Origin of the sequence: Chromobacterium sp. (genome assembly GCF_041912965.1) — a bacterium.
GTDB lineage: Bacteria > Pseudomonadota > Gammaproteobacteria > Burkholderiales > Chromobacteriaceae > Chromobacterium > Chromobacterium aquaticum.
Genome location: NZ_JAYSGF010000038.1, coordinates 1 through 45,871, shown reverse-complemented (window position 1 = coordinate 45,871; position 45,871 = coordinate 1). Strand labels below are relative to the sequence as shown.

44 protein-coding genes are annotated in these 45,871 nt (G+C 64.7%); 9 read left to right on the top strand and 35 right to left on the bottom strand.

Annotation, left to right across the window (positions count from 1 at the left end):
- Together ACE3QM_RS18170 and grpE are read right to left on the bottom strand one after the other, a co-directional pair.
- On the bottom strand, positions 1-697 hold a 697-nt coding region (locus ACE3QM_RS18170; protein WP_374423840.1), incomplete at its 3' end, for an Hsp70 family protein.
- A gap of 116 nt (positions 698-813) precedes the next feature.
- Positions 814-1,362: a nucleotide exchange factor GrpE gene (gene grpE / locus ACE3QM_RS18165; protein ID WP_048411182.1), complete on the bottom strand. Its 549-nt coding sequence runs from the start codon at positions 1,360-1,362 to the stop codon at positions 814-816.
- A gap of 461 nt (positions 1,363-1,823) precedes the next feature.
- On the opposite strand from grpE, the gene aceA reads away from it, so the two are divergent.
- Together aceA and ACE3QM_RS18155 are read left to right on the top strand one after the other, a co-directional pair.
- Entirely contained in the window at positions 1,824-3,122 is a 1,299-nt protein-coding gene (gene aceA / locus ACE3QM_RS18160; RefSeq protein WP_048411183.1) for an isocitrate lyase, read from the top strand.
- Positions 3,123-3,324: 202 nt separating this feature from the next.
- Entirely contained in the window at positions 3,325-3,879 is a 555-nt protein-coding gene (locus ACE3QM_RS18155) for a flavodoxin family protein (RefSeq protein ID WP_048411184.1), read from the top strand.
- 63 nt (positions 3,880-3,942) lie between these two features.
- On the opposite strand, the gene mpl is transcribed toward ACE3QM_RS18155, so the two are convergent.
- Positions 3,943-5,322 (bottom strand): UDP-N-acetylmuramate:L-alanyl-gamma-D-glutamyl-meso-diaminopimelate ligase, encoded by a 1,380-nt coding sequence (gene mpl / locus ACE3QM_RS18150; RefSeq protein ID WP_231463310.1) that lies wholly within the window; start codon positions 5,320-5,322, stop codon positions 3,943-3,945.
- Positions 5,323-5,548: 226 nt separating this feature from the next.
- On the opposite strand from mpl, the gene ACE3QM_RS18145 reads away from it, so the two are divergent.
- Complete coding sequence (locus ACE3QM_RS18145) at positions 5,549-7,657, top strand: multicopper oxidase family protein (RefSeq protein WP_374423837.1); 2,109 nt, start codon at positions 5,549-5,551, stop codon at positions 7,655-7,657.
- Between the two features lie 57 nt (positions 7,658-7,714).
- On the opposite strand, the gene ACE3QM_RS18140 is transcribed toward ACE3QM_RS18145, so the two are convergent.
- The 9 genes from ACE3QM_RS18140 to hemG form a co-directional block, all read right to left on the bottom strand.
- Entirely contained in the window at positions 7,715-9,124 is a 1,410-nt protein-coding gene (locus ACE3QM_RS18140; protein WP_374423835.1) for a sodium:proton antiporter, read from the bottom strand.
- Between the two features lie 375 nt (positions 9,125-9,499).
- Entirely contained in the window at positions 9,500-9,880 is a 381-nt protein-coding gene (gene gloA / locus ACE3QM_RS18135; RefSeq protein ID WP_374423842.1) for a lactoylglutathione lyase, read from the bottom strand.
- 19 nt (positions 9,881-9,899) lie between these two features.
- Positions 9,900-10,610, bottom strand: coding sequence for a M48 family metallopeptidase (locus ACE3QM_RS18130; protein WP_374423833.1), 711 nt, complete (start codon positions 10,608-10,610; stop codon positions 9,900-9,902).
- A complete protein-coding gene (locus tag ACE3QM_RS18125; RefSeq protein ID WP_048411187.1) occupies positions 10,570-11,346 on the bottom strand; it encodes a 1-acyl-sn-glycerol-3-phosphate acyltransferase in 777 nt (258 codons plus the stop codon). The genes ACE3QM_RS18130 and ACE3QM_RS18125 overlap by 41 nt, the downstream gene beginning before the upstream one ends.
- A 26-nt stretch (positions 11,347-11,372) precedes the next feature.
- Positions 11,373-11,918, bottom strand: a complete 546-nt coding sequence (gene gmhB / locus ACE3QM_RS18120) for a D-glycero-beta-D-manno-heptose 1,7-bisphosphate 7-phosphatase (protein ID WP_048411188.1) — start codon at positions 11,916-11,918, stop codon at positions 11,373-11,375.
- Positions 11,919-11,969: 51 nt separating this feature from the next.
- Complete coding sequence (gene glyS / locus ACE3QM_RS18115) at positions 11,970-14,030, bottom strand: glycine--tRNA ligase subunit beta (protein WP_374423830.1); 2,061 nt, start codon at positions 14,028-14,030, stop codon at positions 11,970-11,972.
- Between the two features lie 14 nt (positions 14,031-14,044).
- Positions 14,045-14,470 carry a surface-adhesin E family protein gene (locus ACE3QM_RS18110; protein WP_048411190.1) on the bottom strand — a complete coding sequence of 142 codons (426 nt, stop codon included), beginning with the start codon at positions 14,468-14,470 and terminating at the stop codon, positions 14,045-14,047.
- Between the two features lie 44 nt (positions 14,471-14,514).
- Positions 14,515-15,405 carry a glycine--tRNA ligase subunit alpha gene (gene glyQ / locus ACE3QM_RS18105; RefSeq protein ID WP_156183952.1) on the bottom strand — a complete coding sequence of 297 codons (891 nt, stop codon included), beginning with the start codon at positions 15,403-15,405 and terminating at the stop codon, positions 14,515-14,517.
- Between the two features lie 149 nt (positions 15,406-15,554).
- The gene (hemG, locus tag ACE3QM_RS18100) at positions 15,555-16,886 is read right to left on the bottom strand and encodes a protoporphyrinogen oxidase (RefSeq protein ID WP_374423826.1); all 1,332 of its coding nucleotides are present in this window, start codon (positions 16,884-16,886) and stop codon (positions 15,555-15,557) included.
- 231 nt (positions 16,887-17,117) lie between these two features.
- On the opposite strand from hemG, the gene ACE3QM_RS18095 reads away from it, so the two are divergent.
- The gene (locus tag ACE3QM_RS18095) at positions 17,118-18,521 is read left to right on the top strand and encodes a cytosine permease (RefSeq protein WP_374423824.1); all 1,404 of its coding nucleotides are present in this window, start codon (positions 17,118-17,120) and stop codon (positions 18,519-18,521) included.
- On the opposite strand, the gene ACE3QM_RS18090 is transcribed toward ACE3QM_RS18095, so the two are convergent.
- The 5 genes from ACE3QM_RS18090 to ACE3QM_RS18070 are packed head-to-tail and all read right to left on the bottom strand — an operon-like array spanning position 18,482 to position 24,432.
- A complete protein-coding gene (locus ACE3QM_RS18090; protein WP_374423821.1) occupies positions 18,482-19,231 on the bottom strand; it encodes a molecular chaperone in 750 nt (249 codons plus the stop codon). The genes ACE3QM_RS18095 and ACE3QM_RS18090 overlap by 40 nt on opposite strands.
- Complete coding sequence (locus tag ACE3QM_RS18085; protein WP_231463326.1) at positions 19,221-20,618, bottom strand: fimbrial protein; 1,398 nt, start codon at positions 20,616-20,618, stop codon at positions 19,221-19,223. Before ACE3QM_RS18085 ends, ACE3QM_RS18090 begins: the two co-directional genes overlap by 11 nt.
- Before the next feature lie 8 nt (positions 20,619-20,626).
- The gene (locus ACE3QM_RS18080) at positions 20,627-23,209 is read right to left on the bottom strand and encodes a fimbria/pilus outer membrane usher protein (RefSeq protein ID WP_374423819.1); all 2,583 of its coding nucleotides are present in this window, start codon (positions 23,207-23,209) and stop codon (positions 20,627-20,629) included.
- Positions 23,175-23,930, bottom strand: a complete 756-nt coding sequence (locus tag ACE3QM_RS18075) for a molecular chaperone (RefSeq protein ID WP_374423817.1) — start codon at positions 23,928-23,930, stop codon at positions 23,175-23,177. The genes ACE3QM_RS18080 and ACE3QM_RS18075 overlap by 35 nt, the downstream gene beginning before the upstream one ends.
- A complete protein-coding gene (locus ACE3QM_RS18070; RefSeq protein WP_374423815.1) occupies positions 23,911-24,432 on the bottom strand; it encodes a fimbrial protein in 522 nt (173 codons plus the stop codon). The genes ACE3QM_RS18075 and ACE3QM_RS18070 overlap by 20 nt, the downstream gene beginning before the upstream one ends.
- A 991-nt stretch (positions 24,433-25,423) precedes the next feature.
- Between ACE3QM_RS18070 and ACE3QM_RS18065 the strand changes: the two genes are divergently transcribed.
- Both ACE3QM_RS18065 and ACE3QM_RS18060 read left to right on the top strand, forming a co-directional pair.
- Positions 25,424-25,663: a hypothetical protein gene (locus ACE3QM_RS18065; RefSeq protein WP_048411196.1), complete on the top strand. Its 240-nt coding sequence runs from the start codon at positions 25,424-25,426 to the stop codon at positions 25,661-25,663.
- Positions 25,664-25,674: 11 nt separating this feature from the next.
- Positions 25,675-25,986 (top strand): DUF1484 family protein, encoded by a 312-nt coding sequence (locus tag ACE3QM_RS18060; protein ID WP_231463330.1) that lies wholly within the window; start codon positions 25,675-25,677, stop codon positions 25,984-25,986.
- Positions 25,987-26,072: 86 nt separating this feature from the next.
- On the opposite strand, the gene ACE3QM_RS18055 is transcribed toward ACE3QM_RS18060, so the two are convergent.
- The 16 genes from ACE3QM_RS18055 to gspG form a co-directional block, all read right to left on the bottom strand.
- The gene (locus tag ACE3QM_RS18055) at positions 26,073-27,575 is read right to left on the bottom strand and encodes a lytic polysaccharide monooxygenase (RefSeq protein ID WP_374423813.1); all 1,503 of its coding nucleotides are present in this window, start codon (positions 27,573-27,575) and stop codon (positions 26,073-26,075) included.
- A gap of 405 nt (positions 27,576-27,980) precedes the next feature.
- On the bottom strand, positions 27,981-29,462 hold the full coding sequence (locus ACE3QM_RS18050) for a lytic polysaccharide monooxygenase (protein ID WP_374423810.1): 1,482 nt from the start codon (positions 29,460-29,462) through the stop codon (positions 27,981-27,983).
- A 118-nt stretch (positions 29,463-29,580) separates the two neighbouring features.
- Positions 29,581-31,863, bottom strand: coding sequence for an ATP-binding protein (locus ACE3QM_RS18045; RefSeq protein WP_374423808.1), 2,283 nt, complete (start codon positions 31,861-31,863; stop codon positions 29,581-29,583).
- A gap of 61 nt (positions 31,864-31,924) precedes the next feature.
- Positions 31,925-32,608, bottom strand: coding sequence for a response regulator transcription factor (locus tag ACE3QM_RS18040; RefSeq protein WP_231463338.1), 684 nt, complete (start codon positions 32,606-32,608; stop codon positions 31,925-31,927).
- 262 nt (positions 32,609-32,870) lie between these two features.
- Complete coding sequence (locus ACE3QM_RS18035) at positions 32,871-33,329, bottom strand: type II secretion system protein (protein ID WP_374423807.1); 459 nt, start codon at positions 33,327-33,329, stop codon at positions 32,871-32,873.
- A complete protein-coding gene (locus ACE3QM_RS18030) occupies positions 33,316-33,702 on the bottom strand; it encodes a type II secretion system protein (RefSeq protein WP_374423804.1) in 387 nt (128 codons plus the stop codon). The genes ACE3QM_RS18035 and ACE3QM_RS18030 overlap by 14 nt, the downstream gene beginning before the upstream one ends.
- Positions 33,677-34,153, bottom strand: coding sequence for a type II secretion system protein (locus ACE3QM_RS18025; RefSeq protein WP_048411203.1), 477 nt, complete (start codon positions 34,151-34,153; stop codon positions 33,677-33,679). The genes ACE3QM_RS18030 and ACE3QM_RS18025 overlap by 26 nt, the downstream gene beginning before the upstream one ends.
- Before the next feature lie 7 nt (positions 34,154-34,160).
- Complete coding sequence (locus tag ACE3QM_RS18020; protein ID WP_374423802.1) at positions 34,161-35,993, bottom strand: secretin N-terminal domain-containing protein; 1,833 nt, start codon at positions 35,991-35,993, stop codon at positions 34,161-34,163.
- 74 nt (positions 35,994-36,067) lie between these two features.
- Positions 36,068-36,424, bottom strand: coding sequence for a hypothetical protein (locus ACE3QM_RS18015; RefSeq protein WP_374423800.1), 357 nt, complete (start codon positions 36,422-36,424; stop codon positions 36,068-36,070).
- A gap of 71 nt (positions 36,425-36,495) precedes the next feature.
- Positions 36,496-37,110: a GspMb/PilO family protein gene (locus ACE3QM_RS18010; RefSeq protein ID WP_374423798.1), complete on the bottom strand. Its 615-nt coding sequence runs from the start codon at positions 37,108-37,110 to the stop codon at positions 36,496-36,498.
- Positions 37,107-37,634 (bottom strand): hypothetical protein, encoded by a 528-nt coding sequence (locus ACE3QM_RS18005; RefSeq protein WP_374423796.1) that lies wholly within the window; start codon positions 37,632-37,634, stop codon positions 37,107-37,109. The genes ACE3QM_RS18010 and ACE3QM_RS18005 overlap by 4 nt, the downstream gene beginning before the upstream one ends.
- Positions 37,622-38,377 carry a hypothetical protein gene (locus ACE3QM_RS18000; RefSeq protein ID WP_374423794.1) on the bottom strand — a complete coding sequence of 252 codons (756 nt, stop codon included), beginning with the start codon at positions 38,375-38,377 and terminating at the stop codon, positions 37,622-37,624. The genes ACE3QM_RS18005 and ACE3QM_RS18000 overlap by 13 nt, the downstream gene beginning before the upstream one ends.
- Entirely contained in the window at positions 38,358-39,938 is a 1,581-nt protein-coding gene (locus ACE3QM_RS17995) for a GspE/PulE family protein (protein ID WP_374423792.1), read from the bottom strand. Before ACE3QM_RS17995 ends, ACE3QM_RS18000 begins: the two co-directional genes overlap by 20 nt.
- A 9-nt stretch (positions 39,939-39,947) precedes the next feature.
- The gene (locus ACE3QM_RS17990; protein WP_374423790.1) at positions 39,948-41,138 is read right to left on the bottom strand and encodes a type II secretion system F family protein; all 1,191 of its coding nucleotides are present in this window, start codon (positions 41,136-41,138) and stop codon (positions 39,948-39,950) included.
- Positions 41,131-41,571 (bottom strand): lytic transglycosylase domain-containing protein, encoded by a 441-nt coding sequence (locus tag ACE3QM_RS17985; RefSeq protein WP_374423788.1) that lies wholly within the window; start codon positions 41,569-41,571, stop codon positions 41,131-41,133. Before ACE3QM_RS17985 ends, ACE3QM_RS17990 begins: the two co-directional genes overlap by 8 nt.
- A gap of 10 nt (positions 41,572-41,581) precedes the next feature.
- Positions 41,582-42,010, bottom strand: coding sequence for a type II secretion system major pseudopilin GspG (gene gspG / locus ACE3QM_RS17980; protein ID WP_231463047.1), 429 nt, complete (start codon positions 42,008-42,010; stop codon positions 41,582-41,584).
- Positions 42,011-42,445: 435 nt separating this feature from the next.
- On the opposite strand from gspG, the gene ACE3QM_RS17975 reads away from it, so the two are divergent.
- The 3 genes from ACE3QM_RS17975 to ACE3QM_RS17965 all read left to right on the top strand — a co-directional run bounded on the left by ACE3QM_RS17975 (position 42,446) and on the right by ACE3QM_RS17965 (position 44,295).
- Positions 42,446-43,111 (top strand): cytochrome b, encoded by a 666-nt coding sequence (locus ACE3QM_RS17975; RefSeq protein ID WP_231463049.1) that lies wholly within the window; start codon positions 42,446-42,448, stop codon positions 43,109-43,111.
- A 130-nt stretch (positions 43,112-43,241) separates the two neighbouring features.
- Positions 43,242-43,754, top strand: a complete 513-nt coding sequence (sodC, locus tag ACE3QM_RS17970) for a superoxide dismutase [Cu-Zn] SodC (RefSeq protein ID WP_374423785.1) — start codon at positions 43,242-43,244, stop codon at positions 43,752-43,754.
- Positions 43,755-43,842: 88 nt separating this feature from the next.
- Positions 43,843-44,295, top strand: coding sequence for a DUF4442 domain-containing protein (locus ACE3QM_RS17965; protein ID WP_048411211.1), 453 nt, complete (start codon positions 43,843-43,845; stop codon positions 44,293-44,295).
- A gap of 22 nt (positions 44,296-44,317) precedes the next feature.
- On the opposite strand, the gene ACE3QM_RS17960 is transcribed toward ACE3QM_RS17965, so the two are convergent.
- Together ACE3QM_RS17960 and ACE3QM_RS17955 are read right to left on the bottom strand one after the other, a co-directional pair.
- Positions 44,318-44,746, bottom strand: coding sequence for a hypothetical protein (locus tag ACE3QM_RS17960; protein ID WP_048411235.1), 429 nt, complete (start codon positions 44,744-44,746; stop codon positions 44,318-44,320).
- Positions 44,743-45,681: a Nudix family hydrolase gene (locus tag ACE3QM_RS17955; RefSeq protein ID WP_048411212.1), complete on the bottom strand. Its 939-nt coding sequence runs from the start codon at positions 45,679-45,681 to the stop codon at positions 44,743-44,745. The genes ACE3QM_RS17960 and ACE3QM_RS17955 overlap by 4 nt, the downstream gene beginning before the upstream one ends.
- Positions 45,682-45,871: the final 190 nt, after the last annotated feature.

Genomic DNA, 45,871 nt, shown 5'->3' with positions numbered 1-45,871 from the left:
CGAAGTCTTCGCCGCCCAGGAAGGTGTCGCCGTTGGTCGACAGCACTTCGAACTGGTGCTCGCCGTCCACGTCGGCGATTTCAATGATGGACACGTCGAAAGTGCCGCCGCCCAGGTCGTACACCGCGATCTTGCGGTCGCCTTCCTGCTTGGACAGGCCGAAGGCCAGCGCCGCGGCGGTCGGCTCGTTGATGATGCGCTTCACTTCCAGGCCGGCGATACGGCCGGCGTCCTTGGTGGCCTGACGCTGGCTGTCGTTGAAGTAGGCCGGCACGGTGATCACCGCCTCGGTCACTTCTTCGCCCAGATAGTCTTCCGCGGCCTTCTTCATCTTGCGCAGCACTTCGGCGGACAGTTGCGGCGGAGCCAGTTCCTGGTCGCGCACCTTGACCCAGGCGTCGCCGTTCTTGGCCTTCAGGATTTCGAAAGGCATCAGGTCGATGTCCTTCTGCACTTCCTTGTCTTCGAAGCGGCGGCCGATCAGGCGCTTGGCGGCGTAAATGGTGTTGCGCGGGTTGGTCACCGCCTGGCGTTTGGCCGGCGCGCCGACCAGGATCTCGCCATCATCCATGTAGGCGATGATGGACGGAGTGGTGCGAGCGCCTTCGGCGTTCTCGATCACTTTCGGGGTGCCACCCTCCACTACCGATACGCAGGAGTTGGTGGTGCCCAAGTCGATACCAATGATTTTACCCATGTCGAAGTTCCTTTATCTCAATTCGTTTCGGCGGCCATTTGCTTGATAGCAACCGCCTGTTGTCTCAATAGGTATTGGCTATGCCCATTATTTCAAGAGGAGCATGCCAGCCTTTTTTATGCTTTTGCCTTGGCGACCACGACCATGGCCGGACGCAGCACGCGGTCGGCGATCTGATAGCCCTTTTGCATCACGCGCACGATGGTATTGGGCTCGGCGTCGGATTCTTCCGCGCTCATCGCCTGATGCTGGTGCGGGTCCAGCTTGTCGCCGGCCTTGGGCGCGATGTCCTTGATCTGCGCCTTTTCGAAGGCGGACACCAACTGCTTCAGCGTCATGTCCACGCCCATCTTCAGGGTGTCGATCTGGCCGCTCTGGTCCAGCAGCGCCATTTCCAGATAGTCCTTCACCGACACCAACTCGCCGGCGAACTTGGTGATCGCGTATTTATGGGCGGAGGCCAGTTCCTCCTGCGCGCGGCGGCGCTGGTTTTCCTGGTCGGCGCGGGCGCGCAGCAGCGCGTCCTTCAATTCCGCCACTTCCGCGTTCAGCGCGGCAAGCTGCTGCTCCGGGCTCAGTTCTTGCTCCACAGCCTGTTCCGCCACCGTCGCGTCGATATTGTCATTGTCCACGGCGTCAGCCGCGATGTTTTGGTTTTCCTGCATGGCGATTCCTCGGATTTGGATTCAGCGGTACGAATAGTCCCGACTCAAGGTAGGGGCTTCGTCGTGGAATTCAAGTCCTGAAAACGACTGAACGGCTTCAGAACGCCGCAAGCGGGCGCCAACACGCCAATGTGCGTTTGCGGACTTTTATTTTCAAAAAGCAAACGCTTGAGCGAGTCGCAATATTCGTTTTAGGAAAGTTGCTGTTAGCTTTTGAAAATCAACAATTTTCTTTGTGCTGCACTGCACACAAGCGTTTTTTTTTGTGCTAATAATTGAGCCACACCCGCAAGTGCTCCGCCCGAACAGCCCCTATCCGCAAGGCTGGCACGGCGGACATGCCGAGCCGGCCCCATGAGGGCCGACCGCAAGAAAATCCGGAAAACCGGATAGCCAGATCGCTTAATGAGGACGCCGGCGCCTGCCGGCGCGCACAGAAACGTATCGAGAAGGGTTTTAGCATGACGACTCGCGAACAACGCATTGCAGCCATCCAGAAAGACTGGAACGAGAATCCCCGCTGGAAAGGCATCAAGCGCGGCTACAGCGCCGCCGATGTGGAGCGCCTGCGCGGCTCGCTGCAGATTGAGTACTCGTTGGCGCGCAACGGCGCGGACAAGCTGTGGGGCCTGCTCCACAGCGAGCCGTACATCAACTGTCTGGGCGCGCTGACCGGCGGTCAGGCCATGCAGCAGGTCAAGGCCGGCGTCAAGGCCATCTATCTGTCCGGCTGGCAAGTGGCCGCCGACAACAATGAATACTCGGCGATGTATCCGGACCAGTCGCTGTACCCGGTGGACTCGGTGCCCAAGGTGGTGGAGCGCATCAACAACGCCTTCACCCGCGCCGACGAGATTCAGCATTCCAAGGGCGTGGCCCAGGGCGACGCCGGCTTCATCGACTACTTCGCCCCCATCGTGGCGGATGCCGAGGCCGGTTTCGGCGGCGTGCTGAACGCTTATGAGCTGATGAAGGCGATGATACGCGCCGGCGCCGGCGGCGTTCACTTCGAGGACCAGTTGGCCTCGGTGAAAAAATGCGGCCACATGGGCGGCAAGGTGCTGGTACCGACCCAGGAAGCAGTCCAGAAACTGATCGCCGCGCGCCTGGCCGCCGACGTCTATGGCGTGCCCACCCTGGTGATCGCCCGCACCGACGCCGAAGCCGCCGATCTCTTGACCAGCGACTGCGACGAGCGCGATCGCCCCTTCCTGACCGGCGAGCGCACCGCCGAAGGCTTCTACAAGACCAAGAAGGGCCTGGAGCAGGCGATCAGCCGCGCCATCGCCTACGCCGACTACGCCGACCTGGTCTGGTGCGAAACCGGCACCCCGGATCTGGAGTTCGCGCGCAAGTTCGCCGATGCGGTGCATGCCAAGCATCCGGGCAAGCTGCTGGCCTACAACTGCTCGCCGTCCTTCAACTGGAAGAAGAACCTGGACGACGCCACCATCGCCAAATTCCAGCGCGAGCTGGGCGCGATGGGCTATAAGTACCAGTTCATCACTTTGGCCGGAATCCACAATATGTGGTACAACATGTACGACCTGGCACAAGATTACGTTGCCCGCGGCATGTCCGCCTATGTCGAGAAAGTACAGGAGCCGGAATTCGCCGCTCGCGAGCGCGGTTACACCTTCGTGTCCCACCAGCAGGAAGTGGGCACCGGCTACTTCGACGACGTCACCACCGTGATCCAGGGCGGGCAGTCCAGCGTCACCGCGCTGACCGGCTCCACCGAGGAAGAGCAATTCCATTGAGCCGCCGCTGATACAGGCGCGGACGCCCACGGTTTCGTGGGCGTTTTTCATTGCGCTGTCGGTGTCGATTATTTAATTCCGCTAAATAATCAATTCAGCTTACGGTGCTTTTTTCAATGCGGAAATTCATCAATACTACTATGCAGAAGCCCGCCAATCGCGGGCTTCGTTTATTTCACGCATTCGCGGAAGGCATCCCACCATGGCAAAAGTCGTCGTTGTTTATCACTCCGGTTACGGTCACACCCAGCAAGTGGCCCAGCATGTCGCCGCAGGCGCCGGCGCTCAGCTGCTGGCCATCGACGCCGAGGGCAATCTTCCCGCCGGCGCCTGGGATCTGCTGAACGACGCCGACGCCATCATCTTCGGCTCGCCCACCTATATGGGCAGCCCGAGCTGGCAATTCAAGAAATTCGCCGACGCCAGCTCCAAGGTCTGGTTCACCCGCGGCTGGCAGGACAAGGTGTTCGGCGGCTTCACCAATAGCGCCAGCCTGAACGGCGACAAGCAGGTTTCGCTGATCTATCTGCAAACCCTGGCTTCCCAGCACGGCGGCCTGTGGGTCAGCCTGGGCCTGCTGCCCAGCAACGCCAAGAACGCCAGCCGCGAGGACATCAATAATCTGGGCGGCTCGGTCGGCCTGCTGGTGCAATCGCCGTCCGACGCCAGCGTCGACGAAATCCCGCAAGGCGATCTGGACACCGCCAAGGCCTATGGCCAGCGTGTCGCCGGCATCGCCAGCAAGTTGCACGGCTAAAAGCTAATTTAGACAAGACAAAGGGGGCCATATGGCCCCCTTTTTCCTTGCCCGCGCGCGCGCTCAGCCGCGTGCGGCCAATTGATCCAGCAACTTCTGGTGAATGCCGCCGAAGCCGCCGTTGCTCATCACCAGCACATGGTCTCCGGGCCGGGCCGCGGCGGCCACAGCTTGCAGCAGCGCGTCGAAATCGTCGAAAGTCTGCGCGCGCTCGCCCAGCTCGGCCAGCGCCTCGCCGGGATTCCACCCCAGATTGGCGGCGGAGCAGAACACCAGGTCGGCATCGGCCAGCGAGGCCGGCAGCGCCGCCTTCATCGTGCCCAGCTTCATGGTGTTGGAACGCGGCTCCAGCACCGCCAGGATGCGCTCGCCGCCCACCTTGTGCCGCAGGCCGGCCAGAGTGGTGGCGATGGCGGTGGGATGATGGGCGAAGTCGTCGTACACCGTGACGCCGGCCGCTACGCCGCGCACCTCCATCCGCCGCTTGACGTTCTGGAAGCGCGACAGCGCGTCGATGGCGCTGCTCACCGCCACGCCGACATGGCGGGCGGCGGCGATCGCCGCCAACGCGTTCAAGCGGTTGTGTTCGCCCATCAGCTCCCAGCGCACCCGGCCCTGGATCTGGCCGTCGAGCAGCACGTCGAAATGGCCGTTGGCCTCCGCCGCGCCCAGTTGCCAGCCGGCATCCGCGCCGAAGCGCTCCACCGGCGTCCAGCAGCCGCGTTCCAATACCCGATCCAGGCTGGCCTCGCGGCCGTTGCTGACGATCAGGCCCTGGCCCGGCACCGTGCGCACCAGATGATGGAACTGGGTTTCTATCGCCGCCAGGTCGGCGAAGATGTCGGCGTGGTCGAACTCCAGATTGTTCAGCACCGCGGTGCGCGGGCGGTAATGGACGAACTTGGAGCGCTTGTCGAAGAAGGCGGTATCGTATTCGTCGGCCTCGATCACGAAGAAGGGGCTGACGCTGGCCGCGTCCTGGCGCGGCGCGCCCGGCAGCCGCGCCGACACGCCGAAGTTCTGCGGAATGCCACCGATCAGGAATCCCGGCGCCAGGCCGGCGTCCTCCAGAATCCAGGCCAGCATCGAACTGGTGGTGGTCTTGCCATGGGTGCCGGCCACCGCCAGTACCCACAGGTCCTGGAGCACGTTTTCCGCCAGCCACTGCGGGCCGGAGATATAAGGCAGCCCGCGATTGAGGATTTCCTCCATCAGCGGCTTGCCGCGCGTCACCACATTGCCCACCACGAAGATGTCCGCGCCGATGTCGGCCTGCTCCGCGCCGAAGCCCTGGATCAGCTCGATGCCCATGGCTTCCAACTGGGTGCTCATCGGCGGGTATACATTGGCGTCGCAGCCGGTGACCTTGTGACCGGCCTGTTTGGCGATAGCGGCGATGCCTCCCATGAAGGTGCCGCAGATGCCCAGGATATGGATGTGCATAATTCGGTTCAGCGTATTGAAAACGGCAAAACGGCAAGCATACCGGAAAGCGGCCGCCGCCGACATCCGGGCTCGCAAGCCACTGCGCGGCCGGCCATGCCTGTCCTTCGGATCAGGATGCGCTGACAAAACATGACATTCGGCTCAACCGTCGAATGGATGGAACTAGGCTGAATTGGCCGGCCCGCAACTATCCGTGGGAAAACCCGGCCATTCGGAGACCAAAATGACAATGCTCAACGCTCGCCTCGCTCCGCTGGGCCTCGCCGCGCTAGTGCTGGCGGCACCCGGCCACGGCGAAGATATTCCGCAGATAGACAACCCGCCGCGGCTCTTGGCGGCTCCAGCCGACCAGGCCGCCAAGACCAGGCTCGGCGCGCTCAACACCGCCGCCCTGCTCAACGCGCCGCTGGAGCTTGGCCAGCCCCAGGCTGCGCCGCGCGAAGTCACCTTCGATCTGGACATCCGCTATCGCTATGGCTGGATCCGCAACCCCTCGCTGGAACGACCCGGGCAGATCCATTACGACAAGGTCGTGCTACGCAGCTACCTGCCCGGCGTGCTCAGCTCGGCCTCGCCACCAAGCTCCTCCCTTCCCAGCGCCACGCCCTTCATCGCCCCGCTGATCGAGGTCTACCCTGGGCAAACCGTGCGCATCGGCCTGAACAACAAGCTGGACCGCGACGTCGATGGCAAGCCCATCCGCGACCCCAGTTGCACCGACCAGGGCGGCAGCGCCAACCAGCCGCACTGTTTCAACGGCACCAATCTGCATACCCACGGGCTCTGGATCAATCCGGCCGGCAATAGCGACAATGTGCTGCTCTCCATCAATCCCGGCGTCAGCTTCCAGTACGAGTACAACATTCCGCCAGACCACCCCGCCGGCACGTTCTGGTATCACACCCACCGCCATGGCTCTACCGCGCTGCAGGTGTCCAGCGGCATGGCCGGCGCGCTGATCGTGCGCGGCACGCGGCAACCCACCCTGCAGCAGAACGGCGACATCGACACCCTGTTACAGCCCTATGCCGGAGCCGGCTTCCTCGAACGGGTGTTGGTGTTTCAGCAGATCCAGTACGCCTGCCGCTTCAAGGCCGGACAATACAAGGACATGATCAAGACTTACGGCAATACCGCCACTCCGCCCAATGAGGAGGATCAGCGCTACCGCTGCGACGACGGCGACGTGGGCGGCATCGAAGGCTACGACCAGTTCGGACCCAAGACCTGGCAAGAATCCGGCCGCTACACCAGCATCAACGGCGTGGTCTTGGGCAAGATGGTCCAAGCGCGGGCCGGCGACGTGGAACGCTGGAGAATGGTGCACGCCGGCGTGCGCGACACCATCAATCTGAAACTGCGCCGCCTCAGCGACAACGCGCCGCCGCTGGCCGGCCTGTTCGCCAGGCAGATGGACGATTACGTCACCCGCTATTGCCGCAGCGACACGGAGCTGGACCTGCCCTTGATCGCCGCCGACGGCCTGACCATGGGCAAGGTGCAAACCCGCAAGAGCGTGGTGTTCCAGCCCGGCTATCGCTGGGACGCGCTGGTGTCCTTCCCCAGCGCCGGCAAGTACTGCCTGATCAACGACGTCAAGGTCAGCAGCACCATAGACCGCTCGGCGCCGTCGGCGCGCTTGCTGGGCGTGGTCGACGTTGCGCCCGGCCAAGCCTCTCGTCCGTTGCAAGAGGTGCTGATCGGCGCCGCCCGCGCGCACTTTCCGCCCGCTGTCGCCAACAAGGTCAGCGCGGAACTACGCAGCGGGATGAAGCTGAGCAGCTTTGTGCCACATCCGGACATAGACCCCAAGGAAGTGACCGGCACCCAGACGCTGACGTTCAACATCGATGTGTCGCAGCCCAAGTCGGCCTTCTTCCAGGTGGACGGCAAACCTTATGCCGGCGAACGCATAGACCGCACCCTGAAGCTGGGCGGCGTGGACGAGTGGACGCTGCGCTCCGACTTCGTCAGCCATCCCTACCATATCCACGTCAACCCGTTCCAGATCGTCAAGATAGTAGACCCCAAGGGCCGCGACATCAGCGCGGAAGGCGCGCCGGACTCAATGGACCCCGGCGACACCCAATACAGCGGCCTGAAAAACATCTGGAAAGATACTTTATGGGTGAAAAACATCGAAGCCAGCAATGACCCGAAGATTGCCGCGGCCGGCCGTTACACCATCACCATCCGCACCCGCTATGAGCGCTATATCGGCGACTTCGTATTGCATTGCCATATCCTGGATCACGAGGACCAGGGCATGATGCAGAATATCCGCATCGCGCTGCCGGACGGCAGGGGCGGCACCGCCTTTGGCCATCACTGAACGGCCCGCCATGAAAAAAGCCCGCGACAGCGGGCTTTTTCACAGTGGACGAGCGGCTCAGAAGAAGATCAGCGTCATCAGCACGAACAAGGGCAGCAGGATGGCGCAGGACCAGCCCAGATAGCCGAAGAAGCTCGGCATCTTCACATGGCGGTGCTCGGCGATGGCCTTGACCATGAAGTTGGGCGCGTTGCCGATATAGGTATTGGCGCCCATGAACACTGCGCCCATGGAGATCGCCAGCAAGGTGTCCGCCATCGGGCCCATCAGCACCTGGGCGTCGCCGTGAGCCAGGTTGAAGAACACCAGATAGGTGGGCGCATTGTCCAGGAAGCTGGACAGGATGCCGGTCATCCAGAAATACATCGTGTTGACCGGCAGGCCATTGGCGTCGGACACCATGTGCACCAGGCTGGCCAGATGGCCGTCGGCGCCGGCGCGCAGGATGGCGATCACCGGACCGATGGTGATGAAGATGCCGGCGAACAACTTGCCCACTTCCAGGATGGGATCCCAGTTGAACTCATTGCCAGCGCGCACCTGCTTGGGGGTGATCCACAGCGAGGCGAAGGCCAAGGCCAGCAGCGCCAGGTCGCGCACGATATTCTGCAACTCCACATGGGTGCCCATGATGTCGAACACCACGCCCGGTTTCCAGATGCCGGACATCAGCACCGCGGCGATGATGCCGGCCAGCAGGAACAGATTGCGCTTGCCGTGCAGCTTGATCGGCTTGTCCTTGGAACGGTCGATTTCCGGCAGCGTGCCCGCCTGCGCTTCCTTCTTGAAGAAATGGCTGTCCAGCGCGTAGAAGATGGCCAGCAGCGCCAGCGACAGCACCAGCACCGGCAGCGCCATATGCTGCACCGTCCAGCCGAAGCTGACGCCCTTGAGGAAGCCGAGGAACAGCGGCGGATCGCCCAGCGGGGTCAGGCCGCCGCCGATATTGGCCACCAGGAAGATGAAGAACACCACCACGTGCACATTGTGCTTGCGCTTTTCATTGGCGCGCAGCAGGGGGCGGATCAGCAGCATCGCCGCGCCGGTGGTGCCCATGATGGAGGCCAGCGCGGTGCCTATCGCCAGAATGGCGGTGTTGAGCTTGGGCGAGCCGTGCAAGGAGCCCCATACCAGAATGCCGCCGGACACGGTGTATAGCGAGAACAGCAGCACGATGAAGGGTATGTATTCGGCGAACAACGCGTGGACGATCAGCGCCGTCGAAGTGCCCAGGCCGTAAGCCACGGCGAAGGGCGCCAGGAACAGTACGGTCCACACCGCGGTGATCTTGCCGAAATGATGGTGCCAGATGCCCGGCGCGAAAATCGGAAACAAGGCAATGGACAGCAGAATGCCGGCGAACGGCAAGCCCCAGGCCAAGCTCAGCGTGGCGCCGTCCAGCTCGGCGGCTTGCGCCAATGCCGGCAGCAAGGCCAGGGCTGCGGCGCTAAAGAGTGTTTTGGTCATCTATCTTCCCGAGGGCATGACGCCCATTGATAAAAGCGCCATCGCCTGTGCCAAGACAGCCTTGGACAGGCTCTATGCAAAGAATGGATTCCGGCGATATTGTTGAAGCGCAACGGCGGCCGGATGCCGTTGCGCTGACGCTCCGCCTCCCGCCAAGGCCGGATCACGGCACTGACAGCGCCAGCGCGCCCGTATGGGCCTGGTTCGATCAGAACAGTTACAAAGCGTTACATCGTCCCATAACTCGGGCTGCCCGGACAAGGAAAACCGGTATCGAAAGCAGGCGTTTTTGCGCGATTGCCACGCTAATTAAGCGTTTAATGAAACAAGGCCGGCGGCGTGACGCCACCGGCCTTGTCAGCAGAGCCGAACGCCTCAGCGCTGGATGAACTCGATCTTGTAGCCATCCGGGTCTTCGACGAAGGCGATCACCGTGGTGCCGTGCTTCATCGGGCCGGCTTCGCGGGTGACCTTGCCGCCCTTGGCGCGCACCATGTCACAGGCGGCGTAGGCGTCCGGCACCTCGATGGCGATATGGCCGTAGCCGTTGCCCAGCTCATAGGACTCGGTGTCCCAGTTGTGGGTCAGTTCCAGCACCGTCTGTTCTTCTTCGGCGCCATAGCCGACGAAGGCCAGGGTGAAGCGGCCGTCCGGGTAATCCTGGCGGCGCAGCAACTTCATATCGAGTACTTCCTGGTAAAACGCCAGCGAGCGCTCCAGATTGCCCACTCGCAGCATGGTGTGCAGTAAACGCATCATCACTCTCCTTAATTCATCAATCAAAATGGAACAGCTCGGCGCCGTGCTGCTTCAGCCAGCGCCGCGCCGTCTGCCAATCCGGGTACAGGCGCGCGGTTTCCGCCCAGAACGCCGGCGAATGGTTCATGTGTTCCAGGTGAGCCAGCTCGTGGGCGATCACGTAGTCCAGCACCGCCGGCGGCGCTTGCAGCAAGCGCCAATTCAGGCGAATCACCCCGGCCGCGGTGCAACTGCCCCAGCGCGTGCGCGCCGACGACAATTGCAGGCCGCTGGGCTGGCGGCGGCAAGCGCGCGCCAGTTCCGCCAGCCGCGATGGAAAACGCAAGGCGGCTTCGCGCTGGAAAAATCGGCATACCACCTGTTTCAGCCCCGCCGCGTCGCCCTCGGCGATACCGGTAACAAGCACCCCCTCCGGCAACAGCCGGGCGCTACGGCGCGCGCCGGCCGTCAGCACGATGGGCAAGGGCTCGCCCTGCCAGCGCAGCTGACTGAGATCGGCCGCCTGCTGCCGCGCCAGCTTTTGCCGCGCCACATGGCCGGCGATCCAGTCGCGGCGTTCGAACAAGACTTCGCGCAGCCGGGCGGCGCTGACCGCCGGATGCGCGACCAACTCCACCCTGCCCGCGCTGACCCGTATGCCCACGCTCTTGCGCGGACGCCGGGTCAGCACCACGTCCACCTCGCCGTCAGGCAGCGGCAGACGCAGCCAGACGCTTGCGCTTTTCATCCGCGTCCGCGAACGGGCCGACGCCGCCGATCTCGCGCTGACGCGCCTCGATCCACTGCTCGGCATCCTTCATCATCGCCTCCGGCCCCAGCGCCTCATCCGGCACGATGGGCTTGCCCACCACCACGGTGATCTCGCCGGGGTATTTCAGGAAGGCGTTGCGCGGCCAGAACTCGCCGGCGTTGTGCGCCACCGGCACCAGCGGCATGTCGAACTGCTTGGCCATGCGCGCCGCGCCCAGCTTGTACTTGCCCACCACGCCCGGCTTGGTGCGGGTGCCTTCCGGGAAGACCGTGATCCAGAAGCGGTGGCGCTTGCGCTCCAGCCCCTGCTCCAGCAGGCGCTGGTTGGCGTTGGCGCGGTCGGAACGGTTGATGATGATGGGGTTCATCAGCACCAGGCCCCAGCCGAACACCGGAATCCAGGTCAGCTCGCGCTTGGCCACGTACACCTGCCACGGAAAGATCTTCTGCAAGGCCAGCGTTTCCCAGCCGGACTGGTGCTTGGAGCAGATCACCGAGGGCTGATCCGGAATATTCTCCGCGCCCAACACCTTGTATTTCAGGCCGATCACATGCTCCAGCATCCACAGCAGGCTCTGCGCCCAACTGACGCCGAACACATGGCGCGCGCGGCGCGGCAGCGGCGCGGACAGCAGCAGCAGGAAGAAGAACAGCGGCGTGATCACGATCAGCACCAGCCAGTACAGCAGATTACGAAGCCATAAACTCAGCATGCTTGGGAAAGTATCCTTATCAAAAATCAGCGCTCGCGCGAATCGATCAAATATTCCGCGGCATCGTACAAATCGTTGAACACCAGGGTGCCGGCCGGCAGCTCGCCGTCGGCCAGCGTCTTGGCGCCCTTGCCGGTCTTGACCAGGATGGGCAGGCCACCCACCGCCGCCACCGATTCCAGATCGCGGCGGCTGTCGCCGATCAGCGGCAAGCCGTCCAGCTTCACATTGAAGCGCTCGGCGATCTCCAGCACCATGCCCGGCAGCGGCTTGCGGCAATCGCAGCCGGCGCTGGGGCCGTGCGGACAGAACAGCACCGCGTCGATGCGCCCGCCGGCCTGCCCCACCAGCCGGTGCATCTTCTCGTGCATGGCGTTGAGCGCCTGCACATCGAACAGGCCGCGGCCGATGCCGGATTGATTGGTGGCCACCACCACGCGCCAGCCGGACTGGGTCAGATTGGCGATCGCCTCCAGGCTATGCTCGATCGGCACCCATTCCGCCGGCGATTTGACGAAATCGTCGCGGTCCTGATTGATCACGCCATCGCGGTCGAGAATGACTAGTTTCACGGTTTTTCCCCGTCTGGAACATGCCGGGGCGGCCTGAGCCGCCCCGTGGGATTACTCCGCCAGCAGCGAAATGTCGGCCACGCGGTTGAACAAGCCGGCCAGCCGCGCCAGCAGGGCGATGCGGTTGTTGCGCACCGCGGCGTCGTCCGCCATCACCATCACGCCGTCGAAGAAAGCGTCCACCGGCGCGCGCAGCGAGGCCAGCTGGGTCAACGCGGCGGCGAAATCGCGGGCGGCGAACTTATCGTCCACCTGCGGCGCCAACTGCTCGACGGCGGCGAACAGCGCCTGCTCGGCCGCTTCGCTCAGCAGCGCCGGATTCACCGCGCCCACTTCGCCTTCGGCCTTTTTCAGGATGTTCTTGACCCGCTTGTTGGCGGCGGCCAGCGCGGCCGCTTCCGGCAGCGCCTTGAAAGCGGCGACGGCGGACAACACCGCGCGTACTTCCGCCAGCCGGCTGGGCGAGAGCGCCAGCACCGCGTCGATCTCGTCGCCCTTGTAATCGGCGGCGAGGAAGTTCTTCAGGCGGTCCATCATGAAGCCGAACACCTCGTCGGCCACGGTGGCGGACAGCTTGCCGGCCGGGAAGGCGGCGGCGACGATGTCCAGCAGCGCCTTCAGGTCCAGGTCCGCGTCCAGCGCCATGCGCACCACGCCCAGCGCGGCGCGGCGCAAGGCGAACGGATCCTTGTCGCCGGTGGGGATCAGGCCGATGCCCCAGATGCCGACGATGGTTTCCAGCTTGTCCGCCAACGCCACCGCGGTGGCGATCTTGCCTTCCGGCAGCGTGTCGCCGGCGAAGCGCGGGTGGTAATGGCCTTCGATGGCGGCGGCCACTTCGGCGTGCTCGCCGTCGTGCTGGGCGTAGTACATGCCCATCACGCCCTGCAGCTCGGGGAATTCGCCCACCATGTCGGACACCAGATCGGCCTTGGCCAGGTAGGCGGCGCGGGCGGCCAGCGCGGCGTCGGCGCCCAGCTCATGGGCGATGGCGCCGGCGATGCTCTGCAGGCGCTCGACGCGCTCCAGCTGCGAACCGATCTTATTGTGGTAGACCACATTGGCCAGACGCGGCAAGCGGCTGTCCAGCCGCGCCTTCTGGTCCTGCTCGAAGAAGAACTTGGCGTCGGACAGGCGCGCGCGCAGCACGCGCTCATTGCCGCCGACGATGAAGGACGGGTCCGCGGTTTCCAGGTTGGACACCAGCAGGAAGCGGTTCATCAGCTTGCCGGACGCGTCCAGCAGCGGGAAATACTTCTGGTTCTGCTGCATGGTCAGGATCAGACACTCCTGCGGCACGCGCAGGAACTCGGCCTCGAAGCCGGCTTCCAGCACCACCGGCCATTCCACCAGGCCGGTCACCTCGTCGAACAAGGCCTCCGGCGCGGCGATGGTGGCGTTCAGGCGGGCGGCGGCCTCGGTCAGCTTGTGGCGGATCAGTTCGCGGCGAGCGTCGAAACTGGCCACCACCTTGCCGGATTCATGCAGGGTGCGGGCATAGGCGTCGGCATTGGCCACCGTCACCTCGCCCTGGGACAGGAAGCGATGACCGCGGGTGCGCTGGCCGCTGTGCAGGCCCAGCACCTCGCCCGGCACCACCGTGTCGCCGTGCAACATGATCAGACCGTGTACCGGGCGCACGAACTGCACGTCCAGGCTGCCCCAGCGCATCAGCTTGGGCGCCGGCAGCTTTTTCAGCGCCAGCGCCACCACGTCGGCCAGCACCGCGGCCAGCGGCTGGCCTTGCTTGACGCTCTCGTAGGCGTATACATCTTGCTTGCCGTCGCTCATGGTGGACAGCGCGGACACCTCCACGCCGCAGGAGCGGGCGAAACCGGCCAGCGCCGGCGTCGGCTGGCCGTCCTTCATGCCGGCGGCCACCGCCGGGCCCTTGCGGGTGACCTTTTGGTCCGGCTGCAAGGCGGCCACATTGGCCAGCTGCACCGCCAGGCGGCGCGGCGAGGCGTAGACCGTTGCTTCGGCGTCGGCCGGCGCGAACTGCATTTTCTTCAATTCGTCGCCTATGGTCTGGGCAAAACTGGCGGCCAGCTTTTCCAGCGCTTTGGGCGGCAGCTCCTCGGTGAGCAACTCAATCAGCAATGTCTGGTTCATATTCACTCTAAAACTTAACGCTTGGCGGCCCCGGCGGCTTCGCAGATCACCTTCATCATGGCGTCGGCGACCGATCCCTGATACACGGGCTGCCATTTCCAGGCGTGGCGCGGCACTGGAAACATGGTTGAGAACAGGTGCTTGTTGTTGCGATCAAAGTAGTCGGAACTGACAAACACATACTGGTACTTGCCGCAGTCGGCGTAACCTACGCTGCGGCGGATATTGAATTTCAGCTTATAGCTTTTCTCGTACTGGACCTTGTCGAACCGTTCCTGGTTGACGAAGTGCACCAGCCCGTCCTGCCCCAGCCACAGCGAATTGCCGTCTATCGCCAGCTGCAGCGCCTTGCCGTCCTGATACGCCACCCAGTCGGCGGCGGGCTCGGCCAGCGCCGGCAGCGCCAGCGCGGCGCAAAAGCAGGCGAAACAGGCTTTCATGCGCATTCCTTCAGCGAAAGACGACAAGGGGGCGGCGGCCACGATCAGGCCTGCCGGCACATCGGGAAGCCCAGCGCTTCGCGGGCGTCGTAATACGCCTGCGCCACGCCGCGGGACAAGGTGCGGATGCGGCCGATATAGGTGGCGCGCTCGGTCACCGAGATCGCGCCGCGCGCGTCCAGCAGGTTGAAAGTGTGACCGGCCTTGAGAATCATCTCGTAGGCCGGCAGCGGCAAGCTGGCTTCCAGCAGCGACTTGGCCTCGGCCTCGTAGTCGTTGAACTGGCGGAACAGCAGCTCGACATTGCTGTGCTCGAACGCGTACTTGGACTGTTCCACTTCATTCTGGAAGAACACATTGCCGTAAGTGACCGGCTGGCCGTCCGGCAGATGGGTCCAGATCAAATCGTAGACGTTTTCCACGCCCTGCAGATACATCGCCAGCCGTTCCAGGCCGTAAGTGATCTCGCCCAGCACCGGCTTGCAGTCCAGACCGCCCACTTGCTGGAAATAGGTGAACTGGGTCACTTCCATGCCGTTCAGCCACACTTCCCAGCCCAGGCCCCAGGCGCCCAGCGTCGGGTTTTCCCAGTCGTCCTCGACAAAGCGGATGTCCTGCACCGTCGGGTCCAGGCCCAGCTCCTGCAGCGAGCCCAGGTACAGCTCCTGGATGTTGGACGGAGACGGCTTCAACACCACCTGGAATTGATGATGCTGGAACAGACGATTGGGGTTTTCGCCGTAACGGCCGTCCTTGGGACGACGCGACGGCTGCACATAGGCCGCGTTCCACGGCTCCGGTCCCAACGCCCGCAGGAAGGTGGCGGTGTGCGAGGTCCCCGCGCCCACTTCGGTGTCGTAAGGCTGCAGCAAGGCGCAGCCCTGGCGGTTCCAATAGTGCTGGAGCGTGAGGATGATTTCCTGGAAGGTAAGCATAGACGTGGTGAGCAAAGTGAAAAGTCAAAGGCCGATTCTACCGCCTAGCGCCCCCCACGCAAAGCCAAGCCGTTGGCGGCAAATCAAAAAGGCCGGCGAAACCGGCCTGTATCTCCCCTTCCCGCCCGCGGCCCGCCGCCGCCACGACGTCAGCCGACGGATGCGCCGCGCGCCAAGGCCTGCTCCGCCAGCCTATCCGCCAACGCCCGCCCCTTGGCCAGGCAGTCCGGCAGCGACACCCCGTCCAGCCAGTTGGAGCAGGCGTGCAGACCACGCGCGCTCGCGGCGGCGGCCAGCGGCCGCAAGGCCGTCATCGCCGCCGTGCCCTGCGGCAAGGCCTGCGGCCAGCGCACGACGCGCTGGCTCAGCGGCGCGCCCCGCAGGCCGAACAGCCGCGCCAGTTCCAGGTTCAAGCGCTGCAACAGCGCCGGGTCCGGCAAGGCGGCCAGTTCCGCCTGGCGGCTGCCGCCGATGAAGCTGGTCACCAGCCGCGCGCCCGGCGCCGCCGTGTGTGGATACGTCCGGCTGGACATCAGATGTCCCAGGGCCAAAGCGCCTTCCGCCGCGGGATGCAGCGCGCCGAAGCCCGCCAGCGGTCGATGCAAATCCTCGTCCGCCGCCATGGTCGCCACCACGGTCAGCGGCGCGTAGCGCACCGCCGCGCAAGCGCGCGCCCATTCCGGCTCGCAGACGCTCAGCAAGGACGCCGCCTGCGGCGCCGGCAGCGCCAGTACCACCGCGCGGGCCGGCAGCGGCCCTTGCGGCGTCAGCACCCGCCAGCCGTCATCGACGCGCTCCAGGCCCTGCGCCGGACACTCCAGCCTCACGTCCAGATCGCGCGCCAGCCGCTGGGCCAGGCTGGACAGCCCCCCCGGCAAGGTGCACATCCGCTTGCGCCGCGCGTCGCCGCGCCGCCAGCGCCGCCACATGCCCAACGCCATCGAACCGGCCTCGCGCTCCGCCGCCGCCAGCCCGGGCAGGCATTCCGCCATCAGCAAGGTCTCCGGATCGCCGGCGAACACGCCGCCGACAAAGGGATCCACCGCCTTGGCCAGCACCTCCTCGCCCAGCCGGCGCCGGAAAAAATCCGCCACCGTTTCCGCCTCCGCCGCCGTGGAACGGCGCCAGGGCTCGCTCAGCAAGCGCCACTTGGCGCCCCAACTGAAGTAGGAACCGGCCAGCAGCGCGGCCGGGTTGGCGGGCAAGGCCCGGTATTGGCCGTGCAGCAACACATAGCGGCGTTGCGGGCCAGGCGCCGGCGTCAACGGCGTCAGGCCCAGCTCCAGCAGCCACTGCCATAGCGCCTCGTCCGCCAGCAAGGTGTTCGGCCCCGCCTCCATCAGCCCCGGCTCCAGATCCAGGCTCAGCACCTTGCCGCCAACGCGCGCGGACGCCTCCAACACCACCGCCTCCACGCCGCGCCGCCGCAGCTGCCAGGCACAGGACAGGCCGGACACCCCGGCGCCGATCACCACAATCATTTCATCACTCCCGCTTGAATAGGCCAGGGCCGCCCGTGGCGGCCCTGGATGGCGGCCAGTATGCCAAGCGCGGCTTTCCCCCCTGTTGACCAGGCGCAAGCCGGTCCGCTCCCGCCAAAAATTAATATATTACATAACAATTGACCACAATCTGTATAGACATTTAGAGTCGAGGTCCCACCGCCCGCGCCGGAAACTGCCCCGGTTTAGCCGGCACACAGGAGAACGCTGATGAATTCCCCGCCTCAAGCCAGCCTGATCGAAACCCGGGCAATAGACTTCATCCCGGAGAACGAACGCCACGGCCGCCTGCTCAGTCAATTCACCTTATGGTTCAGCGCCAATCTGCAGATCACCGCCATCATCACCGGCGCGCTGGCGGTGGTGCTGGGCGGCGATGTGTTCTGGTCCTTGATCGGCCTGCTGCTGGGCCAGGTGCTGGGCGGCGCGGTGATGGCGCTGCATGGCGCGCAGGGGCCGCGGCTGGGACTGCCGCAGATGATTTCCAGCCGCGTGCAGTTCGGCGTGCTGGGCGCCACCCTGCCGCTGGCGCTGGTCTGTGTGCTCTATATCGGTTTCAACACCACCGGCACCATTCTATCCGGCCAGGCCATCGCCCAGCTGACCGGCCTCAGCCCAAGCGCCGGTATCCTGATCTTTTCCGCCGTGATCGCGCTGTTCGCGGCATGCGGCTACCGGATGATCCACCTGCTGGGCCGCGCCGCCACCGTGCTCGGCCTGATCGCCTTCGCCTATCTGTTCGCGCGCCTGCTCAGCGTCAACGACATCACGCCGCTGCTGCGCAATCACCGCTTCGCCTGGGACAGCTTCCTGCTGGCGGTGTCGCTGTCCGCCTCCTGGCAGATCGCCTTCGGTCCCTACGTCGCCGACTACTCGCGCTACCTGCCCAGCGGCGTATCGCCGCTGCGCACCTTTCTATGCGTGGGCGGCGGCTCGGTATTGGGCGCGCAGATCGCGATGACGCTGGGCGTGTTCGCCGCCGCGCTGGCCGGCCCGCGCTTCGTCGGCCAGGAAGTGGCCTACATCGTCGGCTTGGGCGCCAGCGGCGCAATGGCCAGCTTCCTGTTCTTCAGCATCGCCTTTGGCAAGATCACCGTGTCCACGCTGAACGCCTACGGCAGCTTCATGTGCCTGGCCACCATGCTCAGCGGCTTCCAGCGCGAAGCGAAGATAGGCCGCCGCCAGCGCCTGGTGTTCGTGCTGGCCATCGTCGGCTTGTCCGCCGCGATCGCGCTGGCGGCGCAGCACGATTTCCTGCTGCATTTCAAATCCTTCATCCTGTTCCTGCTGACCTTCTTCACCCCGTGGAGCGCCATCAATCTGGTGGACTACTACTGGGTCAACCAGGAACAGTACGACCTTGCCGCCCTGAGCGATCCCGACGGCCGTTATGGACGCTGGAACCGGGTCGGCATCGCCAGCTATCTGTTTGGCCTTCTGGCGCAGCTGCCCTTCATCGCCACCCGTTTTTACAGCGGTCCGCTGTTGCCCTATCTGGGGCAGGTGGACATTTCCTGGCTGGTGGGACTGATCGCGCCCGGCGCGCTGTATTTCTGCCTAGCGCGCCGGCGCGTTCAACGCTCGCCCACGCGGGTCTCGCCGGCCAAGGGTTGACCGTCGTCGTCCAGCAGCAGGAAGCGCGCTGTCGCCGCGCCGTCCTCGCAATGGAAAGACGCTGGCAAGGGCAGGCTCAGGGCCGCCAGCGGCGGAGCCATGTCCGCCGCCAACGCCAGCGCGGGCAAGCCGGCGCAGCGCAGTTCCAAGGCACGGAAGCTGGCGAAATAAGGGCTGGGATTGTCTATGCGCAACTGCGCGCCGCCGGGCTCCCGCGTGACGGCGAAGCGCAGCCACCGCGGCAAGTCCTCGAGCGCAGCACGGAGTCCGGCTGGCCGCATCAGAACCTTCATCTGGGTACGCAGCGTGACTGTCAGCGTCCGGGCCGCCGCCGGCAAATCCATGCGCGCCGGCGGGATTTCATACAGATTCAGCCAGAACAGCGACTCTCGGTCCACGGGCAATGGGGTGCCGGTCGCGATCAAGCGCAGACTGATCTGCCCATCCGGGTTCAGACGAAAGATGGGCGGCATCGGCATCACCGCCGCCTCCGCGCCCAGCGTGTCCGGGCCGGAGTCCAGCCGCCCATCATCCACCCAAGCCTGCACCAGCACCGGATAGCGATTCAGATTGATCAATTGCAGCGACTGCTCGGCGCTGCCGCCGGCGAACACCACCCGCGTGGACTCCGCCATCAGGCCAGCCCAACTGCTGCCGCACAGCAGGCACAGCAAACCGCGCAAGCCCCAGCGCCAGGCCTTATTGCACACGGATCACCACCTGCGCCGTCGCGTTCAAGCCTCCGGCCTTGACCCTCTTGCCCGGCAAACGGGTCAGCACCGCCTGCATCCGCGCCTGATAGCGGGTCCAGCCATCCTGGCTGCCCAGTTCGGCGGTGTCTTGCAGTACCGGATACCAGCCGGCATCGCCGCCGCCCCCGGTGAGCAGCACGTCGCTAAGCAGATTCAGCACTTGGCCGCCTGGCCTCCGCAACGCCACGCCCACCCCGGTCGCCACCGCCGGGTTGACGCCGTAACCGTCGGACAGCAGGTGGCTGACCCCGCCGCCACTCGTGCCCAGGCCTTCTGTCAACGCCGCCTGGTAATTTGCCGGCTGCACCAGCAGCCCCATCGCCGTCTGCCCCTGTGCCGTGCCGCTTTGAAAACCGCTCAGGCCGGCATTGGCCGGCGCGCCGGTCTGGCACTGCAGGCGGATGTCCACCGGCAGCGTGCGTTGCCCGCCCTGCTCCAACTCGGCCACCGAGATCGCCGGAAACGCCACCACCGGCGTCACCGTCTCCACGCGGCAGCTGGCGCTGCGGCGCACCTTCACCACCTGATACGGATTGATCGCGCCGGGCCAATCCCAAAACCAGCCGCTGAAGTTTTGATTATGGTCGGCGCCCTCGCTCAACCACGGCGAGCCGCCGCCGCCCTGAAACGCGCTATAGGCGATGGGTTGGGCATACATCCAGTTCTGGCCGGCCGGCCCGTCCTGCCAGCCTATGTCTCCCGACCCCTTGGACTGGCTGTATTTGAAAAACTCCACCTTGTAGTTGCTGAAGTGCTTGGCCTTGATCAGATACCAGCCGCGCTCATCGCGATCATTGGCCATATCCAGCACCAGCGGCCGCCGTTTCCAATAGCGCGACGCGTACTCGCCGGTATTCAGATTGGTCACCCGCGCCATCAGGCCGCGCTGTACCGTGCGATACGCCTGCGGCAGACCGATGGCGCTGCCCTCCTCGTCCTTGCCGGCCCAATCGTTGTCGCCATTGGTCGAATAGTATTCATAAAAAGTCTCCGGCTTTTCTTCCGGCGAGCAGCGAAACAGCACCTGCTCCGGCGCATAGCCGCCGGTATGGCCGGAACCCAAGTCATAGATGCTCAGCACCTTGCTGGCCAATAAAGTGCCGTCCGGCTGGAACGCCTCGTTATTGATATTGATGGTCATCGCCAGCGCCCCCTGGCCGGCAGTATCCGTCGCACCGTCCCAAATCCTGACCTCGCCCCTGCCGGGTTCGACATAGTCCACCGCATTGATATCGGTCGTCGGCGAAGAGCGCGACACGCGATAACAGGCGCCCTGCGCCGACATGCTGGACAAGGCCCCCACCAGCAGCATCGCAGCGCCCAAGGCATCGGATTGATATTTCATCTTGCTCCTCATGGATTGGGCAGCGGCGCGCACGCCGCCTCCAGACGGACGATGGACCGGCTACCCGTCTCGTCCGCCAGCGTGTACGGCAATACGCATTGACTATCCGCGTCATCGCCCCATTTCACTCGCAAGCTGGCCTTGCGCGCGCCGACCCGCGCATAAGCCTGCCCCCCCTGGCCCACCATGCCGATATTGGCGCCGTCTTCCGCGTACACCATTGCGCCCATCGGCAAGGCCGAGCCATCGGCCAGCCATCCCTTGATCAACACTGCCTGGCCGCTGCGGGTGGCGAACTTCAGCCGCACCGCCGCTCCGGCGTACGGCGCGGTGCGCTGTTGGTCTCCCAGTAGCTCCACGCCTGCCGCCAGGCCCTTGCTGTCCAGCGCCACCTCGTTGTAGCGGTAAGGCGTCAGCGCCGGAATCAGCGCATAACCGGCGCGGTCCACCGTCGCGCCCAAGCCATTGCGCACCACCGCGCCGCTGGCGCCGGGCGCTTCCACCAGGCCGAAGGTTTCACTCAGGTACGGCCCCAAAGTCACGCCGCCGCGATGCAGCGCCAGCGCGCCGCGCGCGCTGACGCCGACCTGCGAAAAATCACGCCCCCGTGAATAGCTGCCGCCCAGCGTCACCGGCGCAAAGCGCTTCTGCGCATTAGCGCTCAAGCTGCCAGAACCGTCGGGGACAGCGCGCGCCACATTGACGCCATAACTGAGTGTCTGCGCCTCATCGGCGCTGCCGCTCAGCGACAATTGCTGATTGCCCTCGCCGCCGCTGCGGCTGCTGGACGCCGCCAGCATGGGCGCACGCCGCGCGGTGCCCAACGGCATGGACAGATTGAACGACACGGTATTGCCGACCCGCCCGCTGTCCAGCATCGGCAGGGCGCGGCCCATTTGGCCGACGCGCTGGCGCGAGACCGACACCCCGTAGCCGACAGAACCGATCTGATGCTGATAGCTCAGCTGCAACTGGCCGTCCCGCTGCTTGCCGCTGTAGTAATCGCTGATCGACGCGGACAGCGCCAGGCTACCGTAGCCGCCCAGCCGCTGATTGACGCTGGCGGTGAACTGATTGCGCTGCTGGAAACTGCTGGAATGCCAGCTCTCGCCGCGCCGGAACGCCTGGCGCGCGCCCACCGCGTCGACCAGATCGCGGTAGCCGCGGGTGGAGTAACGGTAACCGGCCAAGGTGATGGCCGTGGAGGTTGGCTGGAGGGTATGGCTATACGACAAGGCCGCGCGCCAGCCCATAAGTGGCCCGCCGTCGCTGTCGCGCGAGCGGGAATACGTGGCGTCCGCGCCCAGCGCACCAAAGCGCGATCCCCACACCACGCCGCCCAGCGCCGCGGCGTAGCCCGACGCCAGCCTCGCGCCCATATTGGCGGTCAGCGCATTGCTGAAGCCGCGCTGATAAGCGAGATCGGCGAACAGCGGCTTGTCGTCCAACGTGTTGCGCAATTGGCCCAAGGTCAGGTTGTAGCGCGCCTGGCCCGGCCGTATCGATGTCGGCACCGCCGCGAACGGCACGGTGAATCGTTTCACCTGCCCGTCCGCCTCGGTGATCTCCACCTCCAAGTCGCCTTGATAGCTGGTGGGGAACAGATCGTCGATCACGAAGGGACCGGGCGCGACCACGGTCTGATAAACCTCCTGCTGGCCCTGGCGCACCACCACCCGCGCATTGCTGTCAGCCACGCCGCGCACCACCGGTGCATAGCCGCGCAAACCATCCGGTAGCATCCGCTCGTCGCTGCGCAATTGCAGGCCGCGAAAACCGACGCCGCTCAGCAGCCCGCCGCCGCTGGAACCGTCGCCCAGCGTCAGCTCGCTGCGCCAGCCGGGCAGCGCGCGCTGCGCATAGCTGCGAATATTATTCCAGCGCCCGCCACCGGTGCCGCCGCTGTAATTGGACTGCTGGCGCAAACGCCACAACCCCAGATTCACCCCGGCATCGGCGGCCAGATAATGGTAGTTGCTGCTGACATCGCCGCTGCTGACACGGTAGCCATTGACGTCGTAATTGACGAAGGCGATGGCCGCGCCGGCGTCCAGATCCTCCTCCGCCACCTGGCCGCGTGGCGTTCGCCGCATCGCCGCCTGCGGCAAGGACAGATCCAGCCGCAGCCGCGACAGATCGAACACACTGCCGGCGCCGGGAATACGCAAGGCCAATGGTCGGCACGCTGCGCCGTCCTCCTCATCCGGCACCAGGCTCTCCGGTCGCATCCCGGCCCTGAGCAGCCAATCCCGATCCAGGCAGGCATGGACCGGATGCTCGCCGCTACGGCGGAAGCTCACGGTCTTGCGGGAATAAAATGCGCCATTGACGAAAACGTCCACCAAGTATTCGCCTGGATCCACCTGATCCGGCTGATTGAAACGCTCAAGCCCATTCGCCAGTGGGCTGCCCAGCAGCAAGCGGCTGTCGAAACGATAAACGGGCAAGGCCGGCATGTCCGCTGCCTGTCCGTCGGCCCAAGCCGGGCCGGCGGACAGGCAGGCGGCCAATGCCGGGCGCAGAACGAGCGGCCATTTGAAGCCAGCGCCGGCGGCATCACTCCGCCAGCACGGCGGCAGACTCCACCTCATTCACCCCACCGTAGTCATTGATATGCCTAAAGCGCACCGACAGCGGCGCCCGGGGCTGCGTCAGCTCCGGCAGCGGCCAGCTGGCGCGGGAGAACGGCGTCAACATCTCGGCTTTGAAGGCATGCGCCTTGCCGTTGCTGATCAGTTGACCGCCGCTCAGCGTCAGGAAATAACCGCTGCGGTTATCGGCGCTCAAACGCCAGCCCCGGCCCTGGCGCTGCACGGAGAAGCCCAATTGGCAGGGCGCCTGTTCCACGCGGCCGGCTATCGTCGGCGGGCGGTAGAACAGCTTGAGCCGGTTGCGCAGCATCACCAGCATCTGGTTCTGCCCGGAGAAAGCCTGATTGATAGACGGGATCTGCAGCAGATTGAAGTAGTAGACCGACTCTCGGTCCTGCGGCAGCGGACTGCCGTCGAACACCAAGCGCACGGTCTGACCGGCCCTGGCTTCAATGCGGAACACCGCCGGCATCACGGCGAAGGGCGCGACGGCCTGCTCCGGCGTGGAGTTCTCATCGCCGGAGTCCACCCAGACTTGCACCACGCTGGGGCTGGCGTCCTGGTTGTTCAGCTGAACACTGCTCTCATGAGCCTGCCCGGGGTAGATGATGCGGGTATTGTTCAGCACCACGCTGCCCCAGGCCAACTGACCGGCGAACAACAACAGCCATGCCGCCCAACAGGCGACCGCAGTGGCGCGTTTACTGGTAGGAAACCGCATACTGCACGCTGCCCAATACCGTTCCGGCGCTGGCGGCGTCTTCGGCATAGTAGCGCACGGCAAAATCATACGCGGCCGTGGTCTGGCCTTTCTTCAACACCAGGCCCGGCGCCTTGTAGCCACCAGTCAGATTGAACGGGCTTCCCGGCGACGCCGGGTCCAGCAATTGCAAGGCCACCTTGCCGGCGGTGCCGGCATTGCCGATATTGCCCGTGGCCGTCAAGCGGTTAGCGACGAAGACGGCGCTGATCGGGGTATCGGCGGTGGCATCCGCGGTACATCCGCTCAAGCGGATGGTGAAATCGGTCTGCCCGGCCACGGCGCCATTCTTGTCCAAGCTGCTCGCCGGCACCGTGGGCAGTAATACCACCGGGCTGGCGGTATTCCCGTTGATGTCCACCGAGCAGGTTTGAGTGGACACCTCCCCCTGGAAATTGATGGTATTGCCGGCCTGCGCTAGAACCGGAGCGCATAAGCCCGCCACAATAAGGATTCTTTTCATAAAACCCCTCACTAATTATTTTGGGACAATGCCAGCACCGGCCCGCAGCGTATTTCCATGAACCGAGGTCATGGCATGCCGATTTTATTTTTCGCCGCCCGGCCAAAAAATAGGATAATTCCTAAAAATGGCATGGCATTAAGATACAAAACGCATACCCTAACGCAGGCCTTGGTTACAACTATCTTCTATGTCATTTAGGATTTAATTTTAAAATTAATATTTCCCAAATAAAATCTTTCATTGCTAATAAATATAAATTCATCTCTCGCTATCGTTTTCTGATTCCAAACCTGTCCCGTGCCTCCACAAGCGCCCGCCGCCTTGACCCGCGCGCCGCCAGCGGCGACCATCGCCGCAAGCCTATATCCGTGTCGATAGCTTAATAGACGGCAGGCGGATGGCGGGGAGGCGCTTTTGCGCCTACCGGGTGCCTGTGACCGGTCTGCTAACTCTGCCCTCCGCCTGCCTTGCCCCTGTCGTCATCAACGGCAGGCATCGTCGCAAACCCATGCCCGCGCCGACGGCTCATCCACGGCGGCCGGATGGCGGGGAGGCGCATACGCGCCTACCGGTGTGTCTGTGCGGCCGGTCTGCTACCCCTGTCATCCGTCCGCCATTCCCTATTGCAAGCGCCACGGCCACACCTCCTTCACGCCGCGACGCCGTTTGCCTTGACCCTGCTGCTGCCATCGGCAACAATCGCCGCGTGCCGCCTGATTCTGCGGCACTTGGGTGTAGCAGCTCATTAGCCATAGCCTCGCCATAGTCCCGCCCTACCAAGGCAGGCGCTGGCGGGGAGGCGCACACGTGCGCCTGCCGGAGCTATGGCCGGTCTGCTACCCTCGTCATCCGCCTGCCATATCCGCGTAGCAGCGGAGGCAGGCTCTTCCATAGGAGCCTTCCGATGACGCATCAACCCAGCCGGCGCTACCGCGCCTTAGTATCTCCCTCTCTTCCACTCAAGCTCGTACTCAAGCAATTACGCCGCATGCCCGGCCTCACTTCCGGACGCCTGCACCTGCTGGAACGCCAGTTGCACATCCGCGAGCGCCATCTGCGCGCGGCGCTGAACGATCTGCACAAAGCCCATGACAGCCTGCGCGCGGTGCGGGCGCTGCTGCGCCAGGCCGGTGCCCAACCCTGCCCCTGCGATGTGCTGCACATCACCCTGGAACCGGCGCAGCATTGGCTGCAAAGCGGCCTGAGCGCGCTGGCGACGCGGCATTGAAGGAGACAACGATGAAAACGGCTATCCCTATCCCCGGCCGCCATGCGCTGCGGCAATTGGAGCAGGCCTTGCACGCGCTAACGGTGGATCAGAGCGCCGAAGCGCCGCTGGCGCAGGCGCAACAGGCGCGCCGGCAATTGGAGCAGGCGCTGATCGACCACTTGGCGGTGTTGCGCGAGGCCGAGCTGGCCTTGAGTTGCGTGCTGACGCTATTGCTGCGGCATGACGAAGACGGCTTCGCCGGCAAACAGCTGCGCGTGTTGCTGGAACCGTTTCAGCAGCAGATGGAAGTGGCCTTGCACGGGCTGGAGGGCTTGCGCTGAGGCCTGAATGAATACCGCCCCGGGGCCTGGACGGCCTCGGGGCGGCGAAGACGGAGGCGGCCGCTCAAGCCGCCACCGTCAAGGGCTTACTTGCCTTTGCACTGGGTGTGCATTTCGGCGGAGCCAAGCACGCGCCAAGTACCCCATTGGCCATCAGAACCCGGTTCCTTACCCTGAGTCCACCAGCCATTCATCCATTCCTTACCGTTGTGGCTGACCTTGGTGCATTCCTTGTCATAGATCTTCTTGGCATCCCAAGCCCCTTCCACCGGCGGCGTGCCACCGTTGTCATTGGCCTTGACCGTCAGCACATGGGTGGCATTCTTGCTACCCAGCGCATTGCTGGCGGTGGCCTTGAAGGTGTACACGGTGTTCTTGCTCACCTTGGGCGCCGCGAAGTTGAGGGTGGCGGTATTCAATGCCAGGCCATCGATCTTGGGCGACACCGTCCACAGATAGCTCAGATTGGTGCCGGCGGCAGCGCTGGCACGCAAGCTCACGGCTTCGCCCGCCTTGGCTTCGGTCTTGCCGCTGATGCTCACCACGCCCGGCGCGATGTCGTCCACCGGCGGCTTGATTTCCCCCATCGAGGTTTCAATTTCGAAGTTGTAAGCCTTGTTGATGCCATAGACCGAGTTTTCGTCTGCGCTCTCCAACGGTTGGACCTCATTGCCTACCAACTTGCCCACTTTAACGAACTTGGAGTCCTTGTTGACTTGCTTGGCCAGGGCGAACACCCATTGTTCCGGTCGCTGCTGACCAGCTGCCACCGTGATCTCATGGCGTTCAATATCACTGCCGCGAGCACGGTCGAACACTCGCATGGTCACTTTCATGCCCTGATTCAGCACCACATCGCGCTTATTGATCGCACCGCTGTGCTGCCACTGGCTGTTCGCCGATGCGATATCCACATCGGAGCAGGAGTAGAAGGCTTCATTGTTGTCATTCGGATCACGCTGCCATACGGTGTAAACCACGCGCTTGCCAGTCGCCCAAGCCGGGAGTTGTACCGCGATGTCGGTGTAACCGACTTTACGAGCTGCCAGGTCCCCAGTCAGCTCCGGTTTATCCCTGCGTTCATCCAGACCAATCCGTTCCAGGTCATTCCAGGTCAGCGGATTGGCGGGATTGTAGCTGTCCTTGCTAATGTAAACTTTGAAATACTTGGTGAAGTGCGGAGCGCTCTGAGCATAACGGAAGGTCATCTTTCTATCCGCGCCGGGTGTGAGCACCGTTGCCGCAGGCCAAGTGTGTTTCGGGTTGTCCAGCTCAGCCCAGCTTCCCTTCTTGCCACCACCACACAGATTGCCATTGGGCACCAACTGCTCATGTTTGCCGTCGGAGCCTCCCTGGGCATTCGCGGTCCAGTCATCCACGGCGGACGCCGCGGCCACGCAGCCCGAGAACTTGCTCGTGCCGCTCCAATGCCCGCCCTCCAGCTTGCACGCTACTTCACGGCTGATAGGGAAAGACATGGAACCGTGCGCGGAGGCGGTGGACGGGGCAAGCGCCATCAGGGAAGCGGCGATCTGGCTCAGGGCCAATACCGGCAGCACGATTTTGCCGGTTTTGCGAGATGCGGTCATAGTTCTAAAAACCTCGGTCTAAGGGTTAAGTTGCCGCTCATTCCCAAGCCGCAGCGGCTGGTGAACGACTTGCCCGCATTGTTCCAAACCCTGGCCAGACACCCAATCATTCTCAAAGAAAGCTGAAAATCATTCATTACACATAAAAATCAGACATTCACGCAAAAAGCCCGGCAAGCGCATGCTTGCCGGGCTTGGTTCCAAAAACGCGTTATGCGATCACGCGGACTAGGCAAAACAAGAGGAAGACGACAGCAAGACGCAATGCGCAGCCGCTACATCAGCGTTTCAAGCGCGAACACACCGCCCTGCTTGCATCGCGCAGTCATCGTAGGCAGGCGCTAGGCCGGAATGCCGCCGTGCGCGTCAGCAGCAGTCAGCGGAGCGCGGACGAATATGCCGGCCTTACTTGCCCTTGCACTCGCTATGCATATTGCTCGACCCCACAATACGCCACGCCCCCCATGCGCCGTCCGAGCCAGGCTCCAGACCTCGAATCCACCAGCCGTTCATCCATTGCTTGCCCTTGTGGCTCACCTTGGTGCACTTCTTGTCATAGGTTTTCTGGGCATCCCAGTTGCCCTCTGCGGGCGGCGGCGTGCCGCCCGCCTTGACCTTCAGCTTATGGGTGGCGTTATTGCTGCCCAAGGCATTGCTGACCGTGACTTTGAAGGTGTAATCGGTATCCTGCTTCAAGGCGGGAGCCTTGAAGTTGAGGGTGGCGGTGTTCAAGTTCAGCCCAGAGAGGCTGGGCGACACTGTCCACAAGTATTTCAGATTACTGCCGACGGCGGCCTGGGCCGACAGGCTGACATTGGCGCCGCTGTCTGCGCTGGCCGGACCGCTGACCGTGACCTTGCCCGGCGCGATTTCATCCGGCGGCTTGGTGCCGCCATCCTTGTGCTCCAGCACAAAGCTGTATTCCTTGCCCAAACCGAATACCGTGTTGGCGGTGGCATCTTGCACCGGCACTACTTTACCGTTCTGCAACTGGCCGATTTTGACCAAGCGGGATATGGCGTTGGCTTCGACAGCCAATGCATAAGCCCATGCTTGCGGCGAAGTCTGATCAGCCGCTACCGTGATGGTGTGCTTTTCAAGATCCGTGCCGCGGGCCTTGTCGAAAATACGCAGCGTAATGGTGGAGTTGACTTTGGCATCGTGCGGGCTGGCCAGCAGCGGCCCCAGCGGCTTGAAGTCGACGTTGTCGGCGACGATGTTGACGTCCGAACAGCTGTAGAAGGCCTCGGGACTGTCGCTGCGCTGCCAGACATTGTAAATCACGCGCTTGCCCTGCATGCCGGCGGGGATGGTGACGCTCAGCTTGGTCTTGGTTTCCGGCGGCAGCGCGCCGGAATCGCCGATAGGCTGCAAGTCATCCCAGCGCAGCGGACGGCTGAAGTCGTAGGAGTCCTTGCTGATATAGGATTTGAAATAGGCGGTCGCATGCTTGGCGGTCTGATGATAGGTCATGGTGTACTTGCCATCCGGACCAGGCTTGATGGTGGTGGCGGGCCAGGCGATAGCACGGCCGTTCTGATCCTTGACCGCATCCAGCCCGGCAAACGTTTTGCCGTCGCCGCCGGCGCACAGCTTGCCATTGGGCACCACTTGCTGGTGATTGCCTCCGGCATTGCCTTGCCGTACGCCATTCCAGTCATAGATGGCTTGCGGTCCGCCGTTCAGCTGTTTGACGGCCTGGCAGCCCGCGGTTCTAGGGTTTTCCGGGCTATCCGAGCTCCGGCAGTAATAGATGCGGCTGATAGGCTCTTCCATCGAGCCATGGGCGCCGGCGCCGGCCGGAGCCAGCAGCATCAGGGAGGCGGCGATCTGGCTCAGGGCCAGCGCGGGCAGGGCGAGCCTGCCGGCCTTGCGGGGTGCGGACATAGCATTCCTTGATAAACAGGGGGTGAGGAATATCAGGCCCAGGCGGCGTTTTCACTCCGCCTAGGCTGTCCGCATTGTTCCAAACCGGTTCCGTCTGCCCAATCAATCTCAAAAGAAGCTAAACAGCGCCCGGGAAAGCGCCTTCCTCATCCTCTTCGTCCTGCTGAAGGCAAGCTGGGTGCCTCAGCCTTGGCGCTTGCAATTGGAATTCACTGCCCATCCCGCTCCGGGATTTAACCTCGACACGGCCGCCATGCGCTTGCAGCACGGCCTTGACGAAGGGCAGCCCCAGGCCGACGCCGTCGCGACGCTGTTCGTCCACTTGATAGAACAGCTCGAACAGCCGCGGCAGCGCATGTTCGGGAATGCCTATGCCTTGGTCTATCACGCAGATGCCGGCCAACTCGCCCCAGCACGCCAGCCGCACCGTGACCTCGCTGCCCGGCGGCGAGTATTTGATGGCGTTGTCCAGCACATTGACCACCGCGCGCAGCAGCATGTCGTAATGGCCGTTCACCCACAGCGGCTCCGCCGCGTCCGGGCCATGCACGGCGATGCGCTGTTGCCCGGCGCCGGCGCGGATCTGGTCGACGGCCTCTTCAGCCAGGTCCCGCAGCGACACCGGCAGGAAATGTGCCGGATTCAGATGCTCGGCGCGCGACAGCTGCATGAAATCCTGGGCCACGCGCAGGCTGTAATGGACTTGCCGGCGCAGTTCATCGAGGAATTGATCTTGCCGCGGGCCGTCGCCACCGCCGCGCTGCTCTATCAGCAGCAGGATGGCGGTGAGCGGATTGCGCAGGTCGTGCACCATTTGCCGCAGCGCATGGCGGTCGCTGGACGCTGTCTCCTTGACGCTGGGCAGATCGACCAGGCTGATCAGATTGCTGGCGCGGCCGGCGCACAGCTCCGGGCAGGGGGTGACCAGCAGCATGTGCTCGCCCGGTCCGGCGCACACTTGCTCGATGCTGATGCCACCGCTGCGCTGCGCCTTGGCGCGCGCGCCCGCGGTCAGCGCCAGCATCCAGTCCTCGGCCCGCCGCTGTTCACCGTGCTCGCCGAGCAACTTGCGCCCGGCCTGATTGCTGAGCACGATCTTGCCGTCCTGCTCGAAGAAAATGGGGTAAGGCAACAGATTGAGCACGCTGGCGTAGGAGTCTTGCCAGGCGCGCATTTGCCGCATCAGGCGCTCGATTTCGTCGGCGCCGGTCTCCACGCCGCCGCGCAGCGGCAAGGCCATGCCGGCTTCGCGCAGGCTCAACTGCATGGATGCGCTTTCCTGCCGCAGCAGCGCATGGGTCTTGGCCTGCCAGCGCCATGCGCAACCGGCGTAAATCAGCAAGCCGCCAATCAAGGGCGAGCTGACCGGCACCCAGGTATGGGCGTACAACAGCAGCAGGATGGACGCCAGCAAGCAGGTGCCCAGCCACAACCAGGCGCGGCCGTGCATGCGCGCCGGCGGCGACAGCAGGCAAACCAGCAGCAGCCCAAGCATGATGGCCAGATTGATCAGCAGCTTGTACGGGGCGGCCACCATGGACACCGGGCCGTACTCCATCAGGGTCTGGATTTGCAGCGCGATGATCTGGCTGCGAGTATAGCCTTCGGCCGCCATTGGTTTGTGACTGGCGCGCAGGCTCTTGAACGGGTCCATCGCCAGGTGGCCGACGACGACGATCTTGTTTTCGAACGCGGACGGCGGCACGGCGCCGTTCAGCACCGCCAGCATCGAGTACTGCTGCAGGCGGTGCTGGGCCGGCAGCACCAGCAGCCAGCCGTCTTCCTGCGGCGAGCAGCGCTGCCATAGTGCCGCCAGGCACCAGACTTGGCGCGCCGGCAGCTCATAGTCGGCCACCCGCAACGCTTCCAGCACGATGTTCGGCAACAGTGCCTTGCCGCGTGGAGCATAGGGCAGGATGCCGGTGGCCACATTGCCATCGCCGATCAGCAGTTCGCGCTGGCCGACACCGGCGGCGGCGGCGGCGATCCGCGCGGGCGCGTCGCCACCGACATAGGCAGGCGCCGCCACCACCACGCGCCCATGGCGCTTGATCGCGTCCAGCAGTTGTTGCAGATCCCTGTTCGCGGTCAGATTAAGGCCGAGTACCACGCTATCGGCCTGCCGCAGTTGCTCCAGCAATGCCGCGTAGCTGGCATTGGCGCGCACGCCCTTCTGCCCCAGCGCGTCCAACGTCGCCTGGTCGATATTGACCAGCACCACATCGTGCTGGTTGTCTTCGGCTTGCTGGCTGGCCAGCAATTCGAAATACAGCCGGTCCAACGAGCGGAACAAGGCGTCTTGATTGGGCACGGCGAACACCGCCACCAGCAGCGCGAAACCGATGAAGAACAGCGCGTCTTGCGTGCGCCAGCGGCGGAAAAGCAGGCACGACAGCCTCATTGCCGCGTCATGCTCCGAGAGGAAGCTCCGGTCGACGCCGGTCCGCACGGCCGAACCCGCATTAGACCCGCTCCAGGCGGTAGCCGTAGTTATATACGGTGGAGATCACGATGCCGTTGCGCGGCCGCAAGCCCAGCGCCGAGCGCAGATTGCTGACATAGGTGGCCAGGCTGGCGTCGTATTTGCGGTCCGCCAGCCCCCAGATGCGCAGGCTGAGAAAGTCCTTGGTCAGGATGCGGCCCAGATTGCGGAACAGCAGCGTGGCCAGCGCGAACTCACGCGCCGGCAGCATCACTTTTTCACCGTTGAAGCTGACGCTGCGCGCCTCCGGACTGAAGCGGTAGCCGCCGGCCTCGAACTCCGCGTCCGGCTCGCCCAGCCGCTGCTGCTTGCGGAACTGGGCGGCCAGGCGCGCCAGCAGTTCGCGCTCGCGAATCGGCTTTTGCAGATAGTCGTCGGCGCCACGCTCCAAGGCCTGCACAATGTCCTCTTCGTCGTCGCGCTGGGTCACCATCAGGATGGGCAGGCCCGACGGCAACTTGGCGCGCGCCCATTTGAGCACGTCTATGCCGCTGCGGCCGGGAACCTCCCAGTCCAGCAGCATCGCATTGCAGTTCTGTTCCTGGAAACGGGCGACGAAATGGTCGCCATTGCCGCAGGCGATGGCTTGATGGCCATGCTGTTCCAGCAGCTCGACGACGCGGGCCACTTGCAGCGGACAGTCTTCTAAAATTGCAACAATCATCGTATTCGGGTGCCCTTGAGGGCGGCCTTACGCGGCCGGGATCCTGGCCAGGCCGGTCCCCTTATGCCGCCTGCCCTTTGACGGTTAAGCGCCGCCGGACAACCGCCGTGAGTCGAAAACGAGGACGATTTTTCCGTAACGATGCCCGGGGGGATATAGGATGAGTCCTATTTATTCCATGAAAATGTTCAGTTTTAGTAGCGATTTGGTTTAAATCAACAAATTACAAATATCATTGACATAAATGATGAATGCCGTCCCGTCAGCGCGTGCTTCTCGCCAGAAAAACCCACTCCTGATAACTGGCCTTGTCGGCGAAATCGCCCAATTCGGCGGCAAAGCCGCGCCGCTTCAGCGGACTGCCCTCCACCAAGCTGAACACGCCGACGATGCCGCCATCGGCGCCCTTGACCAGGCCCCATTCCGGCTTGCCGCTCATCGGGTCGGCATACAGCCGGCGCAGATGGCGGCGGGTGAAGGACACTCTATCGTCCTTGAGCAGGACCTCCAGGGTCTTGGGATAGGCCGGCGCCGTGCCGCTGCGGTGATAGGATTCGATCGCGCGCTGCAATTGCAGGCCGATATGCAGCAGCTGCGCCTCTTTCTCGCGCTGCAGCTGGCGGGCCCAGATGCCGGCCGCCGCGCTGAGGGCGACGCCGATGGCCAATACCAGCATCAGCACACCCAGATAAGCCAGCCCGCGCTGCTTACCAGCTGCCATAGTCACTGCCGTCCAGGCCGGCGCCCTTGGCGCCGCTGCTGACTTCGCCGATGCCGCCGTCTTCCGCCGACCGGGTTTGCCAGCCGTCGCGCTGGCCCAAGATAGGGTCCAGCGGCAATTCGCGCAGGTAGCGGTTGCTCACCAGGTCCTGCAAGGCGGAAGGATTGGCGCCGTGGTCGGCGCGGTAATCGTCCATGGCCTGGCGCAGCACCGCCAGATTGTGGCGCAGCACGGTTTCGCGCGCACGGTCGTTGTTCTTGAAATAACTGGGGCTGACCAAGGCCATCAGCGCGCCGATGATGCTCATCACCACCAATAGTTCGATCAGGGTGAAGCCGCGCGCCGGCCTACCATTGTTGATAGGGAATGCCATTGATGCCCTTTCCGCCGCTCTTGGAACGGATGTCATAGACGTCGCGACCGGCGGAAAACGCCTCCACCGAGCTGTCGTAACTGCGCGTGTCCCAACTCTCGGCCGGGTTTTGCCCCTCGCAGCGCTCGCACATCGGGTCCGCCGGTAGCCGGCGCAGGAAGTAAAGCTTGCCGCCATTGGGATCGCTGCTATCCACCACCCCCTCGACCAGGCTGGCGAGGCTGGGCGGATAGCCGCTCTGCTCCGGCGACACCGTGATTTTCTTGTCCGTCACCGCCTGCCGATAGGCGTCGATGGCGTCGCGGATCTGCCGCAGGCTGTGCCGCAGTTCGCTCTCCTGCGCGCGCCGCCTGGCCAGATCGGCCAGCGGCAGGCTGGCGCTGAGCAGCAGCGCTAGCAGGGTCAGCGCGGCCATCAGTTCGATCAGGGTGAAGCCGGATTGAGACTTCATATCCACCTCAGGGCGCGGCCAGCGGGCTGTCCAGCGCCGGCGCGGCGGATTTGGCTGCTGGCTTGGAGGGGGGCTTGGGCGCGGCGGTGGTCAGCGGCTCCACGCCGAGACGGCTCTCGGTGCCTGAGACGAAGTAGCTGTCGGCGGCGGCCGGCAGTTCCAGCGCCCGCTCGATGCGCGGGGTCAGCAGCAGGATGATTTCGGTGTTTTCGTCGCTGCGCTTCTGGCCGCCGAACAGGCTGCCCAGCCAACCCAGCGTGCTGAGGCCGGGCAGGCCGTTGCTGCTGCGGTCTTGCTGCTGCTTGATCAGGCCAGCCAGCACCTGGGTTTCGCCATCGCGGGCGGTCATCACGGTTTCGGCGTTGCGGGTGCTCATCGGATAGACAATGCCGCCGCCGGCGGTCTTGACCTCGCCCTTGAGATTGCTGACCTCCATGCTGACCTTGACGCTGACTTCATCGCTGAGGCTGATCCGCGGCTCCACTTGCAGGATCAGGCCGACATCCTGGTAGTTGACCGATTCCGTCACCACGCCGTTGGCATTGGTGGTGGTGACCACCGGTACTTTTTCGCCTATCTTGATACTGGCTTTTTCCATATTGCGCACCCGTATCTTGGGATTGGCCAGCACCTTGGTCTTGCCCTTCTTTTGCAGCAGATTGACCGCCACCCCCAGGTCGCCGCGGCTGCTGACGCCGATGCGATCGCTGTTCAGATGCAGCAGATCGCCCACCGTCACCTTGTCCGCGCCGTCCTTGCCCAACACCGAAAATCGCAGATCCGGCGGATAGTCGATGCCGACGTCGAGCACATCATTGGTGTTCACTTCCAGCACTTGCACATCCATGGTCACTTCGGACTGGGCGATGTCCAAGCTGGCCACCAGGCGCTCGATCACCGCGATGACCTCCGGCGTGTCGCGCACGATCACCGCATTGGCGCGTTCGTCCAGATGCACGTTCTTGGGCGCGCTGATCTGGCGCATCGCCGCCAGCACATGGCTGGCATTGGCCTGGGCCAGGTAGAAGGTGCGGGTGACCAGTTCCTGGTATTCCCTGGTTTTTTCCGCGCGCGCCGGGTAGATCAGCATGCTGTTCTGGCTCAGCACTTTCTTGTCCAGCTGATGGGTGCGCAGCAGCAGGTTGATGGCGTCTTCCGCGGTGGTGTCGCTGGCGATGATGCTGGCCGGGGTGGCGATGGCCACTTCCGGGTCGAACACGAAGTCGATGCCGGCCAGCCGCGAGATCGCGTCGAAGATGCTGGCGATGGGCTGGACCTTGAAATTCAGCGTCACCGGCTGGCGCAGCGCGTCGGCCAGGCGCGGGCGCAGCGTGGTGCGCGCGGCGTCCTGGTGTTGCAATTCCTCGCGCAGCGCTTCCGCCTGCCGATAGCCCGGCTGTTCCTGCAGAATGCGCTTGACCCGCTCCTCGGCCTCGCGCGGTCGTTGCTGCCCCATGGCGGCGGCTTCGTCCAGCTCCGGCTTCAGCCGCAAACGGCGTTGCAGCTGACGCTGCAACTGCCGCGCGCGCATATGATCCGGCACCAGCGCCAGCAAGCGGCTCACTTCCTCCAGCGCGGCCGCGTCGTCGCCGGCCTCCATCTTGGCCTTGGCCGCTTGCAGCGTTTCCTCCGCCAATACCGTGCTCTTGCCGACCACGCTCTTGCGCCGTTCCACATCGCCGGGCTGTTGGCGCAGCGCGGTCTCCGCGGCGCGCAATTGTTCTTCCGCGCTGGCGGGCGGCTTGGAGCCGAACATCTTTTTGACTGGCCCGGGCAACGCGCATCCTCCCAGCATCAAGCTGAGTGACACCGCCAGCAGCGTGGGTTTGCAGTGCTTCATTTCATCATCGCCAGATAAATCGCGGCGTCGGGCCGCGGACCGTTGCCGGGTTCCGCCGCGCCGTCGCCGCCGTTTCAGTTAACCAATCGGGATAGTGTTATCGCGTGTTCCCGCCCTTCGGCGTCGAGCAGCACCACGCGGTCCCGCTCCAAGGCCTTGAACAGGTAATGCTCCAGCTTCGCGCCCGGCCGCAGCGCCTTGGGCAGCTTGCAGGCCGCGCACAGCAGATAGCTGTCGCTCTGCCCTTGCAGCACCAGCACCCGCTGTCCCTGCTGACGCCATTCGCCCAGCGCGGTGAACGGCTCCGGGGCCGCCTCCGGCATCGGCACCGGCAAAGGAGCGGCCAGCGCGGGGTTCGGCAACGCTTGGCCCTGCGTCGAAGCAGCCTGCAGTTGCAGCGACTCCCAGAGCTGGCCGGGAAACAAGTCCACGATCTCCTCCGCCCGCACGGGCGCCGCGCAAGCCAGCGCAAACGCCAGAAGCGAGCCGTAGCACCGCCGCCTCATTGCCCCGCTCCCAACATGCTGAGCCGCATCCGAATGCTCAGCATCACATTGGTGGTTTGCGCGCGTTCCAGCGTCAGCGTCTCCAGGCGCAGCAAGGGCTGTGCCTTCAGCGCGACCAGCGCCGCCATCAGTTCCGGATAGCGCCCGGCGGCGCTGAGTTCTACGCTGACGCGGCGCAATTTGCCGCCGGCCTCCGGCTCGTCGCGGTAGGCGGCGTCGAACACGATCAGCCCGGCCTGGCTCAGTTGCGCCAGCAAGGCCTGCTTGCGCGGGTTCATGTCCTCGCTCAACTGCGCCCGCAGTTGCTGCGCGCGGGCGGTCGGCTCCGCCGCCGGCAAGGCGCGCGGCGGCGCGCTGAGCCGCTGGCGCCGCTGCTGCAAGTCCTGCTGCTGCGGCCACTGCGCCAGCGCGCCATAGCCCAACAACAGACCACAGGCCGCCAGCGCCAACTGTCCGCCACGGCCCAAGTGGCACGCCAGCACTTGCCGCTGCCAGCGCAAGCGGCTGCGCCAATGCCGCCACTGCCCGGATTCCGGCTGAACGCGGACCTGCCGCGCGCGCCGCCAGGCCGTGATCAAGGCCGCGGTGACGGTTCGCCAGCGCGCGCTCATCGCAATGTCACCTGTATCGTGGCCAGCGCCGCTCGCCGCGGATCGTCCGCCTTGATGCCCTGCCGCAGCAAGGTGGCCTGGCCGGGACCGCGGTTCAAGGCGCTGAGGAACTGAAAGATCGCGCCGGGGTCGGCGGCGCTCAATTCCAGCCGCGCCTGCCGGCCCGCGCCTTCGAGATGCAGCGTCAGCATGCCCAGCCGCGGCGTCCAGGCCTGCTCTATCGCCCGCAGCAGCGCCGGACGCAGCCGGCGTCCATCGTCGCCCTGGGCCAGCAGCAGCGCTTCCAGCTTGCATTCTTCCGGCGTGCGGGCCTGCAAGCGGCGCTGCTCGCGCTCGCGCAGTTGGCGCTGCCGTTCCCGACCCTGCTCCAATACCGCGATCTCCGCTTCCTGCCGTTGCAACTGCCACTGCCGCCAGCCGATGACGGCCAGCAGCGCCAGCAAGACGACGGCGGCGAGGCCGGCCAGCGGCGCGCGCGGTTCCGGCCGGCTGAAGTCCAGCCCGCGGCAATTCAGACCGCGCATGGCAAACGCTCCAGCAAGGGATGGGGGAAGCCGAGCCAGCGCGCCTGCGCGGCCATCGGCTGTTGCGCCGGCCCCAGTGTCGCGGCCCAGCAATAGGCGCCGCCGGGCTCGCGGCCACATAGCGCTTCCGCCGCCGCCACGCCGTCGATCGCGCTCTGCCCCGGCGCCAGCGCCAGGGTCAGCAATTGCTCCCAGTCGCGCTCGCCGCGCCACAGGCAGGTGACGGCGCCGGCCTCGGCCACCACCAGCGCGCGCCGGTCCTGCGCCAGCGCGCGCTGATAGCGTTGCAGGCTGGACGACAGCAAGTCGCGGCAGCCGGCCAGCCGCCAGCCCGCCGCGCGCGCCGCGCCGGCAATCTCACCAAGCAAGGCGGCGTCGGCGGCGCAAGCCAGCCGCGCGGCGCCGTGACGCGGTGGCGTCAGCCGCAGCGCCAGTTCGCCGCCGATGCCGCGCTCACGCATCAGGCCCAGCGCATAGGCGCGCCACTGCGCTTGCCGCCCGGCCAGACCGTCCTGCCACGGCAATAGTTGGCTATGCGCCCATGGATAGCCGAGCAGCACATGCACGCGGTTGCGCCAGGCCGGGCGCGCGCGCGCGGCGCCGCCCAGCAGCATGGCCAGCGCCTCCGCCGGCTTGCCGTGGTGGTGGCAGCGCCAGCGCTTGCCTTCGCTTGCGACATCCGGCAGCAGGATCGCCTCTTCGGCCTCGATCAGCACGGTTCTTTCATTCCATGGCCACGGCACGGCTGACCTCCTGGTAAGTGGTGAGTCCACGCGCCACCGCCTCATCGGCGGCGGCGCGCATCGATTGATAATCTGCGCACTGCGCCAGCGCCTGTTGACGCTTTTGCGGCGAGCGCTCCAGCAGCGCGCCCTTCATGCTGCTGTCCAGCCGCAGCACTTCCGCCAGCGCGATGCGGCCGTGAAAGCCGCTGCCGCGGCAGACCTCGCAAGCGGCTCCGCCACAGGCCGCGCACAGACGACGCACCAGGCGCTGCGACACCACGCCGTTGAGCGCCTCCAGAAAGGAGGCCGGTTCCACGCCCATGTAGAGGAAGCGGTCGATCACGCTGAAGGCGTCGTTGGCGTGCACCGAGGACAGCACGCGGTGGCCGGTCAGCGCCGACTGCACCGCGATGGCGGCGGTTTCCGCGTCGCGGATCTCCCCCACCAGAATGGTGTCCGGGTCGTGACGCAGGATGGAGCGCAGGCCGCGGGCAAAGCTCAGGCCCTTCTTTTCATTCACCGGAATCTGCAGAATGCCGGCCATTTCGTACTCCACCGGGTCTTCGATGGTGATGATCTTTTCCTCGCCGGTATTGATCTCCGCCAGCGTGCCGTACAAGGTGGTGGACTTGCCGCTGCCGGTGGGACCGGTGATCAGGGTCAGGCCATAGGGCAGTTGCGCCAGCGCGCGAATGCGGCGCGCGGTTTCGCCGGGAAAGCCCAGGGTGTCCAGGTTCAGGCTGTCGCCGCGCTGGGATTTATCCAGCAGCCGCAACACCGCGTTTTCGCCATGAGCGCCCGGCATGATGGAGACGCGGAAATCCACTTCGCGCCCTTGCAGCGCCACTTTGAAGCGGCCATCCTGCGGCACGCGCTTTTCCGCGATGTCCAGGCTGGACAGCACTTTCAGCCGCGACATCGCCTGGCTGGCCACCAATTGCCCCGGCACCTGCCGGATGGACTGCATCACGCCGTCGATGCGGTAGCGGATATGCAGGCCAGCGACGCTGGACTCCAGGTGGATGTCGCTGGCGCGGCTTTGCAGGCCGTCGTACAAGGTCATGTTGACCAGGCGGATCACCGGGCTTTCATCCTTGGCCAGGCTGCTAAGCGAGATCGATTCCACCGCCTTGGCCAGGCTGTCCTCGGCCAGGTCCACCGTGGCGCCCTCCATCACCCGCTCGCTGGCCTCCGCCTGTTTCAGCCAGGCGTCGACGACGCCGGGCAGGCAGATGGCGAAGCGGTGGCCGGCGCCGAGCAAGCGGTTTTGCAGCCTCAACCGCGCGTCCAGATGCAAGGGCTCGGCCATGGCCAGATAGAGCCGCCCCTGCCATTCCAGCGGCGCCACGCGGCAGGACAGGGCCTCCGCCAACGGCAGCAGGTCGAAACGCGGCGCCGCCTCGCGCAGCTGGCCACCGCTCAGCGCGCTCAGCCCCAGCAGCCTGGCCGCCAGCGGCAGGCTGTCCGGTTCGCGCTCCAGTTGCCGGTCCAGCAGTTCGGCCAGCGAGAGGTCTTGCTCGCCGCTCTCGCGCCGCCATTGCCAGGCGGTGGGTACGGCGACATCCAGTAATTGTTCCATCGGTATTCCTCAGCCCATGCCGCCGGCCAGTTCGAAAATCGGCATGTACAACAGGGTGACGATCAGGCCGACCAGGCCGCCGACCGCCAACATCAAAATCGGTTCGAACACTTTGCTGAACACTTCTATCGCCTGGTCCAGCGTGCCATCGTGAAAGTGGGCGATGCGCTCGCACATCCCGCCCAGGTCTCCGCTCTGCTCGCCCACGCGCAGCAGCCGCTCGGCCACCGCCGTGGTCAGGCCATGGCGCGCCAGCGTCGCCGCCACCGGCTTGCCGGCGCGCAGCTCTTCCAGCGCGCGGCTCAGCCGCTGCCCATGCGCCGCCGGCAGCAGCCGCCCGGACAGCTCGAAGGCCTGCAGCGCCGGCGTGCCGCCGTCGATCAGCAAGCCGGCGCTGCGGTAGAAGCGCGCCAGCACGAACAATTGGGCGACATCGCGCAGCTTGGGCAGCGTCCACAACCGCGCCAGCAGCGCGCGACGGACCCGGCTCGCGCGCAGCGTCGCCGCCACCGCGAGCAGGCCTCCGGCCAGGCCCGCGCCCAACAAGCCGCCGTGGCTCTGCACCAGCCGCGCCCACCACAGCATGGCGGCCGCGGTGGCCGGCAGTTCGCGCAGCGATTCGAACACCACGGCGAAGCGGGGGATCACGAAGAACAGCATGAACAGCAGGATGCCGCCGCCCACGCTCAGCACCACCGCCGGATAGACCAGCGCGCCGGTCACCCGCTTGCGCAGCGTGGCGACGCGTTGTTCGTAGTACTGGTAGCGCTTCAACGCCGCCGGCAATTGGCCGCTGCCTTCCGACGAGGCCACGGTGGCCACCAGCAGCTCCGGGAACACCGCCGGCTGCGCCTGCATCGCCCGCGACAACGGCTGCCCCTGGTATAGGGTCTGCAGCAATTGTTCCAACACCCCTTGCAGCGGCCTATTGCCCTGCCCGGCCTTGTCGCGCAGCGCTTCCAGCGCCTCGATCAGCACCAGGCCGGCCTCCAGCAGCGCCGACAGCTCCTGCAACAGCAGGCCGAGCGCCGCGCCGTTCAGGCGCAGCCCGTCGCGCCGGGCGCCGGCAACGCGCGTCACTTCCAGCAGCATGCCCTCGTCCGCGCCCACTTGGGCCCGCGCGGCTGCTTCGCTGTCCGCCTGCACCAGGCGCAGTTGCACCGCCCCCTGCCGCAACGTGCTGATCCGGTATTCAGCCATCTCGGCGACGTTCCGCGCGCAGTTGCAAGTATTCGCGCCACACCTTGTCCACATAGCGCTGGCGCGCCGTCTCGCGCGCCGCCGCGCCGCCGGCGTTGTAAGCGCCCACCGCGCGCCAGGTATAGCCATAGCGCTGGATGAAGCCGGACAGTATCGACGCGCCCACCTGTATGCTCAGGCAGGGATCGTCCAGCAGCCGTTGGCGCGTGATGCCGCGCTGGCTCAAGGCCGGCAGATGCTGGCTGTTGATTTGCATCAGGCCGATATCGTGGCTGCCGTTCTTGTTGTAATTGATCGCGCGCGGGTTCAACGAGGACTCCACCTTGGCGATCGAATACAACAGCAGCGGATCCACCTGATGGCGCGCGCCGGCGGCGCGCCAGCAGTTGACCTCGGCCTGCGCGCCGCCCGACAGCGCGGCAAGCGCCGTCAACAGCAGCGCCTTACAGCGCGTGCACCAGTTCACCATTGCCTCCCGCTCGCCCTTCCTCGCCCAGGGACAGGATTTCCGCCTCGGCCGCGCGGCCCGGCACTTGCAATTGATACGGCCGGCCCCAGGCATCCAGCGGCACATCCTGCGCCAGATAAGGGCCATGCCAGCCGGCCACGCCCGGCGGCGCTTTCACCAGCGCGTCCAGACCCTGTTCCGAACTGGGATAGCTGCCGACATCCAGCCGGTATTGCACCAGCGCATCGCCCAGGGTTTTCATCTGCGCCTGGGTGGCCTTGACCTTGGCCTTGTCCACTTGGGAAAACAGCTTGGGACCGACATAGCCGGCCAATAAGGCAATAATCAGCAGCACCACCAATAATTCCAGCAGCGTGAATCCGCCTTGCCTAGCTCGTCGCCATTGAGCGCTGATCATCGTCATAAAATTACTCTTCCAGAAATAAGGCCACGCTTCAGGGCGGGCGCTTGAGAATATCGGTCCGGTCCGCGCCAGGACGCGCCATCCGCTTACCGCTTTCGGCAGGGAAGCACTCCGCTGCCGCGGCAAAGCCAAGCTTGATCAAGGACCTGGGCTTTTCTCTGCCCAGCCATGCTCACACAGCCGTTCAGCCATTCTCAATATTTCTAAAAGGAATCTAAATTCGGGAAACTCAGGACAATAAGATAATTATTTAAAATTAACTGAATAGAAGATTCATATAAAAACTAGCCGGATATAAGCATGGGATTGACTGGATTTAGAATGACTTAAGAAAGCTGGCCTCCTGGCCATGCAAGCGTTTGAATGGCGCTTTTTAAATCCAGCCCCGCCGCGGAGGATATGTCCGACGCGGCCGGGCTTCATTGGAGAAGCGTCATGCACCCTTCCGCCCCGGCGTCCCGCAGCCAAGGCTACCCGCGTCTGCAAATTCTGTTTCACTGGCTGAGCGTGCTGCTGATGGCCAGCCTGGCGCTGGCCGGTGGGCTACGCGACCTTCTGGTCAGTCACACCGCCATCGACATGCGCAGCGTGATGGTCGTGCACATCGGCTGTGGCATGGCCCTGCTCTCGCTCACGCTATTGCGCGCCGCCACGCGGCTGGCCGGTCCGGCGCTGCCGCCGCTGGCCGGCAGCAGCCGCGCGCAGCGCGCTTGCGCCCACGCCGCTCATCTGGCGATCTACGGCTTCATCCTGGGTTCATGCTTATTGGGCTGGATCATCGTCAACGCCAAGGGCCTGAGAATCCCGGTGCCCTTGCTCGGCATCTACTTTCCGCGCCTGGTCGAGGCAGATCCGGCTCTGGTCGTCAGCGCGGTGCGGCTGCACGAATGGCTGGGCTGGATCTTCTATGGCCTGCTCGCCGTCCACGTCTCCGCCGCCATTTGGCACCATGCCGTGCTGAAGGACGACACGCTGCGGCGCATGAGCTGGCGGCGGCCGGCTTCGGTTCCGACTCCTGCCGTGGCCGACTGCCACCGCTGTTCGCAGGATACCGAAGCGCAGAATCAAGAGTTGCCGCCCACGGATCGGCTGGCCTCCTAGAGCTTGTTCAAAGTCTCGCGAGCGTGATCCGGCGCTGGGCGAGAACCGACCGATCAGCCAGGCCGTCCAAGGAGCGGGGAATGGCACAATCGCCATAGCTTTCCCCCGCTCTCACCAGGAGATTCTGCCCATGTCGCGTACTCTACTCACCCTGCTGTGCTGTCTGCCCACGCTGGCGCTGGCCCAAACCGTGGAACTGTCCTTTGTCGACGCCAAGGGCGATGCCGGCCCCGCCGGCAGCGTCCAGATAGAAGACACGCCCTATGGCGCCTTGCTGACGCCCAATCTGGCAAAGCTGCCGCCGGGCGTGCATGGCTTCCACGTGCATGAGAAGGCGTCCTGCGCGCCATCCGTCGGCGCCAATGGGGCCATCACGCCAGCCGGCGCCGCCGGCGGCCACTGGGACCCGGACAAGACCGGCGCGCACGCCGGCCCCTATGGCCAAGGCCATAAGGGCGACCTGCCGGCGCTGTACGTGGGTGCCGACGGCAAGGCGACCTACCCGGTGCTGGCGCCACGGCTGAAGGCCGCCGACTTCGCTGGCCATGCGCTGATGGTGCATGCCGGCGGCGACAATCACAGCGACCATCCGCTGCCGCTGGGCGGCGGCGGCGCGCGCGTGACTTGCGGCGTGGTCAAATAAACCCGCCCGCGACAAACCGGACCGGCGCGATTGACAGCGCCGGTTTTTTTATCGACGATGACAAAATTCAAACGACCGTTTTAACGCGATGAAACCACCCGCCTGGCTGTTCCGATTTCTGCTCAATCTATGGCCGCCCTTCCTGGGTGCCGGCATCCGCGTCAAGCGGCTGGCAGCCGACTTCAGCGACATCGAGGTGCAGTTGAAACTGAGCTTCGGCAATCGCAACTACGTCGGCACCCATTTCGGCGGCAGCCTGTACGCGATGACCGATCCCTTCTTCATGCTGATGCTGATGCATCAGTTGGGGCGGGACTACTATGTGTGGGACAAGAGCGGCAGCATCGACTATCTGAAACCGGGACGCGGCACGGTGCGCGCGCATTTCCGGCTGACGCCGGAAACGCTGGACGAAGTCAGACGCCACACCGCGCACGGCGACAAGTATTTGCCGCAGCTACTGGTGGACGTGGTGGATCAGCAGGGCGAGGTGGTGGCCCGGGTGCACAAGACGCTCTACGTCAAGCGCAAGAAAAGATGAGGCGGCGCGCCGCCCCCGTGGTTCAGCGCGCGGAGAACGGCAGCAGATAGCGTTTGCCGTCCAGGCTCAGCGTCGCCAGCCAGTCACGGCTGCCGCTGACGCACAGCGGCAGCGTCACCGTCGCCTTCCAATCGGCGCCGTCGCGCACGAAGGTGTAGCGATTGAAACCCATGTCCATGTCGGCCATATTGAACTCCACCTGCGGCGTCTCGCGCGCGACGACGCCTTGCAGGCGGATTTCGAACGGCTTGCCGTGCACCGGCGCCGACACGAAACGCCAAGCGCCGCCGCCGGGCAGCGCGCAGGACAGTTGGCCGGCGCCGCAAGCCAAGGGCTGCGGCTTGACCGGCTGCCGCTGGCCATACCAGTAATAAATCAGACCGAACTTGACGCCAGCCAGCAGTAGCAAGGCACCGCCCAGCGCCAGCCATTTCCGTTGCTTGGCCGTCATCGCCAGGCCCCCCGCATCAACGCCACCCCATGCGCGCCGTGACAACGGGCGGCGTCCAAATCCTCCAAACTCATGCCGCCCAAGGCGTACACTGGCGTCGGCGCGCCGGCGGCCAGGCAGGCCCGGAACCCATCCCATCCCAGCGCCGCCGCGCCGGGATGGCTGGCGGTGGCGGCGACATGGCCGAGCAAGGCGTAATCCAGGCCCAGTTCGCCTATACGCGCCACTTGCGCCGCGTCATGCGCCGAAGCGCCAACCCAGGCAAAGTCCGGGCGTTCGTTCAACGAGGCCAGTCGCGCGGCGTTCAGATGCACGCCATCCACCGGCCACTCCGCCGCCCAGACCGGGTCGGCGTTGAGCAGCAGCTTGCCGCCGCGGCCATGGACGATGGCAGCCGCCTTGGCGACGAAATCAGCGAGCTCGGCGCGCGCCATCTGCGGTTCGCGCACCTGCACCATGCCCCAGGCCGGCCCCTGTTCCAGCCGACGCAACTGCGCATCGACGCCGATTTCGTGCGCGCAAGTGATCGCATAAGCCGCCGGCAATTCCAGCGATTTGAGAATGGGTCCGTTGGCCGGCAGCATGGGCTGCACCGTGCAAGCGCCCGGCGTCTGCCAGGCGAAGCTTTGGCCTTCCCGCGATTGAGGCTCGCCGCGCCAGGACCAGACACGGAAGAAATGCAGCCGCACCGAGGCGTGTTCATAATGGTGCACTTTAGTCAGCCAGGGCGTCGCGGCCAGCATTTCAATGCCCATTTCCTCGTGCAGTTCGCGCGCCAGCGCCTGCTCGCCGCTTTCGCCCGGCTCCACCTTGCCGCCGGGGAACTCCCAGTAACCGGCATAGGGCTTGCCTTCCGGCCGGCTGCCCAGCATGAAACTGCCATCCGGCCGCATCAGCGCGCCGGCCACTACCTCGATGATCTTGCTATCGCTCATTGCTTGGTCTTGCCCGGTGAATATCGTTCCGGCTCTCGACGGCCGGCAGCGCATTCTACCGCAAGCGCTCCCCAGCAATAAGGGCGCCGCGGCGCCCTTATTGACTCAAATAACTGTATTAGAGCCTGTTTACGATCTCGCGAGCTAAGGCGAGACAAGGCGAAAACGAGCGAAAAAGCGGAATGTACTC

What these genes read in the sequence shown, in the direction of transcription:
- grpE (WP_048411182.1), bottom strand. Translation starts at nt 1,362, where the DNA reads ATGCAGGAAAACCAAAACATCGCGGCTGACGCCGTGGACAATGACAAT.
- aceA (WP_048411183.1), top strand. Translation starts at nt 1,824, where the DNA reads ATGACGACTCGCGAACAACGCATTGCAGCCATCCAGAAAGACTGGAAC.
- ACE3QM_RS18155 (WP_048411184.1), top strand. Translation starts at nt 3,325, where the DNA reads ATGGCAAAAGTCGTCGTTGTTTATCACTCCGGTTACGGTCACACCCAG.
- mpl (WP_231463310.1), bottom strand. Translation starts at nt 5,322, where the DNA reads ATGCACATCCATATCCTGGGCATCTGCGGCACCTTCATGGGAGGCATC.
- ACE3QM_RS18145 (WP_374423837.1), top strand. Translation starts at nt 5,549, where the DNA reads ATGACAATGCTCAACGCTCGCCTCGCTCCGCTGGGCCTCGCCGCGCTA.
- ACE3QM_RS18140 (WP_374423835.1), bottom strand. Translation starts at nt 9,124, where the DNA reads ATGACCAAAACACTCTTTAGCGCCGCAGCCCTGGCCTTGCTGCCGGCA.
- gloA (WP_374423842.1), bottom strand. Translation starts at nt 9,880, where the DNA reads ATGCGTTTACTGCACACCATGCTGCGAGTGGGCAATCTGGAGCGCTCG.
- ACE3QM_RS18130 (WP_374423833.1), bottom strand. Translation starts at nt 10,610, where the DNA reads ATGAAAAGCGCAAGCGTCTGGCTGCGTCTGCCGCTGCCTGACGGCGAG.
- ACE3QM_RS18125 (WP_048411187.1), bottom strand. Translation starts at nt 11,346, where the DNA reads ATGCTGAGTTTATGGCTTCGTAATCTGCTGTACTGGCTGGTGCTGATC.
- glyS (WP_374423830.1), bottom strand. Translation starts at nt 14,030, where the DNA reads ATGAACCAGACATTGCTGATTGAGTTGCTCACCGAGGAGCTGCCGCCC.
- ACE3QM_RS18110 (WP_048411190.1), bottom strand. Translation starts at nt 14,470, where the DNA reads ATGAAAGCCTGTTTCGCCTGCTTTTGCGCCGCGCTGGCGCTGCCGGCG.
- glyQ (WP_156183952.1), bottom strand. Translation starts at nt 15,405, where the DNA reads ATGCTTACCTTCCAGGAAATCATCCTCACGCTCCAGCACTATTGGAAC.
- hemG (WP_374423826.1), bottom strand. Translation starts at nt 16,886, where the DNA reads ATGATTGTGGTGATCGGCGCCGGGGTGTCCGGCCTGTCCTGTGCCTGG.
- ACE3QM_RS18095 (WP_374423824.1), top strand. Translation starts at nt 17,118, where the DNA reads ATGAATTCCCCGCCTCAAGCCAGCCTGATCGAAACCCGGGCAATAGAC.
- ACE3QM_RS18085 (WP_231463326.1), bottom strand. Translation starts at nt 20,618, where the DNA reads ATGAAATATCAATCCGATGCCTTGGGCGCTGCGATGCTGCTGGTGGGG.
- ACE3QM_RS18080 (WP_374423819.1), bottom strand. Translation starts at nt 23,209, where the DNA reads ATGAGGTGGAGTCTGCCGCCGTGCTGGCGGAGTGATGCCGCCGGCGCT.
- ACE3QM_RS18075 (WP_374423817.1), bottom strand. Translation starts at nt 23,930, where the DNA reads ATGCGGTTTCCTACCAGTAAACGCGCCACTGCGGTCGCCTGTTGGGCG.
- ACE3QM_RS18070 (WP_374423815.1), bottom strand. Translation starts at nt 24,432, where the DNA reads ATGAAAAGAATCCTTATTGTGGCGGGCTTATGCGCTCCGGTTCTAGCG.
- ACE3QM_RS18065 (WP_048411196.1), top strand. Translation starts at nt 25,424, where the DNA reads ATGCCCGGCCTCACTTCCGGACGCCTGCACCTGCTGGAACGCCAGTTG.
- ACE3QM_RS18060 (WP_231463330.1), top strand. Translation starts at nt 25,675, where the DNA reads ATGAAAACGGCTATCCCTATCCCCGGCCGCCATGCGCTGCGGCAATTG.
- ACE3QM_RS18055 (WP_374423813.1), bottom strand. Translation starts at nt 27,575, where the DNA reads ATGACCGCATCTCGCAAAACCGGCAAAATCGTGCTGCCGGTATTGGCC.
- ACE3QM_RS18050 (WP_374423810.1), bottom strand. Translation starts at nt 29,462, where the DNA reads ATGTCCGCACCCCGCAAGGCCGGCAGGCTCGCCCTGCCCGCGCTGGCC.
- ACE3QM_RS18045 (WP_374423808.1), bottom strand. Translation starts at nt 31,863, where the DNA reads ATGAGGCTGTCGTGCCTGCTTTTCCGCCGCTGGCGCACGCAAGACGCG.
- ACE3QM_RS18040 (WP_231463338.1), bottom strand. Translation starts at nt 32,608, where the DNA reads ATGATTGTTGCAATTTTAGAAGACTGTCCGCTGCAAGTGGCCCGCGTC.
- ACE3QM_RS18035 (WP_374423807.1), bottom strand. Translation starts at nt 33,329, where the DNA reads ATGGCAGCTGGTAAGCAGCGCGGGCTGGCTTATCTGGGTGTGCTGATG.
- ACE3QM_RS18030 (WP_374423804.1), bottom strand. Translation starts at nt 33,702, where the DNA reads ATGGCATTCCCTATCAACAATGGTAGGCCGGCGCGCGGCTTCACCCTG.
- ACE3QM_RS18025 (WP_048411203.1), bottom strand. Translation starts at nt 34,153, where the DNA reads ATGAAGTCTCAATCCGGCTTCACCCTGATCGAACTGATGGCCGCGCTG.
- ACE3QM_RS18020 (WP_374423802.1), bottom strand. Translation starts at nt 35,993, where the DNA reads ATGAAGCACTGCAAACCCACGCTGCTGGCGGTGTCACTCAGCTTGATG.
- ACE3QM_RS18010 (WP_374423798.1), bottom strand. Translation starts at nt 37,110, where the DNA reads ATGAGCGCGCGCTGGCGAACCGTCACCGCGGCCTTGATCACGGCCTGG.
- ACE3QM_RS18005 (WP_374423796.1), bottom strand. Translation starts at nt 37,634, where the DNA reads ATGCGCGGTCTGAATTGCCGCGGGCTGGACTTCAGCCGGCCGGAACCG.
- ACE3QM_RS17995 (WP_374423792.1), bottom strand. Translation starts at nt 39,938, where the DNA reads ATGGAACAATTACTGGATGTCGCCGTACCCACCGCCTGGCAATGGCGG.
- ACE3QM_RS17990 (WP_374423790.1), bottom strand. Translation starts at nt 41,138, where the DNA reads ATGGCTGAATACCGGATCAGCACGTTGCGGCAGGGGGCGGTGCAACTG.
- gspG (WP_231463047.1), bottom strand. Translation starts at nt 42,010, where the DNA reads ATGACGATGATCAGCGCTCAATGGCGACGAGCTAGGCAAGGCGGATTC.
- ACE3QM_RS17975 (WP_231463049.1), top strand. Translation starts at nt 42,446, where the DNA reads ATGCACCCTTCCGCCCCGGCGTCCCGCAGCCAAGGCTACCCGCGTCTG.
- sodC (WP_374423785.1), top strand. Translation starts at nt 43,242, where the DNA reads ATGTCGCGTACTCTACTCACCCTGCTGTGCTGTCTGCCCACGCTGGCG.
- ACE3QM_RS17965 (WP_048411211.1), top strand. Translation starts at nt 43,843, where the DNA reads ATGAAACCACCCGCCTGGCTGTTCCGATTTCTGCTCAATCTATGGCCG.
- ACE3QM_RS17960 (WP_048411235.1), bottom strand. Translation starts at nt 44,746, where the DNA reads ATGACGGCCAAGCAACGGAAATGGCTGGCGCTGGGCGGTGCCTTGCTA.
- ACE3QM_RS17955 (WP_048411212.1), bottom strand. Translation starts at nt 45,681, where the DNA reads ATGAGCGATAGCAAGATCATCGAGGTAGTGGCCGGCGCGCTGATGCGG.